This window comes from Streptomyces bluensis, assembly GCF_014650715.1.
Lineage (GTDB): Bacteria > Actinomycetota > Actinomycetes > Streptomycetales > Streptomycetaceae > Streptomyces > Streptomyces bluensis.
Window position 1 is genome coordinate 112,677 of the sequence record NZ_BMVM01000018.1, and the last position, 45,517, is coordinate 158,193.

Consider the following 45,517-nt stretch of genomic DNA (forward strand, 5'->3'; position numbering starts at 1 on the left):
CTCCACGGTGCCGGTTTCGCCCTCGCGGAAGCCGTGTTCGAGGGCGTTCTGCAGGATTTCCGTGAGAACCATGGAGAGCGGGGTCGCCACCTCCGCGTCCAGGATCCCGAACCGGCCGCTGCGCCGGCCCGTGACCTTGCCCGGGGAGATCTCCGCGACCATCGCGAGGACGCGGTCGGCGATCTCGTCGAACTCCACCCGCTCGTCCAGGTTCTGCGACAGCGTCTCGTGCACGATCGCGATGGACCCGACCCGTCGTACGGCCTCTTCCAGGGCCGCACGGCCGCGCTCGGACTCGATGCGCCGGGCCTGGAGGCGCAGCAGCGCGGCGACCGTCTGGAGGTTGTTCTTGACGCGGTGGTGGATCTCGCGGATCGTCGCGTCCTTCGTGATCAACTCGCGCTCGCGGCGGCGCAGTTCGGTGACGTCCCTGAGGAGGACCAGGGAGCCGATGCGGGTGCCCTTGGGCTTGAGCGGGATCGCGCGGAACTGGATGACCCCGTCATGGGCCTCGATCTCGAACTCGCGTGGCGCCCAGCCGCTGGCCACCTTGGCGAGCGCCTCGTCCACCGGGCCCCGGGACGGGGCGAGTTCGGCGGTCGTCAGGCCGAGGTGGTGACCCACCAGGTCGGCGGCGAGACCGAGACGGTGGTACGCGGAGAGGGCGTTCGGGGAGGCGTACTGGACGATGCCGTCGGCGTCGAGCCGGATCAGTCCGTCGCCCACGCGCGGTGATGCGTCCATTTCGAGCTGCTGGTTCGAGAACGGAAACGATCCGGCGGCGATCATCTGGGCGAGGTCGGACGCGCTCTGGAGATACGTCAGTTCGAGACGGCTCGGGGTGCGCACGGTCAGCAGGTTGGTGTTGCGCGCGATGACACCGAGGACGCGGCCCTCCCGGCGCACGGGGATGGACTCGACCCGTACGGGAACCTCCTCACGCCACTCCGGGTCGCCCTCGCGCACGATCCTGCCCTCGTCCAGGGCCGCGTCCAGGAGGGGTCTGCGGCCGCGCGGGACGAGGTGGCCGACCATGTCGTCCTGGTACGAGGTGGGGCCCGTGTTGGGGCGCATCTGGGCGACAGAGACGTAGCGGGTGCCGTCGTGGGTGGGGACCCAGAGGACGAGGTCGGCGAAGGAGAGGTCCGAGAGCAGCTGCCACTCCGACACCAGCAGGTGCAGCCACTCCAGGTCGGAGTCGCTGAGGGCGGTGTGCTGGCGTACGAGTTCGTTCATGGAGGGCACGTGTGCGAGCGTACCTGGCGGTTCGGACAGGACTGGAAGCCGTGGGCGCGCCCTCTGGCACGGCCCCGGAAACACCCGCGGGCCGCGGCGCCTGAGAGGGACCCTCAACCCTCCCGGCACCGCAGCCCGGAGCAGCATCGGCCGTGGGGTGTGCGGTCCCGGTCGGCCGAAGGATGAGGAGCCGGAGCAGTCAGGGCAGAGAGCGCCGGTTCCTCGGTCCGCCTTCCTGTGCGGGGAAGACGGAGGCTTGCGGTTCGCATGCTCGGTGGTCAGCACGCTCTATCTAGGCATTGTGGACTAGACCACCACGTGTGTCCATCCGTTGAGGGATGTTTGTTGTTGTCGTATTGCTCACCGTCCACCGATGCCCTCCACGCAGAGTAGCCCCCTTCGGTTCATATGGGGGACCTGATCAGGACACTCGCCGGAAAGGCCTTCTGCTAGATTGGTCTAAACCACATCGTGCCCTTCCGGGTCCCAGTTGAGTCCCTCTCCAGATCGGCAGGCCCAGCGTGGAAGTTGTCATCGTCCCGGACGCGAAGGCGGGCGGCGAACTCATCGCCGAGGCCATGGCCCAGCTGCTCCGACGCAAGCCCGACGCCCTGCTCGGCGTGGCCACCGGCTCCACGCCGCTGCCCGTCTACCAGGGGCTGGCGGCGCGCGTGGGCTCCGGCGCGGTGGACGTGTCGCGCGCCCGCATAGCCCAGCTCGACGAGTACGTGGGACTGCCGGCCGAGCACCCCGAGTCGTACCGTTCCGTGCTCCGGCGCGAGGTGCTCCAGCCGCTGGGCATCAGCATGGACGCGTTCATGGGGCCCGACGGCACCGCCGAGGACGTGCAGGGGGCGTGCGAGGCGTACGACACGGCGCTCGCCGAGGCCGGAGGGGTGGACCTCCAGTTGCTCGGGATCGGGACCGACGGGCACATCGGGTTCAACGAGCCGTGCTCCTCGCTCGCCTCCCGGACGCGGATCAAGACGCTCACCGAGCAGACCCGTGTCGACAACGCGCGGTTCTTCGGCGGTGACATCGGGCAGGTGCCGCACCACGTCATCACCCAGGGCATCGGGACGATCCTGGAGGCGCGGCACCTGGTGCTGCTCGCGACGGGTGAGGGCAAGGCGGACGCGGTGGCGGCGACCGTGGAGGGGCCCGTCGCCGCGGTGTGCCCGGCCTCGGCACTGCAGCTCCACCGGCACGCCACGGTCGTTGTGGACGAGGCCGCGGCGTCCAAGCTGAAGCTTGCGGACTACTTTCGGCACACCTTTGCGAACAAGCCGGAGTGGCAGGGGATCTGAACGGGTGGGCTCCGCCCGGGGCGCCTATAACACTCCGGGCAGAGCTCGGGAGCAGCCGAGTGTGGCGGTCTGCGGGTTGTGTGTGGCTGATCGCGCAGTTCCCCGCGCCCCTAACGGGGCGCGATGGCCTCCGCCGCCGCGCGCCCGCATACCCGTGCCGCGCCGTGGGTGGCGATGTGGAGGGCGCCGCGGGGTGGGGACTGGGGGACGCCCATCTCGACCACGATCGTGTCGGGGCGGGCGGCCAGGAGCGTGTCGAGGGCCGCGTCCATCCACGGGTGGCGGTGCGCGTCGCGGACCACGGCCACGATCCGCCGGGCGCCCGCGGAGGCCAGGGCCGCCTGTGCCGCCCCCTCCCCCGCGAAGCTCGCCGTCTCCGTGCCGGGCAGCAGGCGCGCCAGTTCCGCCGCGACTCCCCACGGGGTCTCGTCCCCGACGGCGATGTTGGCGACCGGGGTGAACGCCGCGACGAAGGGGGGCTCGCTCACGGGCTCGTACGTCGTGGAGCGTGTCGCCGTCAGTGCCCGGCGGGCGGCCATGAGGCCGATGTCGGTCCGCGTGCCGCCGCCCTCGGCGGTACGCGTGCCCGCCCAGGCCCCCAGGTCCCGTACCCGGGCGGCGGCGTCGGCGAGGCGCTCCTCGGGCAGTTCGCCGGAGCGAACCGCCGAGACGAGGGCGTCCCGCAGGCGGCGTACCGTCTCGTCGTCCGCGAGGCCTCCGCCGACGCAGATCGCGTCCGCGCCCGCGGCGATGGCGAGGACGCTGCCGCGCTCGATGCCGTAGGTGGCGGCGATGGCCTTCATCTCCATGCCGTCGGTGACGATCAGGCCCTCGTAGCCGAGGTCCTCGCGGAGGAGGTCCGTCAGGACGCGCCGGGAGAGGGTCGCCGGGTGTTCCCCGTCCAGGGCCGGGACCAGGATGTGCGCGCTCATGATCGCCTTGGTGCCGGCGCCGATCGCGGCCCGGAAGGGGGCCAGGTCGCGGGCCTGGAGCAGGGACCGGTCCACGTCGATGCGGGGCAGCGCCTGGTGGGAGTCCACCGCCGTGTCGCCGTGCCCGGGGAAGTGCTTCGTGCAGGCCGCGACGCCGGCGGCCTGGAGCCCGGAGACGTAGGCGGCCGTGTGCCGGGCGACGAGGCCGGGGTCGGCGCCGAAGGAGCGCACCCCGATCACGGGGTTGGACGGGTTGGCGTTGACGTCCGCGGACGGGGCCCAGTTCAGGTTGACCCCGCACTCCGCGAGGCGGCGGCCCAGCTCGTGGGCCACCTCGCGGGTGAGCTCCACGTCGTCCACGGCGCCCAGCGCGTGGTTGCCCGGGAAGGAGGAGCCGGTCCGCACCTCCAGGCGCGTCACATCACCGCCCTCCTCGTCGATCGCGACCAGGACGTCCTCGCGTTCGGCACGCAACCGGTCTGTCAGGGCCGCGAGTTGCTCGGGCGAGGCGACGTTGCGGCCGAACAGGCCCACCGAGGCGAGGCCCTCGCCCAGGCGGCGCAGCAGCCAGTCGGGGGCGGTGGTGCCCGGGAAGCCGGGCTGGAGGACGGTCAGGGCGTCCCGTGTCACGGTGTCCTGTCCGGAACCGGGCACGGTGGTGCCACCGGCGATCGTCGTCATGAGTGGGTCATCCCTTCACGGCGCCCGCGGTGAGTCCCGCGGCCATCTTGCGCTGGACGAGGAGGAAGAGGACGACGATCGGCACCGCCATCATCGTGGAGCCGGCCATCATCGGGGCGTATTCGGTGCCGTGCTTGGTGGTGAAGTTGGCGAGCCAGACCGTCGCCGTCTGGTTCTGCTGGCTCATCAGCATCAGGGCGTACAGGTACTCGTTCCACGCCTGGATGAAGCCGTACACCGAGGTGGCCACCAGACCGGGGGCGAGCAGCGGGAAGACCACCCGGACGAACGCACCCGTGCGTGAGCAGCCGTCGACCATGGCGGCCTCCTCCAGTTCGCGCGGGATGTTGACGATGAAGCCGCGCAGCGTCCACACCGTGAACGGGAGGATGAAGGTCAGGTAGGTGATGATCAGGCCGGACAGCCGGTCGTACTGGTTCAGGTCGTTCAGCAGCAGGAAGACCGGGATGATCATCGCGACCAGCGGGACCATCTGCACCGCCAGGACGCCGACGATCACCACCTTGCGGCCGCGGAAGGCGAAGCGGGAGATGGCCAGGGCCGCCAGCATGCCGACCACGACGCCGATCACGACCACCGCGAGGGACACGACGAGGCTGCGGCCGACCGGGCCCCAGAAGTCGGCGACGTCCAGCGCCCGCTGGAAGTTGGCGAGGGTGAGCCCGGTCGGCAGCAGGCTGGGATCCGGGTCGATGGCGTCCTTCGCCGGTTTGAACGCCGTGTTCAGCATCCAGTAGACGGGGAAGCCCGCGGTGACGAAGACCAGCAGGCCGAGCAGGTTCCAGCCGAGCCTGGACCTCCGTGGCCCCGCGGGGGTGGGGGCGCTGATACCGGTCACGCCGGTTGTGCCGGTCATGCCGCTCATTCGACGTCTCCGATCTTCAGCATCTGCCGCATGTAGACGGCGACGACGCCGAGCAGCAACAGCACGGTGAGCAGGGCGATCGCCGAGCCCTGGGCGTAGTCGTTCACGACGAACGCCTTGTCGTAGGAGTAGGTGGTGAGCAGTTGGAACTCGTCCTCCGGGTGGCCGTTGCGCATCACGAACACCTGGGGGAAGACGCCCATGTCCCAGATGACGGAGAGGGTCGTCAGCATCACGATGATCGGCTTGAGGATCGGCAGGGTGACGTAGCGGAACACGCCCCACGCGCCCGCGCCGTCCAGCCGGGCCGCCTCCTGGAGTTCCTTGGGCACCTGGGTGAGTCCCGCGCTGAGCGTGATCACCACGAACGGCACGGCGCCCCACACCACAAGCAGCATGATCACGGCCAGGCCCTGCGGTCCGCTCGCGAACCAGTTGTGGCCGACCATGTCGAGGCCCGGCAGCTTGCTGAGCAGCGCGTTGAAGACGCCGTAGTCGGAGTCGAAGAGCCACTTGAAGACCGTGGTGGCCACGATGATGGGCATGCCCCAGCTCGCCACCAGCGCGATGTTGATCAGTGTCTTCACCCAGCCGGAGACCTGCTGGAGGAGCAGCGCGATCAGCATGCCGGCGACCATGGTGAAGACGACGGCTCCGGTCGTGAAGACGACGGTCCGTACGACGACGGCCCAGAACTCGCCGTCGCCCAGCACCTCCGTGAAGTTCGCGAGGCCGACGGACTCGGCCGGCTGGAAACCCCACAGCTGGGACTGGCCGAACTTCTGGAACGACAGCGTGACCAGCCGGACCAGCGGATAGCCGAGGACGAGCGCGAGGATCAGCAGGCAGGGCGCGAGCAGCGCCCAGGGCACGGCGGCCCCGCCCGGGGTCCGCCGCTCGCGTGGTGTCTCCGCGACGGCCGGAGACGGTGTCGGCGGTGCCTGCCGCGGGGGCGGCACCTTGGCAGGGGTGGTCGTGTCTGCGGCACTCATCGCGCGCTCCTCAGCGGTCCCTCAGGTCGTACGGCCTGGTCCTGTCGTCAAACTCCCGCCCTCCGGGCGGACGACGGGAGTTTGACGACAGGACCTGGAGGGACTCCGCCGGTGACGGAGTCCCGCTCGCAGGTCATGGGGTGTTGATGACCTTGTCGATCGCGGCGTCCGCCTCCTTGGCCGCCGCCTCGACCGACTTCTTGCCGGTGCCGATGTTCTGCAGCATGGTCTGCAGGATCTGGGCCTTCTCGACCTGTCCCCAGCCCGGCGCCATCGGGACGAACCAGTTGGACTCGGCGGCGGTGGCCGGGACGGCCGTCGCCGGGTCGCTCTTCAGGGTGGCGAGGTCGGTCTTGTTGTTGGGCAGGTTGCCCTTGGCCATCAGGCCCTTCTGGCCGGAGGGGCCGGTGAATGCGTTGATCCACTCGGCGGCGACGGCCCGGGCGTCGGACTTCACCGGGACGGCGAGGTCGGAGCCGCCGAGGAAGACGGGCATGTTCTTGCCGGACGGGCCCGGCATGACGAAGTTCTCCAGGTTGTCCTTGAGCTTGCCGGTCTTGTCGTTCTTCGGGTCCGCGGCGGTCGCGCCCTCCCAGGCGGCGGCGAAGATCATGGCCGACTTGCCCTGGCCGTAGACGATGTAGCGGTCCGACTCGTCCTTGGTCTTGTCACCCTGCATATACGTGTCGATGACGTTCTTGAACTCCTCCAGGCCCTTGACGGACTCGGGCGAGGACAGGGTGGCCTTCCACTGGCCACCCTCCTCCTTGGCGATGGCGCCGCCGGCGTCGTACACGAAGGACATGGCCGCGTACCAGTCACGGGTGGGCTGGTACCAGGCGTTGAACTTGCCGCCCTCCTTCTTCTGGATCTTGTCGAGGGCGGCGGTGAGCTCGTCGTACGTCTTCGGCGGGGACGTGATGCCGGACTGCTTCGCGATGTCCCCCCGCCAGGTGGCGACACGGCCGCCCGCGTAGTAGGGGACGCCGTATGTCTTGCCGTCGTACGTCACGGAGGTCTTGAGACCGTCGAGCCAGGCGTCCGCGTTGTCGAACTCCGACGGTTCAAGGGGGGCGAAGGCGCCCTTGACCATGTAGCCGAGCATCTCGGTGTTGCCCATCTCGACCACGTCGGGCGCCTTGTCGGTGGCGAGGACGGCGTCGAGTTTGGCGTTCTTGTCGGGCCAGCCGTAGTACTCGTGCTTGATCGTGATGCCCGGGTGCTTCTTCTTGACCGCCGCGTCGGCGGCCTTCACCAACTCCGGCCAGTTGTTCTGCGCGTCCACCGTGAGCCAGACCGTCAGCTCCTTGGCATCCGCCCCCTGGCCGGACCCCCCGGCCTTGCTGCCGCCCCCACACGCAGCGACGGAAACCATCATGCCCGCGATACCGATCACGGCTGTCAGCTTGCGCTTCACGCCACCCTCCTCAGACACTGGACCAATGGTGTAGACCAGTGCGCCGAGCTTGGCCCAGACCAATAGGCGTGTCAAGGGTGTTCGAGTGCGCTCTCACCAGCCGTTATGGGACCTACATATGCAGGGACCTTTAAGTAAGAAGCCGACGAAAACAGCGAGCCCCGTGCGCACGATCGGGTAGACCACTTCGCCGCGACGGGCAGGGGCGGTGGACTAGACCAGCGAGGGACGCGAGGGTATACAGAGGGATCACGGAGCGTGCGGGGAACACCCGCACCCGAAGCCGTGCCACGATGTGAGCCGTGACCGAGATCCATCGGTCGCGTCGGCACAGGGAGCCGGGAAGGCGGAGCATGAGCACCGACGTCAGCAGTGCGGAGAACGAGAACGGGACCACTGTCCGTACCGCGCGCGTGCCCAAGTACTACCGTCTGAAAAAGCACCTCCTCGACATGACGGAGACGCTGCCGCCGGGCACCCCCGTACCGCCGGAGCGCACGCTGGCCACCGAGTTCGACACCTCGCGCACGACCGTGCGGCAGGCCCTCCAGGAGCTGGTCGTCGAGGGCCGCCTGGAGCGCATCCAGGGCAAGGGCACGTTCGTCGCCAAGCCGAAGGTGTCGCAGGCCCTCCAGCTCACCTCGTACACCGAGGACATGCGCGCCCAGGGCCTCGAACCCACCTCGCAGCTCCTGGACATCGGCTACATCACCGCCGACGACACGCTCGCCGGGCTGCTCGGCATGTCCGCCGACGGCCGGGTGCTGCGCATCGAGCGGCTGCGCATGGCGAACGGCGAGCCGATGGCGATCGAGACGACCCATCTGTCCGCCAAGCGCTTCCCCGCGCTGCGCCGGTCCCTGGTCAAGTACACGTCCCTCTACACGGCGCTGGCCGAGGTGTACGACGTCCACCTCGCCGAGGCCGAGGAGACCATCGAGACGTCCCTGGCCACCCCCCGCGAGGCCGGCCTCCTCGGCACCGACGTCGGCCTGCCGATGCTGATGCTCTCCCGCCACTCCCTGGACAAGGAGGGCAAGCCGGTGGAGTGGGTGCGGTCCGTGTACCGAGGTGACCGGTACAAGTTCGTGGCGCGGCTCAAGAGGCCTCAGGAATAGGGCGTCGTCGGCGCATCCGGCTGGAAGCCCGGCCTGGTCATCACCAGCGGCATCGTCTGTGGGCTGTAGGGCTACTTCCCGTGGGTGGGCGCCCACGAACCCCTCGGCGGCATCAACCGGCTGTTCCCCATCTTCGGCATCTCGAACCAGCTCCTGGCGGCCGTCACCCTCGCCGTGTGCACCACGCTGCTGGTGAAGTCCGGGCGCGTCAACTACCCGGGACCGGAAGTTCCGGGCTTGCACAACGGGCGTCACTGGCGGTGATGCTGCGTTTGCGTCCAGCCCCCTCCGCCGGCGCGGTGGGGCAGGGGCCGTTGACTGGGCCCCGCGTCGCCACAACTCCCACGCTCTGGCACGGATGTTGCGGGAGCCGTTCCGGTCTGCGTGATCAACGAATCCGCAGGACCGGCATGCGAACCAGGCCTGGGAGACCCGGTTCGCTCGGTCGATGTGCCCGCACTCGGCGCAGGTGCGGGAGGTGTACGCCGGATCGACATACACCACCGGCACCCCTGCCCGGCGGGCCTTGTAAGCGATGAAGCTGCCGAGCTGGGCGAAGGTCCAGCTGGAGTGGGTGGCCCGTTGGGGCTTGCGAAGCCGTACCCGCTCGCGGATGCCCGTCAGGTTCTCCAGGGCGATCCCGCGACCGGTGCTCCCCCACGCTCGGCTTCGCTCGCGCGGGAGGTGCCCCCATTGCCTCGGCCACCACATATTTCGCGATCTTGTGGTTGATGTCCTTCGCCCGCCGTGCTTCCTTCCGACGCCGCTTCTTCAGCCGGCGCTTGGCGGACGGGGTGTTCTTCTTCTGCAGCTTGGTGCGCAGCTTGCGCTCCCGGACCCGGATTCGGTTGAGCTCACGCCCGGCCGTGATCTCACCGTCGGAGGTGGTGGCGATGTTCACGATGCCCAGGTCGATCCCGAGGAAGTCCGCCGGGTCCGTGTTCAGCGGTGCCTCGGGCACCTCGCAGGTGGCCGGCAGGAACCACATGCCGTCCCGGCAGACGAGATCGGACTCGCCCCGCCGGTAAAGGCTGCGCCCCGTCCGGGCGGAAGGCGACCGGTTTCTCGGTAGCCCTGCGGTACCGCCTGGAACCGGGCCTGCCCAGGTTCCCGGCCTTCGGATTGGCCTTGAGCGTGGCGTACGCGTCGCACGTCTTCTTGATCAGTGCTGAGCGGCCTGCGCCCCCAGCCCCCATCGGGCCCTCACCTCACCGTAGGTGTGCCCACGCAGCGCGAAGGGCCGCTTCACCCCCTTGTCGAAGGCCACACCACTGACCCAGGTGGCGGCCTCGTTGCAGGCGTGCAGGGTCGCCTCAAGTGCCGCCACCTGCACCAGCGTCGGCAGCAGCCTGATCTGCACAACCAGCTTCACGATCACTCAACGTACACACGCGTACGACAACCCACCGCACGTTCACCCCCAACCACCCGACCGAGTGAACCCGCCCCCGCAGCATCCCCGGCTCCGCTCACGAAAGATCAGGCTGAAGTGGGCCTGGATCACCGGCGTTCCCTCGCCTGGGACGCCACGGTGACGCTCACCGCGAGCTGGCAGAAGGTGTTCTCCAGCGACCCGCGCGTGGGCTTCTTCCAGCAGCGCGAGGTCTACCAGGACGGCATCGACGCGGGGAAGGTGCTCCCGCCCGCCAAGAGCATGGACGACATGCACACCATCGTCACCAACTCCACGGTGGACGGCGTCCTTTCGGCGGCCCTCGCGCTCCTCGTCGTCGTGGTCGTGGACGCGGCGCGTGTCTGCGTCCGGCACGTACGCCGCCCGGCGCTCTCCACGCTGAGCGAGGCCTGATACGTGAAGTCGAGGATCGTCGCCCCGGCGGGGCTGTTCCCGACCCGTGAGGAGAAGGAGGAGGCCCGCGATGCGGTCGGTACTGGGCAGGGCGGTTGAGGCGGCCCAGGGGCGTGCGCTGGTACGTACGGGAGTTGACCGGCGAGTCGGCGTACGACCGTTACGTGGCGCACCTGCGCGCGGGCCACCCGGACGCTCCGGTGCCGTCCCGGCGGGAGTTCGAGCGCATGCGGACCGACCGGCAGGAGTCCGATCCCCGGCAGGGGTTCCGCTGCTCCTGAGTTGGCCTGCCGCCGGTCCCGTGGGGGTGCGGTCCCGTGCGGGTGAGCACACAACCTCCGCATCCGATATCCGGACGGGGGGTTCCGTACGGCGAGAACGTCCCTTACATTTCCTGCGCGTTGCACAGGTGATCAGCGAGGGGACGGAGCCGGAACATGTCGGATGCGCCTGAAGTGAAACCGCCGGTGGTGACACCGGTACGAGTGGTCATCGCCCTGTGCCTGTTCGCCCCGTTCGTGGCGATGCTCTGGGTCGGCTCGTACGCCAAGACCGACCCCACGCTCATCGGCATCCCGTTCTTCTACTGGTACCAGATGGCCTGGGTGCTCATCTCCACGGCGCTCACCGCGACCGCGTACAAGCTGTGGCAGCGTGACCAGCGTGCCCGTGCCGCGTCGAAGGGTGGTGCGCAGGCGTGAAGGACGGCGTGAACGGCGTCGCGCTCGCCGTCTTCATCTTCTTCTTCCTGGCCGTCACGGTCATGGGCTTCCTGGCCGCCCGCTGGCGCAAGGCCGAGAACGAGCACAGCCTCGACGAATGGGGCCTGGGCGGACGGTCGTTCGGCACCTGGGTCACCTGGTTCCTGCTCGGCGGCGACCTGTACACGGCCTACACCTTCGTGGCGGTGCCGGCGGCGATCTACGCGGCGGGTGCGGCCGGCTTCTTCGCGGTGCCCTACACGATCCTGATCTACCCGCTGATCTTCACGTTCCTGCCCCGTCTGTGGTCGGTGTCCCACAAGCACGGCTACGTGACGACGTCGGACTTCGTGCGCGGCCGGTTCGGCTCGAAGGGCCTGTCGCTGGCGGTGGCCCTCACCGGCATCCTGGCGACGATGCCGTACATCGCGCTCCAACTGGTCGGCATCCAGGCCGTGCTGGACGTGATGGGTGTCGGCGGCGGCGAGAACACCCACTGGTTCATCAAGGACCTGCCGCTGCTGATCGCCTTCGGTGTGCTGGCCGCGTACACGTACTCCTCGGGTCTGCGTGCCCCGGCGCTGATCGCGTTCGTGAAGGACACGCTGATCTACCTCGTCATCGCGGTGGCGATCATCTACATCCCGATCAAGCTGGGCGGCTTCGACGAGATCTTCGCCAAGGCGGGGGACGCGTTCGCCCAGACCAACCCGGCGACGGACAAACCACGCGGTGCCGTCGTACCGCCGGAGGCCGGCCACTGGACGTACGCCACCCTGGCTCTCGGCTCGGCGCTCGCGCTCTTCATGTACCCGCACTCGATCACGGCGACGCTGTCCTCGAAGAGCCGTGAGGTGATCCGCCGCAACACCACGATCCTGCCGCTGTACTCCCTGATGCTGGGCCTGCTCGCGCTGCTGGGCTTCATGGCGATCGCGGCCGGCATCAACGTCAGCAACGGGCAGCTGGCCATCCCTCAGCTGTTCGAGGACATGTTCCCGGACTGGTTCGCGGGCGTGGCCTTCGCGGCGATCGGCATCGGCGCGCTCGTCCCGGCGGCCATCATGTCCATCGCGGCCGCGAACCTCTTCACCCGCAACATCTACAAGGACTTCCTCAAGCCGGACGCGACGGCCGAGCAGGAGACCAAGGTCTCGAAGCTGGTGTCGCTCCTGGTGAAGGTGGGCGCCCTGGCGTTCGTCCTCACGATGGACAAGACGGTCGCCATCAACTTCCAGCTGCTGGGCGGCATCTGGATCCTGCAGACCTTCCCGGCGCTGGTCGGCGGCCTGTTCACACGCTGGTTCCACCGCTGGGCGCTGCTCGCGGGCTGGGCGGTCGGCATGGTGTACGGCACGGTGGCCGCGTACGGTGTCGCTTCCCCGACCCAGAAGCACTTCGGCGGCTCCAACGCGGAGATTCCGGGTCTCGGCGAGATCGGCTACATCGGTCTGACGGCGTTCGTGCTCAATGTGATCGTCACGGTCGTCCTCACCTTCGTCCTGAAGGCGGCCAAGGCCCCCGAGGGAATCGACGAGACGAAGCCGGAGGACTACACGGCGGACGCGGGCGACAAGGGTGTGTCGGTGGTACTGCCGAAGGTGGGCGCCGGTCACTGAGGGCGGCGCGGGGTCTGCCCCCACTCCTCGAACGCCGGACGGCTGAGTATTCAGCCCGTCCGGCGTTTTGACGACGCGGCCGTCAAGACCGACGAGCCGTCCGGCACACTCCTCACCATGGACATCACGATCAGGCAGGCGCGACCCGACGAGTACGGGGCGATCGGGGAGATCACCGCGCAGGCGTACCTGGGCGACGGTCTGCTCGACTTCGGGGAGAGCGACGCGTACCTCGGCGAGCTGCGGGACGTGGCCAAGCGGGCCGCGGCGGCCGAGGTGTTCGTCGCCGTCGGGGACGGCCGGGTGCTCGGCGCGGTGACCTTCGTGGCGGCCGGCGGGCCCATGGCCGACATCGCGCGCCCCGGCGAGGCGGAGATACGGATGCTCGCGGTAGCCGGTGAGGGCCGGGGCCGGGGTGCCGGGGAGGCGCTCGTCCGTGCGTGCGTCGAGCGGGCGCGGGCCACGCCCGGCTGCGTCCGCATGGTCCTGTCCACCCAGCGCTCCATGCACGCGGCCCACCGGCTCTACGAGCGCCTGGGGTTCACCCGCACTCCCGACCGCGACTGGAACCCGCTCCCGGAGCTCGACATCGCTCTCCTGACCTATGAACTGACACTCTGACACCACCACGACACAACATGTGGGGCCGCTTCCGCAGCCCGGCACAAGATGTATGCTCATGCTCGCTGTCGCCGCAGGGGAATCCGGTGCGAATCCGGAACTGTCCCGCAACGGTGTACTTGCGTGTGTCCGTCATGCCCGGCACGCACGCACGGTCAGTCCGAGGACCTGCCGACAGTGCGCCCGGCCGTCCGGTCCGGGTGCCTGACGTCCGGGCCTCGTGGAATGGGCCGGTGGACGCGACGCCGTGTGCGCTCGTGAGCTGCCCCCTGTCCTCCGCAAGGTCCCGTGCCGAGCGAGGGAGTGCCCCCACGTGACCATCGCGCCAGCCGACCCTGTTTCAGCAGCCACCCCACGGGATCACGACGGCCCTGGAACCGCGCTGCTGCGGACCCTGACCGAGCTGACCGCCGACCTTCCCGACGCCGACGCCGGACGGGTCGCCGCCGCCGCGCTGCGCGGCCGGTCCGCGCACGCCGACGACACGGAGCTGCGCGAGCTGGCCACCGAGGCGGCGGCCGGTCTCATCTCGGAGGACCCGGCGTACTCGAAGCTGGCCGCCCGGCTGCTGGCGATCGGTATCGCGGCCGAGGCCGCCTCGCAGGGCGTCACGTCGTTCTCCGAGTCCGTCGCCGTGGGCCACCGTGAAGGTCTCATCGCCGACCGCACCGCCGCGTTCGTACGGGTCCACGCGGCCGGTCTCGACGCGCTGATCGACACGGGCGCCGACGACCGCTTCGGCTACTTCGGGCTGCGTACGCTGCACAGCCGGTACCTGCTCCGGCACCCGATCACCCGCAAGGTCGTCGAGACGCCCCAGTACTTCATGCTGCGCGTCGCCGCCGGTCTCGCCGAGGACGACGCTCCCCGGTCCGTGGACGAGGTCGCCGCGCTCTACGGACTGATGAGCCGCCTCGACTACCTCCCCTCCTCCCCCACGCTCTTCAACTCCGGCACCCGGCACCCCCAGATGTCGTCCTGCTACCTCCTCGACTCCCCGAAGGACGAGCTGGACTCCGTCTACGACCGCTACCACCAGGTCGCCCGGCTGTCGAAGCACGCGGGCGGCATCGGCATCGCGTACTCCCGCATCCGTTCCCGCGGTTCACTGATCCGCGGCACGAACGGGCACTCCAACGGCATCGTGCCGTTCCTGAAGACCCTCGACGCCTCGGTCGCCGCCGTGAACCAGGGCGGCCGGCGCAAGGGCGCGGCCGCGGTCTACCTGGAGACCTGGCACGCGGACATCGAGGAGTTCCTGGAGCTGCGGGACAACACCGGTGAGGACGCCCGCCGTACGCACAACCTGAACCTCGCGCACTGGATCCCGGACGAGTTCATGCGCCGGGTCGACGAGGACGGCGTCTGGTCCCTGTTCTCCCCGGCCGATGTGCCCGAGCTGGTGGACCTGTGGGGCGAGGAGTTCGACGCCGCGTACCGCAGGGCCGAGGCCGCGGGGCTCGCCACGAGGACCATCCCGGCCCGCGACCTGTACGGCCGCATGATGCGCACCCTCGCCCAGACCGGCAACGGCTGGATGACCTTCAAGGACGCCGCCAACCGCACGGCCAACCAGACGGCCGAGCCCGGCCATGTCGTCCACTCCTCGAACCTGTGCACCGAGATCCTGGAGGTCACGGACGACGGGGAGACGGCGGTCTGCAACCTGGGGTCCGTCAATCTCGGCGCGTTCGTCGACCGGACGGCCGGCGGCATCGACTGGGAGCGGCTCGACGCCACGGTCCGCACGGCCGTCACCTTCCTCGACCGCGTCGTCGACATCAACTTCTACCCGACCGAGCAGGCGGCCCGCTCGAATGCCGGGTGGCGGCCCGTCGGCCTGGGCGCGATGGGCCTCCAGGACGTCTTCTTCCAGCTGCGCCTGCCCTTCGACTCCCCCGAGGCCAAGGCCCTCTCCACCCGTATCGCCGAGCGCATCATGCTCGCCGCGTACGAGACCTCCGCCGACCTCGCCGAGCGCCACGGGCCCCTGCCGGCCTGGGAGAAGACCCGTACCGCCCGGGGCGTCCTGCACCCCGACCACTACGACGCGCAACGGACCTGGCCGGAGCGCTGGTCGGCGCTGCGCGAGCGGATCGCGCCGACGGGCCTGCGCAACTCCCTCCTCCTCGCGATCGCCCCCACCGCCACCATCGCCTCGATCGCGGGCGTGTACGAGTGCATCGAGCCGCAGGTCTCCAACCTGTTCAAGCGCGAGACCCTGTCGGGCGAGTTCCTCCAGGTCAACTCGTACCTGGTGAACGACCTGAAGGAGCTCGGCGTCTGGGACGACCGCACCCGCGAGGCGCTGCGCGAGTCGGGCGGCTCCGTGCAGGACTTCGGCTGGATCCCGGACGACGTACGCGCCCTGTACCGCACGGCCTGGGAGATCCCGCAGCGCGGCCTGATCGACATGGCCGCCGCCCGCACCCCGTTCCTGGACCAGTCCCAGTCCCTGAACCTGTTCATGGAGACCCCGACCATCGGCAAGCTCTCCTCGATGTACGCGTACGCCTGGAAGTCAGGTCTGAAGACGACGTACTACCTGCGCTCCCGCCCGGCGACCCGCATCGCCCGCGCGGCCCAGGCTCAGACCCGAGCCACCGTCCCCGCCCAGCAGGCGACCTCCGAAGAGGCGATCGCCTGCTCCCTGGAAAACCCCGAGTCCTGCGAGGCCTGCCAGTAATGACCAGCACCACCCGTAACGCCCGTCTCCTCGACCCGGGCTTCGAGCTGACCCTGCGCCCGATGCGTTACCCCGACTTCTACGAGCGCTACCGGGACGCGATCAGGAACACCTGGACCGTGGAGGAGGTCGACCTCCACTCGGATGTGTCAGATCTCGCGAAACTGTCGCACAGTGAGCAGCACCTCATCGGCCGCCTGGTCGCGTTCTTCGCGACGGGCGACTCGATCGTGGCGAACAATCTGGTGCTGACGCTCTACAAGCACATCAACTCCCCCGAGGCACGCCTGTATCTGAGCAGGCAGCTCTTCGAGGAGGCCGTCCACGTCCAGTTCTACCTGACACTGCTGGACACCTACCTCCCCGACCCGGAGGACCGCGCCGCCGCCTTCGCGGCCGTCGAGAACATCCCCTCCATCCGGGAGAAGGCCGAGTTCTGCTTCCGGTGGATGGACTCGGTGGAGAAGATCGACCGGCTGGACAGCGAGGCCGACCGCCGCCGGTTCCTGCTCAACCTGATCTGCTTCGCCGCCTGCATCGAGGGGCTGTTCTTCTACGGGGCCTTCGCGTACGTCTACTGGTTCCGCAGCCGGGGCCTGCTGCACGGACTGGCGACCGGCACCAACTGGGTGTTCCGCGACGAGACGATGCACATGAGCTTCGCCTTCGACGTCGTGGACACCGTCCGCAAGGAGGAGCCGGACCTCTTCGACGACGAGCTCCAGCAGCAGGTGACGGACATGCTGCGGGAGGCCGTCGAGGCCGAGTTGCAGTTCGCACGCGACCTGTGCGGTGACGGCCTGCCGGGGATGAACACCGACTCGATGCGGCAGTATCTGGAGTGCGTGGCCGACCAGCGTCTGACGCGCCTCGGCTTCGCCCCGGTGTACGGCTCCGAGAACCCCTTCTCGTTCATGGAGCTTCAGGGAGTCCAGGAGCTGACCAACTTCTTCGAGCGGCGGCCCTCGGCGTACCAGGTCGCGGTGGAGGGTTCGGTCGGCTTCGACGAGGACTTCTGATCCCCGGCCGACTCCACACGCCGGTTCTTCTGCTCGGCCTCCCTGAGCTGACGACCGGCACCACGCCGTACCCAGGCGTGTACCGGCGTACGTTCAGAGGGCCGGAGGCCGCCTGAACGTACGCCGAGGGGGGCTCAGTCGTTCGGGACGACCGGGTACCGCGGCTCGTTCTCGGCCATCTGGCGCAGCGCGTCCTTGCGCTCGCGCTTGGAGAGCCGGTCGATGTAGAGGTAGCCGTACAGGTGGTCCGTCTCGTGCTGGAGGCAGCGCGCGAAGTAGCCGGTGCCGCGCACCTTGATCGGGTTGCCCTTCTCGTCCTGCCCGGTGACCTCGGCGTAGTCGGGACGGGCGAGCGGGGCGTACGCGGTCGGCACGGAAAGGCAGCCCTCGTTGCTGTCGTCCAGCCGGCGCTTCTCGGCGGGCAGGTCGACGAGCTTGGGGTTGCAGACCACGCCGACGTGCCGGGTGCCCTCGTCGTCCATGCAGTCGTACACGAAGACCTTCAGGTCGACGCCGATCTGGTTGGCGGCCAGGCCCACGCCCTCGGCGGTGCGCTGGCTGGTGAACATGTCGTCGACCAGCCCCGCGAGCTCGTCGTCGAACTCGGTGACGTCCTTGCACTCCGTGTGCAGCACCGGGTTCCCGACGACGGTGATCGGACGCGAGGTGCCGCGCTCGCGGTACGCCTGCTCGCGCTCCTCGCAGTCCTCCGTGTCGATGACGAAGCCCTCGTCGTCCACGGGGAGCACGCCCGCGTGCTGCTGATCGGTGTCCTGCTGCGCCATGACCGACGTATGCCTTCCTGGGATCCTCAAGAAAAGATGCGGGTACAGCGTACGGGGGCTGCGCCCCTTCAGGGGCGCGGGGAACTGCGCGAGCAACCACGCACAACCCGCGGGTTCAAGCAACCGAACGCACAACGGCGCTCTGAGCGGAGCGCACTCGCGCTCAGCAAACCTCTTCCAGGTCCCGCCAGTCCCGGGAGTCAGGACTGTCAGCAACCCACCCGTCCAGCAACCCCCGCACCAGTGAAGCCGGCGCAGCAATCCCGCACTCGCGCTCGGGCACCCACAGCTGCCCGTCCGTGCGGTGGCCCAGCGGGCCGGGGTGACCGGGCTCACTGTGATCGTGCGGATCGAGATGGTCGCCGTCGCCCTCGTCGGACGGCATGCGTGACTCCGAGCACAGCCGGCACAGCAGCCGCACCGAGGACGACCAGTCCTCCGCGGCGAAGCCGGCGTCGGCGGCGAGCTGCTCCAGGGCGTCCCGGTCGTCCTCCGTCGCGGCCTCCAGGAGCACCACCCACGTGGGCACCGGCGACGGCGCCCACAGCTCGATCTCGTCGAACACCGGGTACGCGTGCCCGGCGGCCGTGGTCCGCTCGCCGTGCGGCACCCCGTCGTGCAGGACGACCTCGCCCCAGCGGCGGCCGGAGGACGGCAGCGGAATGGAGAGCACCTCGATCCGGGCGGGGTCCAGCCGGCGCCCCCACACGACCTCGGCCTCGCCCTCCGGCGACAGCCGCACGGCAGCGCTGCCCAGTTCCATGCCGACGGGCTCCCCGGAGGCTCCGGGGCCGCCGGGCACCCGAAGCCCGTACGCCTGCCAGGCCCGCCGGGCCAGCGGCCAGTCCTGCAGCGCGGTGGCGGCGATCCCGACGTTCCACCAGTCGGGCGCCCCGGTCTCCCGGTCGAGCAGCGCGACAGCCCTGAGGCCCGCGGCCCGCGCCTGCTCCCAGTCGTGCCGGAACTTGTGCAGCAGCGCGAGGTTGAACCAGGACTCGGACAGCCAGGGCTCCAGGTCCGCGGCCCGCGTCAGCAGCGCGCCCGCGTCCTCGTACCGCCCGTCGCCGATCAGCGTGAACGCGCGGTCGGTGGCCTGCCGCCAGGAGGCGGAGGGCCGGTGCCGTCCCTTGCCGAAGATCCTCACGATTCCCGCCTGCCAGTTCCGTCCCGTTCGGTGGAGTGGGCTGGCTCAGTGCCCCCGGACACCCTCTCCCTCGCATCCAACCACGTACGGCTGGAAGGACGCTCATTACCCATGGGTTACCCAGCCCTGGTCCGGGTCAGACCGCCCATTCCCCCAGAACAGGCCCTAAGCGCCCCAGGGCGCCGCCGTGCCGCTCCGCTGGTTCAGCAGTACCCGGGCCAGTGACTCGACCACCTCGGGCTGGTAGTCCCGGGCGGTTCCCAGCCGCAGTTCCTCCAGTGCCCGCAGCGGCCCGTCCGGACCGGCGTCGCGCGTCTTCTCCTCGTAGGCGTTCACGGCCCGTACGATCCGCGCGCTGACCGGCTGGTCCCGGTACGGGTCCGCCTGGCGCTCGACGACCACCGCGACCTCGGCGTCCACCCCGGTCTGCCGTACGACGGCACCGCCGAGCAGCGCGATCCGCCGCTGCTCCTCGGCGGGCAGGACGGCGGTGGCCCCGGCGGGGACGGGGTCGACCAGGGAGAGCTGCCCGATGTCGTGCATCAGGGCCGCGTACTCCAGCACGGTCAGCTCCGGTCCGGACATGCCCAGCTCCCGCCCCACGGCCCGGCTGAGCGCGGCCACGCGCCGGGCGTGGCCCGCGGGGGTGTATCCGGCGATCTCGGTGGCCCGCGCGAGGGAGGCGATGGTCTGCCGGTACGTGGCGCGCACGGCCGCGTACCGCCGGAAGGAGAGCTGGGTGAGGAGCAGCGGCAGCGAGAACACGGGCAGCGCCCACAGGCCGACGACGGCCACCGCGAGGGACATCACCACACCGGTGGCGCACACGGCGGACCCGATGCCGAGCAACGCCCGCAGCTCGTCGCGCAGCAGCGGGCTGAGCGGCCAGCCCGTCCGCGAGCGGGCCAGCACCGCGGCGAGCACGGCGTCGCACAGCACGGCGAGGACCAGCAGCGCGACGACGAGCAGCACGTACGCGGGCCCGCTCCACTCCCGCAACGCGTCCGGGCCGCGCAGCGGCTGGAAGCAGACGGCGGCGAAGGTGACCGTGAGGACGCGCCGGGCGAGGTGGTCGGCGGTGGGTCCCTGTCCCCGGGCGACATGCGGCACGCATCCGGCGAGCGCGGCCGCGACGACCACGGCGACGACCTGCGCCGTGCCGTGCCGTGCGGCCTCCCCGCCGTTCACCCCGAACAGCGCGTACGCGAGCGCCCCGGCGGCTCCGAGCGGCGCCGGCTCCCGCCCTTCGGCACCGCGCCACCGGGAGAGTTCACCCACGCCGACGAGCAGCCCGAAGGCGAGGGCCGCTCCGGGTTCTTCGAGCCCCTGCCAGAGGGTGTGGGCGAGGCCGGTGACGGCGACGAGGGCGGCGGATCCATGGACGAGGACGACGATCGGGTGCCTCACGAGCCGGCCTCCGCACGCAGGGGCGCGCTCTGTGGCGGGACGTTTCCGCGCTGATCGTCGCCGTCCGCGGTGACCGCCGGATGCCAGCCGTGCCGCCCGAGGGCCCGCGCGAGCGCCTCGACCATCTCGGGATCGAACTGCGTCCCCGCGCACCGCTCCAGTTCCTCCAGCGCGTCCGCGACCGGGCGGGCCCGCCGGTAGCACCGGGTCGAGGTCATCGCGTCGAACGCGTCGGCGACCGCCACCACCCGTGCGCACTCAGGGATCTGATCGCCCGTCAGTCCGTAGGGGTACCCGCCGCCGTCCAGCCGTTCGTGGTGGTGCAGGATCGCCAGCCGGGCCTCGCCGAGGAACCCGATCCCCCGCACCATCTCGTGCCCGTACTCGGGATGCAGTTCGATGACCCTCCGTTCCTCGGGGGTCAGCGGCCCGTTCTTGCGCAACAGCCGGGTGGGGACGCCGAGTTTGCCCACGTCGTGCAGGATGCCGGCGAAGCGGAGCACTTCGATCCGCGCGTCGTCCATGCCGAGTTCACAGGCGATCATCCGGGAGGCCCGGCCGACCCGCTCACTGTGCCCGCGGGTGTACCCGTCCTTGATGTCGACGGCCTGCACCAGGGCGCGGATGGTGGCCTGGTGGGCCGCCCGCTCCCGGTGGTACTGCTCGAACACCCAGCAGGACACGTACATCGGCAGCAGCACGAGCAGCGCGGCGACCGGCCCGTAGTGGCTGCGCCACAGCACCGCCATCATCAGCCCCGCGAGGCCGTGCACGGCGGCGGGAGCGAGGGACCGCGGGAAGAGCCCGCGCCAGGCGTTCCGCACGGGCACCCGCTCGGCCAGGGCCAGGATCCCGCCGTCGAGGGCGGTCAGGACCGCGCAGAACACCAGGACGGCGGCACCCACGGGCACCAGCGCGTCCGGGAAGTGGGGCTGGGCGACCGCGTCCCGGCCGGCCAGCGCCCCGTGCACCCGGGACGCCGCCCAGACGGCGAGGCCGAGCCGGGCCGCCCGCCACACGCGCCGCAGCCCGCGCGGCCGCTGTTCGACCCGCGCGAGGAGCGCACCCGGAACCGCCACGAGCGCGGCGGCCGCAGGCGGCAACAGGAAGGCCCCGGCCAGCAGGACGGGGGTGTGCCATCGGGGAGGACACCCCCCGGACCCCCCGGACGTGAGGTGCTCGCACCCGGCGTACAGCGCCGCGAGCAGGCCCACCGCCCACCATGGAACGTGAACGCCCGGCACGGGAGCGAGGCAGACCAGAGCACCTGCGACGACACAGGCGACGTACAGACGTGCCCATGCCGGAACCGACCCCATCGCGCTCCTCCCCTTTTCCGGCTCCGGAGCCTAGGGCGGGGCGGGGCACAGGGGGGCGGCTATGGCCGGAATCGTCGGGCACACGCGAGGCGCATTACCCCGTCCGGGTGATCGAACCCTCTGATACTCGTACGTTCATCCGGGTCTCGCACGGGCATTCAGTGCGCCACGCGCAGGGCGGGGACCCGGGCCGGACGTTCACGACTCCTGTGGAGTCACCGTCACGTCGTGCTCGGGGACGGCCTGCCCGGAACGGATCATCTCGATCCGCCCCATGACCTTGGCGCGCAGATCGGTCGGCACGTCGTCCTGCCCGCAGCACCGCTTGACCAGCTTCTTCACGGCCTGCTCCAGCCCGTACTTCTCCAGGCACGGCGAGCATTCCTCGAAGTGGTGCTCGAACTTGGTGCAGTCGGCGTCGGGCATCTCACGGTCGAGAAACTCGTAGAGATGATCGAGGATCTCGCTGCAATCCGTCTCGTGCGGCTCTCCGCAGCTCATGAGCCCGAGCCTTTCGCTTCGTTCGACTCCCCGGCGCCGGCCGGGACCAGCCCACGGTCACGGGCGTAGTCCTCCAGCATGCCGCGCAGTTGACGGCGGCCGCGGTGGAGGCGGGACATCACCGTACCGATGGGTGTCCCCATGATGTCCGCGATCTCCTTGTACGCAAAGCCCTCCACGTCCGCGAGGTAGACGGCGATGCGGAATTCCTCGGGGATCGCCTGCAGCGCTTCCTTGACGTCCGAGTCGGGCAGGTGGTCGAGCGCCTGCGACTCGGCGGAGCGCAAGCCCGTCGACATGTGCGACTCGGCGCGCGCCAGCTGCCAGTCCTCGATCTCCTCGGCCGCGCTGCGCTGCGGTTCGCGCTGCTTCTTGCGGTACGAGTTGATGAAGGTGTTCGTGAGGATCCGGTACAGCCACGCCTTCAGGTTGGTGCCCTCACGGAACTGGTGGAAGGACGCGTACGCCTTCGCGTACGTCTCCTGCACCAGGTCCTCGGCGTCGGCCGGGTTGCGTGTCATGCGCAGCGCGGCCGAATACATCTGGTCCAGGAATTCGAGCGCGTCCCGCTCGAAGCGCGCACTGCGCTCGGCGGTCGTCTCCGTGCCGCCACCCCGGCCCTCGGGCTGCTCCGCCTGGCCGTTTTCGGTCCCTGCGTCGGTCCCAGTGACCGGACCCACCTCCTCCAGAGTCTGGGCAGGACCGAAACCGATCCCACTCGAATCGGAGAATAGACGACCTTCGGCCGGGGCTGCTTGCACTTCAGTTCCACCTGCCGCCCGAACAGAGGTGGTCTTGGCCGCGTGCAGCACCGACCAGTCCAGGTCGCTGGCGCTGCGACGGCTCGGGCAGATGGTCGAACCCATGCGGCGGACTCCCTCTCGTACGAACGGGTCAGCGCGTTCCCGCACTGTCTGATCCCAGCGCGTTCCCACGCTGTCTGATCCGCACAACAGTCACCCGGGGCCCGGCATTCCCGCCCTCACCGCAGTGACGTACTCCACTGTGTGACGGCGTCGGTGACGATCTCCAGCGCCCGGTCCTGATCGAGGGGCGCCCGCTTCGGCACGGCGAAGCCGTGATCGCCGTACGGCACCTCCACGAACTCGTACGCGCCCTGCGGGAACTCCTCCGGCCGGCCGAACGGGTCGTTCCCACCCTGCACCACGAGGGTGGGCACCCCGGCGCCGAGCAGCTCGTCGGCACGGGACTTCTCGGGCCTGCCCGGCGGGTGCAGCGGGAAGCTCAGCGCGAGGACGGCCGCGGCGCCGAGTTCCGTCGCCGTACGGCAGGCCACGCGGGCGCCCGCGCTCCGGCCGCCCGCGATCACGGGGAGCCCGGGGCGCGCCAGCGCGGGCCACAGACCCCGCCAGCCCGCGTCCAGGGTCTTGGGGGCGGGCGCGACCTTCTTGCCCGCCACCCGCCAGGGCTGTTCGACGAGCGCGACGGTCACCCCCTGGCCGGGGAGGGTGCGGGCCAGCGCCTGGAGATCGCGCGCCTCGATGCCGCCGCCGGCGCCGTGGCTGACGGCGAGGACGAGCCGTGCCTTCTCCGCCGTGCGCCAGGTGACCCGGGCCGTCCCGGCGTCCGTCTCGACCGTCTCGACCGTCTCGACCGTCTCGACCGTTTCAACCATCTCAACAGTCTCGATGATCTCGGCCACATCAGGACGCACATCAGAAGTCGCGTGGGAAGTCACATGGGAAGTCGCGTCAGAGCTCACGTCAGAAGAGTGTGCCCTCCTCGGGCCCCTCCAGCTCCTTCAGCAGCTCCGGGCCGTTGTTGCGGACATTGCTGACGGCGGTGGTCACGGGGTAGGCGCGCATCAGTCCGGCGGGCGGCGGGGCCAGCAGCTCACGCAGGTCGTCGAGGCCGGTGCGGGCCGGGTCCAGCCAGGCGTCCCAGCGGTCCGGGGTGAGCATCAGCGGCATCCGGGGGTGGATGTCGGCCAGGGAGTACGGGCCGTCGGCGGGCGCGACGGCGAGCGGGGTGGTCTCCGCCTCGGTCGTGATCACGGAACAGGTGACCCACCACGCCTGCGGGTGCTCGTCCGGCAGCGTCCTGTCCCGCCAGAACTCGTACAGCCCGGCCATCGCGAACACCGAGCTGTCGGCGGGGAGCACGAAGTACGGCTGCTTGCGGGGCCGCTTCTTCTTCCCCTCGACCTCCAGGTCCCGCTCCTGCTTGCCGGTGACCCACTCGTAGTAGCCGTCGGCGGGCAGGATGCAGCGCCGGGAGGCGAAGGCACGGCGGTACGAGGGCTTCTCGTGGACGGTCTCGGCGCGGGCGTTGATCATGCGGGCCCCGCCCTCGGGCGTCTTGGACCAGGAGGGGACGAGGCCCCATCTCAGCCTGCGGAGCTGGCGAACCGGCCGTTTGTCCTCGACGTTCTTCAGCGGGCGGTCGAGGACCGCGTAGACCTCTTTGGTGGGAGCCACGTTGTAGTCGGGCTCCAAGGTCTCCTCGGGCTCCCACTTCTCGACCTCGAAGATTCCTGCGAGATCCTCTGGCCTGCGACTGGCCGAATACCGTCCGCACATGTCGAACCACCCCTCCGATCTGTGAAGACGGTAGAACATCACGCGCCTGAGCTGCCGGTGCCCGGAGCACATCCCCCACAGCTTCCGCGATCCGCGTCCAGTCCGTTACGAGAGCGTAACCAGCACCCCACTTGCCAGCCTTTCACCATGTGCCACAAGGTTCTGTATGCGCTTACAGACAGCGCATACATCGGCCAATGCCTCGGCCATGCTCAAGGAGGAGCACCCATGCACCACGCCGCCAGAACCGCCTCGTTCGCCCTTGTGGCGGCGTCCGCTCTCGTCCTCACCGCGTGCGGTGGCTCGGGGAACGCGGACGTGGGTGCCGACGCGAAGCAGACGCTGACCGTCTGGGCCATGGGCACGGAGGGCGAGAAGCTCGCCGACGTGGCCAAGGCGTACGAGAAGGCCCACCCCAACATCACCGTCAAGGTGACCCCGGTCGGCTGGGACGTGGCGCACCAGAAGCTCGTCGCCGCGGCCGCCGCGAGCAAGCTCCCCGACGTGATGCAGATGGGTTCGACGTATCTGGGCGAGTTCGCCGAGATGGGCGCTCTGGAGCCGGTCGACACCAAGGTCTTCGAGAAGGGTGACTTCTTCCCGGCCGCCTGGGATCAGGGGATCTACGACGGCGAGGCCTATGGGGTTCCCTGGTACGTCGACACCCGCGTCCTGTACTACCGCACCGATCTGGCGAAGAAGGCGGGCCTCAAGGGCGCCCCGGGCACCATGGCGGACCTGCAGAAGGCGGCCGCGGCCTATCGCGACAAGGCCGGCACCAAGTGGGGACTGTCCATCCAGCCGAGCGGACTGGACGCCGTGCAGAGCTTCTACCCCTTCCTGTACTCGGCGGGCGGCGCCGTCCTCGACGACAGCGCCAAGCCCGTCGTCAACAGCCCCGCCGCCGTCAAGGCGCTGGAGAACTACGGCAGTTACTACAGCAAGGGACTGAGCGACAAGACGTTCCGGCCCGGCTACGACGTCACGAAGGACTTCAACACCGGGGCCGTGCCGATGTTCTTCAGCGGACCGTGGATCGTGGGCCTGCTCAACGACAACTACCCCGACCTCAAGGGCAAGTGGGCCGTCGCCCCCGTACCGGCGGACAAGGCCTCGGTCTCGTTCGCCGGCGGGTCCAGCCTCACCATCTCCGCGGACAGTCCGCGCAAGGCCGCCGCCGAGGAGTTCATCACCTACCTCACCGACGCCAAGGGTCAGACCGACTGGTACGAGCGCACCAAGGACCTGCCCGCCAACACCCAGGCATGGGACGCCGGTGAGCTCGCCACCGACGCGAACCTGACGGTGTTCCGGAAGCAGATGGAAACCGCCGAGGCCATCCCCGCCCAGCCCAAGCTCACGGAGATCACCTCCAAGGTCGACGAGGCCATAGGGGCGGTCACCCAGGGCAAGTCCTCCGCGAAGGCGGCCCTGGACAAGGCGCAGTCCGCGATCGAGAGCCTGGTGGGATAGTCCGGATGCCCCTCGTGACCGGATCGGCCGCGGACGACGCGACCGTGACCAAGACCCGGCGGTCCGGCGGTGCACAGCCGCCGGCCGCGGGATCGCGGCGGCACGGCCGACGTCGTTCGCTGGGCCGGCACACGCTGCACGGGTGGCTGTTCTCCACCCCCTTCCTGGTGCTGTTCGGCGTCTTCATGCTCTTCCCGATCGTGGCGACGCTCTGGATGAGCTTCACCGACTTCGGGGTACGCGACGTCAGGCAGCCCCTGGAGGCGCAGTTCGTCGGCCTGGACAACTACACCAGGCTGTTCGGCGACGACACCTTCCGCACGGCCCTGTTCAACACCGCCTACTTCGTCGTGGTCGGCGTACCGCTGACCATCGTGCTCGGCCTGCTGGTGGCGCTGATGCTGAACAACGGCATCGACCGGGCCCGCACCTTCTTCCGGGTCGGCTTCTACGCTCCCGTCGTCACCTCCATCGTGGCGGTCGCCGTCGTCTGGCGCTTCGTGCTCGACCCGTCGGACGGCCTGATCGCCGGCCTCGCCACCGAACTCGGCACGAAGGCGCCGGACTTCCTCGGCTCCGGGACCTGGGCCATGCCGTCGCTGATCCTGCTCGCGGTCTGGCGCAACCTGGGCACCGTCATGGTGCTGTTCATCGCCGGCCTGCAGGCGATCCCCACCGAGGTGCGGGAGGCCGCGCGACTGGACGGCGCAGGCGGCTGGCAGGAGCTGCGGCGCATCACCGTGCCACTGCTGCGGCCCACCATGCTCTACGCCACCGTCATCACCACCATCGGCTACCTCAACGTCTTCGAGGAGCCCTTCGTGATGACCCAGGGCGGCCCCGGCGACGCCACCCTGACGGTGTCCCTGAACATGTACCGGGAGGGCTTCAACTTCTTCCACATGGGTTATGCGAGCGCCATGGCGTACGTCCTGTTCGTGGTGATCATGGGCATCACGGTGCTCCAGCTCCGACTGCTGAAGGACAACACGCGATGAGCGCCCCGACCGCCTCCGCCCCGGCCGCCTCCGCACCGACCGACCCCGCCCCGGCCGGCCGACGCCGCGAGGGCCGCGTACGCCGGCCCGTGCTGTACGTTCTCGCGTCGCTGGGCCTGCTGGTGATGGCGACGCCGTTCCTGTGGATGGCGCTGTCCGCCTTCAAGACCAGGCAGGACCTGACGGCCAGCCCACCGGTATGGATCCCGTCGCGCTGGACGCTGGACAGCTTCAGCGCGCTGCTGGACCAGCTGGACATGCCGCGCTACTTCGTGAACTCGCTGGTCGTGGCCGTCATGGTGACCGTCTGCAACCTGCTGTTCTGCTCGATGCTCGGCTACGCGCTCGCGAAACTCGACTTCGCGGGCCGCTCCAAGGTCTTCGCCACCGTGCTGGCCGCGCTGATGGTGCCGGGCAACCTGTTGATCCTGCCCCTGTACGTGCTGATGAGCGGGCTGAACCTCATCGACACCTACGCCGGGCTCGTCCTGCCCTTCGCCGCGAGTGCCTTCGGCGTCTTCCTGATGCGGCAGTTCATGCAGACGGTGCCGGACGAACTGCTGGAGGCGGCCAGGATCGACGGCGCCGGTGAGTGGTACATCTTCTGGCGCATCGTGTTGCCCCTGGTCAAACCCGCGCTCGCCACGCTGGCGATCTTCACGTTCCTCGGCTCGTGGAACAACTTCGTCTGGCCGCTGGTCGCCACCAACGACCCGGGCAAGTACACGCTCCCGGTGGCACTCGCGACCTTCGCCAACGACCCCAACCGCACGGTCGCCGGCGGCAACGGAATGCTCATGGCCGGCTCCCTGCTGGTGGTACTGCCCGTCCTGGCCGTCTTCGCCCTGCTGCAACGCCACTTCACCCAGGGCATCGCGACCGCCGGCCTGAAGTAGCCGAGCAGCCCCACGGCAGGCACTGCCCTTGAACAGCCCTGAGCAGCTCTGAGCAGTCCTCGGGCGACCGCGCCGACCGTGCCACGCCCGCGCGCCCGGCCCGCCCCTCCACGATCACACAGACAGAAACGGACGATGACCCACACCTCCCTCCCCTTCCCCGACGGCTTCCTGTGGGGCGCCTCCACCGCCGCCCACCAGATCGAGGGCAACAACGTCAACAGCGACTGGTGGCGCAAGGAACACGACCCGGCGGCCGGAATCCACGAACCGAGCCTGGACGCCTGCGACAGCTACCACCGCTGGGAGCAGGACATGGACCTGCTCGCCCACCTCGGCTTCACCGACTACCGCTTCAGCGTCGAGTGGGCACGCGTGGAACCGGCCCCCGGCGCCTTCTCCCGCGCCGAGATCGCGCACTACCGCCGCATGGTGGACGGCGCCCTGGCCCGCGGGCTGCGCCCCATGGTGACCCTGCACCACTTCACCGTGCCGCAGTGGTTCGAGGACCGCGGCGGCTGGACGGCCGACGGCGCCGTGGAGTTGTTCGCCCGGTACGTCGAGCACTGCGCGCCGATCATCACCGACGGTGTCCGCCACGTGTGCACCATCAACGAGCCCAACATGATCGCCGTGATGGCGGGCCTCGCCAAGCGGGGCGAGCAGGGCTTCCCGCCCGCCGGACTGCCGTTCCCGGACGAGGAGACCACCCACGCGGTGATCGCCGCGCACCACGCCGCGGTCAAGGCGGTCCGGGCCGCGAACCCGGACATCCAGGTCGGCTGGACCATCGCCAACCAGGTCTACCAGGCCCTGCCCGGAGCCGAGGAGGTCACCGCCGCCTACCGCCACCCCCGCGAGGACGTCTTCATCGAGGCCGCCCGCGGCGACGACTTCCTCGGCGTCCAGTCCTACACCCGCACCAAGATCGGACCCGACGGGCCCGTCCCCGCCCCCCAGGACGCCGAGCGCACGCTGACGCAGTGGGAGTACTACCCCGCCGCCGTGGGCCACGCCCTGCGCCACACCGCCGACGTCATCGGCCGCGACATGCCGCTGATCGTCACCGAGAACGGCATCGCCACCGGCGACGACAGCCGCCGCGTCGACTACTACACCGGAGCACTCGCGGCGGTCGCCGCCGCCATCGAGGACGGCATCGACGTCCGGGGCTACCTGGCCTGGAGCGCCCTGGACAACTACGAGTGGGGCTCCTTCGCCGCCACCTTCGGCCTCATCGCGGTGGACCGGGTCACCTTCGAGCGCACCCCCAGGCCGTCCGCCGCATGGCTCGGCGGCCTCGGCCGCACCCGCGAACTGCCACGCAACGCCTCCTGACGCCCCCGCCACCTCTCGTCCCCCTGTGCCCGGGAGCCGGTGGGCCCTGACACCCACCGGCTCCCGCTCCGCCTCCCCCTTCCCTCCCTACTTCCCTCCCTACTTCCCTCCCTGCAACAGGCCCCTCCCCTCCCGTCAGACCCCTCCCTCCCTTCAGAGGAGTTGATCCCGCATGAACCGCCGTCGTTTCCTCACGGCCGCCACCGCGGCGGCAGCGGCCGCCTACGCCACCGCTCCCTCCGCTTTCGCCGGCACCGCCTCCCCTGCCGCCTCGGACACCGAGACGCTGCTCACCTGGTTCGAAGCCACCTACCGCTCGATGACGGCCATGACCACGGACTTCGGTCTGACCGCGGACAAGATCGACGTCAGCGGCACCGGCACACCCGTCCCCTCGACGCAGACCTCGCCGACCAACATCGGCTGCGGACTGTGGTCCACGGTGGCCGCGGCCGGCCTCGGCGTCATCTCCGCCTCGGCCATGCACGAGCGCCTCGCCCGCACGGTCGCGGCCGTGGAGCGGCTCGACCGCGCACACGGCTTCTGGTTCAACTGGTACGACGCGCACGACGGCTCGGTCCTCACGACCTGGCCGGAGAGCGGTTCCACCGTCCGCCCGTTCCTGTCCACCGTCGACAACGCCTGGCTGGTCACCGGCCTGCAGATCGCCGCCGACGCCGATCCGGCGCTGCGTCCGCGCATAGCCCGGCTCCTCGACGGAGCGGACTGGTCGTACTTCTACACCCCCTACGACCCGGCCGACCCCTTCGCCGCCCCCGGCCAGCTGCGCGGCGGCTACTGGCCCGACAAGCCCGGCAAGGGCGAACCCACCGGCCACCACTACGGAGCCCTCAACACCGAGCCGCGCATGGCCAGTTACCTCGGCATCGCCGACGGCTCCCTGCCCACCGACCACTACTGGCACATGTACCGCACGATGCTGCCGGAGTGGGGACAGGAACAGCAGCCCGGGGGCTCCTACGTCACCATCGACGGCGTACGCGTCTGGCAGGGCCACTACACCTACCGAGGCCGCAAGCTCGTCCCCACCTGGGGCGGATCGATGTTCGAGGCCCTGATGGTGCCCCTGTTCGTGCCCGAGGCGGAGTGGTCACCGCACTCCTGGGGCACCACCCACCAGCGCTATGTGCGCAGCCAGATCGAACACGGCCTGATCGAGCAGGAGTACGGCTACTGGGGCTTCTCACCCGCCAACATCCCCGAGGGCGGATACCGCGAATACGGCGTCGACGCGATCGGCATGCAGGAGGACGGCTATCACAGCCTCGGGGTCGTCACTCCCCACGCCTCCTTCCTGGCCCTGCCCCAGGCACCCGAAGAGGCCATCGCCAACCTCCGCGCCCTCGCCCGGAACCTCCACGCGTACGACGACGACTACGGCTTCCGCGACTCCGTCAACGTCGCGACGGGCCGCGTCAGCGACTTCGTCCTGGCCCTGGACCAGGGAATGATCGCTGCCGCCCTGGCCCAGCACCTGCGCCCCGGCCTGCTGCAACGCCCCTTCCGCACCGGCGGCTTCCGCTCCCGGGTGCGGCCCATGCTGGCCAAGGAAAGCTTCAGTATCTGATCCCCCGGTCGCACTGCGCCTCGCCCCCGGCGGGGCGCAGTGCGCCACAGGGGCGCCCCGGCCCCGGGGCGAGCGAGGCATCGCTTGCCCACCGCATGGACGAGATCTAGGATGAATGCGCTTACAAGCGTATGCGCGCGCATACCCCTCGCCCCGGGAGTCCCTTTTCGTGAGCACTGCCCCTACGGTGTACGACGTCGCCGCACGGTCCGGGGTCTCCATCGCCACCGTGTCCCGGGTGTACCGCAATCCGGACTCCGTCCGCGCCGAGACGCGTGAACGCGTACTGACGGCGGGCCGTGCACTCGGTTACGTACCGAGCGGCAACGCCCGTGGGCTCGCCAGCCGCTCCACCGGCATCCTCGGTCTCTGCTTCCCGGACTACTCCGACCCGGACACGGAGGCGACCGAGGCGGAGGACGAGGACGCGGCCATGCTCTACTCCGACCAGATCATCCGGGGCATGGAACGGGCGGCACGCCGCCACGGTTACGCGCTGCTGATCGCCGCGTCCCTCAAAGGAGGGCCGGAGAGCCTGGTGGCCAAGGTCGCGGGTCGCGTCGACGGGTTCGCGGCACTCGCCCGTACCGTGCCCACGGAGGAGCTGGAGGTCATCTCCCGCCGCCAACCCGTGGTGATGCTGGCCGGCCCCCGTGAAGGCACCGATCACCTGGACCATCTGGACCACATCGAGGTCGCCAACTTCGACGGCCAGAAGGAGCTGACCCGGCACCTCATCGAGGACCACGGCCTGCGCCGCCTCGCGTACATCGGCTCCGCGGAGGAGTCGCCGGACGTGGAGGCCCGTTTCCGCGGGTATCTCGCCGCGTGCCGGGACGGCGGGCTGGACGTGGGGCCCGAGCCCGATCTGCGGGTGGGGATGATGAGACAGGCCGAGGGCGCACGCGCCGTGGACGTCCTGTGCGCCTCGGACCGCGAGCGCCCCGAGGCCCTGGTGTTCGCGAACGACCAGATGGCCGTCGGCGCCCTGCACGCGCTGGAGAAGCGGGGTCTGCGGGTTCCGGAGGACATGGTGGTCACGGGCTTCGACGGCATTCCGCTCAGCCGCCTGGTACGCCCGGCCCTGACCACCGTGCATCAGCCGACGCTGCGCATCGGCGAGGAGGCGGTGGAACTGCTGGTGAAGCGGCTGAACGGCGCACGCGATGCCGAGCCGGTCTCCCTGATGCTCCCCGTGACGGTCGTACGGCGAGGCAGCTGCGGGTGCGGCAAGGGATAGTCCCGCAGGTCCCGCACGTCCCGCACGTCCCGCAGTCCCAGTCCCCTGCCCGCCCGAGCGGCGTCTCCAGCCCCGGACCACTCCGGCATCCCACGCTGTGACCCGCGCGTTTGCCGTCAGGAACGATCGCTGCCGGCCCAGCGTCTCAGATACCGTCCGCGCGTCCGTGCCACACTGCCAGGCCAACCCGTCACCGGCACTGCGCGCCGCCCCGTATCGATGCGACCAAGGGAGCCAAGCCCCCCATGGACACCACCTCGCTGGCCGACCTCTGGGACGAGGTGTTCGGCAGCCAGCCCGACCCCGACCTCTGGGTCGTGATCGCCACCGCGGCCGTCGCGCTCGCCGCGATCATCCCGCAGGGCGTCTGGCGGCTCTCGCGCAACGCCATCACCATCGCCCACGAGGGCGGCCACGGACTGGTCGCACTCCTCACCGGACGCACCCTCACGGGCATACGCCTGCACTCGGACACCAGCGGTCTCACGGTCAGCCGGGGCAAGCCGACCGGGCTCGGCATGATCCTCACGGCGGCCGCGGGCTACACCGCTCCCCCGCTGCTCGGTCTCGGCGGTGCCGCGCTGCTCGCCGCCGGGCACATCACCGCGCTGCTGTGGCTGGCCACCGTGCTGCTCGTGGCGATGCTGGTGATGATCCGCAACGCGTACGGGGCGCTCACGGTGCTGGTGACCGGCGGCACGTTCGTGCTGGTGTCCTGGCTGACCGGGACGCAGGTGCAGGCGGCGTTCGCGTACGTCGTGGTGTGGTTCCTGCTGCTGGGCGGCGTACGACCCGCCTTCGAGCTCCAGGCCAAGCGGCGCCGGGGTGGCGCGGGGGACTCGGACGCCGACCAGCTGGCACGGCTGACGCACGCACCGGCGGGCATGTGGCTGTTCTTCTTCCACGCGGTGTCGCTGTGCTCGCTGCTGGGCGGGGGACGGTGGCTGTTGGAGGTATGACCGCCCCGAAGGGGCGCGGTCACAGGGGCGCAGGGTTCGTGTCGGTGTGTGGCTCCGTCGCGTGGGCGCGACCAGCCACGACGGCGGCGCACCCGAAACACCGCCTCCCACTAAAGTGGGCCCCATGGCCCCGAACAACGCACACACCGCCCTCTGGCCCGCCCCGCACGCGAGCGGAGCCGTCGACGCGACGGTCCACGTGCCCGGGTCCAAGTCGGTCACCAACCGCGCCCTGGTGCTGGCCGCCCTCGCCTCCGAGCCCGGCTGGCTGCGCCGCCCGCTGCGGTCCCGTGACACCCTGCTGATGGCGGCCGCGCTGCGCGCGATGGGTGTGGAGATCGAGGAGGGGATGGGCCCCGAGGGTACCGGCGAGGCTTGGCGTGTGCTCCCCACGGGTCTGCGGGGTCCCGCCACGGTCGACGTCGGCAACGCCGGCACGGTGATGCGTTTCCTGCCCCCGGTGGCCGCCCTCGCCGACGGTCCCATCCGCTTCGACGGCGACCCCCGTTCCTACGAGCGCCCTCTGAACGGCGTGATCGACGCCCTGCGCGCCCTCGGTGCCCGTATCGACGACGACGGCCGGGGAGCGCTCCCGCTGACGGTCCACGGCGGCGGCGCGCTGGACGGCGGCCCGGTCGAGATCGACGCGTCGTCGTCCTCCCAGTTCGTGTCGGCCCTGCTGCTGTCCGGCCCGCGTTTCAACCAGGGCGTCGAGGTGCGCCACACCGGCTCGACGCTGCCGTCCCTCCCCCACATCCGTATGACGGTCGACATGCTGCGCGCGGTCGGCGCCCAGGTGGACACCCCTGAGTCGGGCGGCGAGCCGAACGTCTGGCGGGTGACGCCGGGCGCGCTGCTGGGCCGCGACCTGACCATCGAGCCGGACCTGTCGAACGCCCAGCCGTTCCTGGCCGCGGCCCTGGTGACCGGCGGCAAGGTCCTCATCCCGGACTGGCCGGCCCGCACCACCCAGCCGGGCGACCAGCTGCGGGAGATCTTCACCGAGATGGGCGGTTCCTGCGAACTCACCGAGTACGGGCTGGAGTTCACCGGCTCGGGCGCGGTCCACGGCATCGACGTGGACCTGGGCGAGGTCGGCGAGCTGACTCCCGGCATCGCCGCGGTCGCGGCCCTCGCCGACTCCCCGTCGACGCTGCGCGGAGTGTCCCACCTGCGCCTGCACGAGACGGACCGGCTGGCCGCGCTCACCAAGGAGATCAACGAGCTCGGCGGCGATGTCACGGAGACCGCCGACGGCCTCCACATCCGTCCGCGCCCGCTGCACGGCGGGGTGTTCCACACGTACGACGACCACCGCATGGCCACCGCGGGCGCGATCATCGGCCTCGCGGTGAAGGACGTGCAGATCGAGAACGTGGCGACGACGGCCAAGACCCTGCCGGACTTCCCCGACCTGTGGACCGGGATGCTCGGGAACTGACGGGCGGACCAGGATCATGCGCCGCTACGGCAAGCACACCGACGAGGACGACGTCCGGGTCCGCCCCAGCCGCAAGGGCAACCGTCCCCGTACGAGCCTCCGCCCCAAGCACGAGGACGCGGCCGACGGGATGGTCCTCACCGTCGACCGCGGTCGGCTGACCTGCCTCGTCGAGGACCGCGTGGTCATGGCGATGAAGGCCCGCGAACTGGGCCGCAAGGCCGCGGTGGTCGGCGACCGCGTGGCCCTCGTCGGCGATCTCTCCGGCCAGAAGGACACGCTCGCCCGCATCGTCCGCATCGCCGAGCGCACCTCCGTACTGCGGCGCACGGCCGACGACGACGATCCGTTCGAGCGCGTCGTCGTCGCCAACGCCGACCAGCTCGCCATCGTCACCGCCCTCGCCGACCCCGAGCCCCGCCCTCGCCTCATCGACCGCTGCCTGGTCGCGGCGTACGACGGCGGCCTCGACCCGCTGCTGGTGCTGACGAAGTCGGACCTGGCCCCACCCGACAAACTCCTGGAGCTGTACGGGGACCTGGACATCCCCTACGTCGTCACCAGTCGCGAGGAGCTGGAGAACGGCGACGCGGCGGACCGGGTACGGGAACAGCTCGACGGCAAGATCACGGCGTTCGTCGGCCACTCGGGCGTGGGCAAGACGACGCTGGTCAACGCCCTCGTACCCGAGGAGCGGCGCCGCAGCACCGGACACGTCAACGCGGTGACCGGCCGCGGCCGCCACACGACGACGTCGGCGCTGGCGCTGCCGCTGACGGAGTCGGACGGCTGGGTGGTCGACACTCCGGGCGTACGGTCCTTCGGTCTGGCGCACATCGATCCGTCCCGCGTGATCCACGCCTTTCCCGACCTGGAACCGGGAACCGAGGGCTGTCCCCGTGCGTGCAGTCATGACGAACCGGACTGCGCGCTGGACGAGTGGGTGGCGGCGGGGCACGCGGACCCTGCCCGGCTGTACTCCCTGCGCCGGCTGCTGTCGACGCGGGAGCGCCACGAAGGCGACTGACGGAAGGCGGCTGACCTCCGCGTTGTTTGCTCTCGTACGTGGCCGGTAAGTGCATAATCGCACCGAGCCGATCCTAGTCGGACGAAGCGGTCACGGAACGTGGGGACGTGGGAGGACGAGACATGGCGTGGCTGCTGGTCATCGTTGCGGGGATACTGGAGACCGGCTTCGCCGTCTGCCTGAAGCTCTCGCACGGCTTCACCCGGCTCTGGCCGACCATCGCGTTCTGCGCCTTCGCCCTCGGCAGCTTCGGCCTGCTGACCCTCTCGCTGAAGAAGCTCGACGTGGGCCCCGCGTACGCCGTGTGGACGGGCATCGGGGCGGCCGGCACCGCGATCTACGGCATGGTCTTCCTCGGCGACATCGTGTCCACGCTGAAGCTCGTCTCGATCACGCTGGTGATCGTGGGCGTCATCGGGCTCCAACTGTCTGGATCAGCACACTAGTTGAGTACCCCCGAGCGCGTCGGATGCCGGTGCAGGACGGTGCGCACGAGTGCGGTGACGCCACCCTCGCCCGGGGGCGCGGACACGCAGGACAGGGCGACGCGGACGACGAGTTCGCAGGAGCGGACCAGCTCCGCCGACTCGGCCTTCGGGATGCCGGGACCGGAGAGGACGGCGACCGCGCGGTCGCGGGCCAGGGCCACCAGGTCGGCGGGTGAGGGCAGGGGGCCGTCGGCGCGGCGCTGTGCGGGAACCGCGGACGACGAGGGCACCGCGGTGAGTGTGGGCGCGGGCAGACGTTCGCTCCAGCAGCCGGTGAGCATGGCCTTGATGAGAGCGTTGCCGCGTGCGGCCGAGACGGTCCACTCGGCAGCGGCGGCCAGGCGCTCGCGAGGGTCGGCGGGCGTGGCCAGCGCCCGGTCGACACCGGCGAGATAGGCGTCGGCCTCCCGGCGCACCAGGGCGCGCGCAAGCCCCTCCTTGCTGCCGAACTCGTTGTAGAGGGTCTGCCGGGACACTCCGGCCGCGGCGGCGACGTCGACCATGCGCACCGCGGGCCACGGACGGCGTGCGAGCGCCGTGTAGGCGGCGTCCAACAGGGATTCCCGCGCTGCAGGCATCATCGCCTCCCTCTGCCGAGCGGCGGCTTTGGACCTCAGATTTGACGCGCACTGACGCACTGTCAAGAGTTTTCGGCGACGCCGAGGGCCTGTGTTCGGCCAACGTGTGCGGTGGCTGCCGGGGGGCGCGTGGCGGCACTCCGCGAAGGCCCCGGGGAGGAGCGCCCCTCAGGCGGAGGTCCCGTGGTGATCCCCGAGGGCGTGTGGCCGGATCCATGACCTGCCGGATACGGTTCCCCCATGCCCGACTATCTCGATGACCTGCGGCTCGCCCATGTCCTGGCGGACGCCGCCGACGCCGCGACCATGGACCGGTTCAAGGCGCTCGACCTCAAGGTCGAGACGAAGCCGGACATGACACCGGTGAGCGAGGCCGACAGAGCCGCCGAGGAACTGATCCGCGGCCAGCTCCAGCGTGCCCGGCCGCGTGACGCGATCCTCGGCGAGGAGTACGGCATCGAGGGCACGGGCCCGCGCCGCTGGGTCGTCGACCCGATCGACGGCACCAAGAACTACGTCCGCGGAGTCCCGGTGTGGGCCACGCTGATCGCGTTGATGGAGGCGGGCGCGGGCGGCTACCAGCCGGTCGTCGGCGTCGTCTCGGCCCCCGCACTCGGCCGCCGCTGGTGGGCGGCGAAGGGGCACGGCGCGTTCTCCGGCCGCAGTCTGTCCTCCGCGTCCCGCCTCCATGTCTCGCGCGTCACCAAGCTGTCCGACGCGTCCTTCGCGTACTCCTCCCTGAGCGGCTGGGAGGAGCAGGGCCGGCTCGACGGCTTCCTGGACCTCACCCGCGAGGTGTGGCGCACGCGCGCGTACGGCGACTTCTGGCCGTACATGATGGTCGCCGAGGGGTCCGTGGACCTCTGCGCCGAACCCGAGTTGTCTCTCTGGGACATGGCGGCCACCGCGATCGTCGTCACCGAGGCGGGCGGCACCTTCACGGGCCTCGACGGCCGCCCCGGCCCGCACAGCGGCAACGCGGCGGCGTCGAACGGGCTGCTCCACGACGAGTTGCTGGGGTATCTGAACCAGCAGTACTGAGTCGCACGGGGCCAGAGTGATCCGCGAGTGATCCACGAGTGATCCACAAGCGCCCCCGACTGGCTACGTGCGCCCTCTTGTTGGCCTCCTCTTTCGCCTGGGACTCTGAGAGCCCCCACTTGTGAATTTGTGAATCCCTGAGTCGACCTCATGGGGATTCTCTAGGAGGTGGCTCAACCCCATGCTCGTCCGCGACGCCATGAGCACGGTGGTCCTCACCATCGGCCCCGACCACACGCTCCGCCAGGCCGCCACCCTGATGTCCGCCCGCAGGGTCGGCGCGGCCGTGGTGTTCGACCCGGACGCCGGCGGAGTCGGCATCCTGACCGAACGCGACATCCTCAACTCCGTCGGCCTGGGTCAGAGCCCGGACACCGAGCGGGCGCACGCCCACACCACCACCGACGTCGTGTTCGCCACACCGTCCTGGACCCTGGAGGACGCCGCCCGCGCCATGACCCACGGCGGCTTCCGCCATCTCGTCGTCCTCGACGGCGACGAACCCGTCGGCATCGTCTCGGTCCGCGACATCATCCGCTGCTGGGCTCCGGCACGGCAGCCCGCACCCGCCTGACCGGTGAAGACCAGCATGCGCCAACGGGCCGGAACTCCCCTGGAGTCCCGGCCCGTCTCCTCCGGCAAGCGGTCCAACCCCGGACAGCCGCTCAGGGCCTGGACAGCGGCTTCCAGGCGCTTGCCGAAGTCTCCGTCAGCCTGACGGAAGCGTTCCCGACCCTACAATAGACACTGTCTAAGTCAAGGGTGATTCCAAAGTCACACACGTTCGGAATCTGGTCCTCTTGCCTGTTACGCTGGTCTTATGAGTGACCTTCTGGAACGGCTACGCGGACGCGGATGGCGCATGACCGCGCAGCGGCGCGTCGTGGCCGAGGTCCTCGACGGCGATCACGTCCACCTGACGGCCGACGAGGTGCACGCGCGGGCCGTGGTCAAGCTGCCCGAGATCTCCCGGGCAACCGTCTACAACACCCTGGGCGAGCTGGTCTCCCTCGGTGAGGTGCTTGAGGTGACCACGGACAGGCGTGCCAAGCGTTACGACCCGAACGCGCACCGTCCGCACCACCACCTGGTCTGCGCCCAGTGCGGCGCGATCCGTGACGTCCACCCGACGGGCAACCCCCTCGCCGACCTCCCCGACTCGGAGCGCTTCGGCTTCACGGTGTCGGACGTCGAGGTGACGTACCGAGGCGTGTGCCCCAACTGCGCGGCCGCGTAGGAGCCTTACTCACTCCCCGGCTCTCAGCCGTGAGCCCCTGCTGCCGCCGCTGCCACCAACTACAAATCGACATATCAACTCACGGTCACGTGTAAAACACAGTCACGCGTAAAACACTGAGGGGTCGGAACTCTTACGAGTTCCGACCCCTCAGGATCAGTAGCGGGGACAGGATTTGAACCTGCGACCTCTGGGTTATGAGCCCAGCGAGCTACCGAGCTGCTCCACCCCGCGTCGATGAACGCAACATTACGTCAGCAACGCGGACCCGTGCAAATCCGTTCCGGAGGCCCGGCACGAAGCCGGGTGCCCTACGCCGACAGCTCCTCCCGCAGAGCGTCCCGCAGCCGCGCCGCCCGCTCCGCGACCTCCGCCGGCCCGAGCGACACCGCACGATCAGCCCACCGCTGCCCTTCCGCCAGCTCACCCCGACGTGCGTAGACGAGGGCCAGCCTCAGCGCCGCCCGCCCGTGCCCGGCATCGGCCGCCCGGGTCCACCACAGCGCGGCCTCCGGCTCGCTCCCCTCCCGGGCCAGCAGCAGCCCGAGGTTGAAGGCCCCGTTCCGCGACCCGGCCTCCGCGGCCTCCCGGTACCAGCGCGCCGCCTCGACGACGTCCCCACGGGCCGCAGCCAGCATCCCGACCCGCACCTGGGCCCGCCGGTGCCCCTGGGACGCGGCCCGCTCGTACCACTCCTCGCACTCCCCCTTCTCACGCGCGGGCTCGCCCAGCTCGTGCGCGGGCGCGGGCGGGCGACGGGCGTCCAGTACGGCGGCGAGCCGGTACGCGGCCTCGGCGCTGCCACCGCCCGCCGCCTGCCGCAGATGCCGCTCGGCCGCACGCTCGTCGCCCTCGCGAAGCCGCGCGATGGCGACCTGGAGCGCGGCCTCGGTGTGCCCGGCGGCGGCCGCACGCTCGTACCAGACCAGCGCGTCCGCGGCATCCTTTTCGGCGCCCCGTCCGGCGTACAGGATGCCCAGGTTGAAGGCGGCGTCCACGCTGCCCGCCTCCGCCGCCTTGGAGAACCACGGCTCGGCCCCGGCGGCGTCCCCGACCTGCAGCAACAGGATCGCGAGCGCGTTCGCGGCCTCGCGGTGCCCGGCGTACGCGGCCCTCCGGTACCACTGCTCGGCCTGCGCGGTGCGCCCCTGCTCGGCGCAGAGCAGCCCGAGGTTGTAGGCGCCGTTCACATCACCGGCGTCCATCGCGGCCCTGTACCAGCGCTCGGCCGTCTGCGTCTCCCCGCGCTCGGCGTGCAGCGCGCCCAGTGCGTTCGCCGCGTTGCCGTCGCCGTCCTGGGCGGCCCGCAGCCACCACACGGCAGCGCTCTCGGTGTCCCCCGCGTCCCGCAGCAGGAATCCGAGCGCGCAGGCGGCCCGCGGCTCACCGTCCTTCGCCGAGGTCAGGTACCAGCGCCCGGCCTCCTTGAGCTCCCCGCGCCGCTCCAGGATCGCGCCGAGGTGCAGCGCGGCTCTCCGGTGCCCGCGCGCCGCGGCCTGCCGGTACCACTGCTCCGCCTCCTCGGCGGCGGACACCGCGACACCGTTGTCAGGGCCCGTCCGCCCCTCACGGACGCCCGTGTCGCCTTCGCGCGCGGCTGAACGGTCGTCTCGCGCCGCCCGGCGGCCCTCTCGTGCGGCCAGGCGCTCCTCGGCCATCGCCTGCCGGTCGAGCGTCCGGGCCAGCCGGTACGCGGCCTCCCGGTGCCCGCGCTCGGCCGCGGCCCGCATCCACTGCTCGGCCCCGGGGTCGCCCCGGTGCTCCAGCAGGTCGGCGAGCGCGTACGCGCCCAGGGTGTGCGCCTGCTCGGCGGACTGCCGCAGCCAGTACTCGGCGGCCGGCTCGTCGCCGCGCTCGCGGTGATACCGCCCGAGCGCGTGTGCGGCGGCCGCGGAACCGGCGACGGCGGCGATCCGCCACCAGCCGGCGGCCTCGTCGGCGTACCCGCGCTGGTGCAGAAGGACACCCAGGTTGTTGGCGGCGGCGCGGTCGCCCGCGGCGGTGGCAGCGCGCAGCTGGGGCTCTGCTCCGTCGAGATCGCCGCGGCGCAGCAGCATGGCCCCGAGGACGCTCATCGCCTCGATGTCACCGGCCTCGGCCGCGAGCCGCTGACGCGCCTCCTCCACGGCCTCACCGGCTTCGTCCCGGTCCGTCGACTGCGGAAATTCCACAGGATGCGCAAACCGCCCGTTCTCCAACAGAGTTGCCTTGTCCCCCATAACGTCCATCGTCGCACCACCTGCAACCTGGGTACACCCGGTATACGCAGTCAGTGAGGTCACTTCAGCGTTTTGTCGACATGCCCACAGAGAGATAAGTCAAACACAGTTTTCTCAACTCCCTCCGCAGGACACGGCACTTCCCGCGAGTCGTCGCCTGACCATTCAGGACGCAGGGGAACCACTGCCTGGCTCCCGCTCTGCTGACCGGATGTTCAGGGTGCTCGTCGTCTGGATTCGTCAGGGGGCCGGCGCACACGTCGAAGGCCCGGATCCCTGGAGGATCCGGGCCTTCGACTTCAGTAGCGGGGACAGGATTTGAACCTGCGACCTCTGGGTTATGAGCCCAGCGAGCTACCGAGCTGCTCCACCCCGCGCCGTTGCTCGGCAACCGTATCACGGCGCGGGACGGAGTCTGGATCAGCTGCTTCCGGAACTCCCGTCGCCGGTCTTGCCGCTGTCCTGCTCGCTGTTCTGCGCGCTGTTCTGTCCGCCGCCGCTCGTCCCGTCGGCCTTGGAATGTGCCTCGTCGGCCTTCCTCAGCGCGTCCTCAAGGTCCTTCTGGGCCTTCCCGTACGCGTCCCAGTCGCTCTTCTTGAGGGCTTCCTGGCCCGCGTCGAAGGCCTTCTGGGCGTCGTTCAGGGCTTCTTGGACCGTCGGGTTGTCCGACGTGGGCGGCTTGGTGGTGTCGCCGCTCTCGTCCGGCGGCTGGGTGGTCGTGCCCTCAGCCCCGAACACCTTGTTCAGCGCCTCGTCGAGGGTGTCCTCGAAGGCGGTGGCACCTCCGTAGGTCACCAACACCTTCTTCAGCAGCGGGTACTTGAGGTCGCCACCGCGCACGTAGACGGGCTCCACGTACAGCAGTCCGCCGTCCAGCGGCACGGTCAGCAGGTTGCCGTACTCGACCTCCGAGTCACCGCCTCTCAGCAGCCGGATCGACTCGGCGATGGACGGTTCGGAGTTGAACTGGCTCTGCACCCGTTTGGGACCGTCGACCGTCTTGCCGGTCGGCAGTTTCAGAATGGTGATCTTGCCGTAGTCGCTGGCATCGGCCTCGGCGTTGACGGACATGAACGCGCTCAGGTTGTCCCGGCCGTTCGGTGTGAACGTCGTCGTCAGCGAGAACGCCTGGGCGTCCTGCTCGGGCAGCTTCATGCTCAGGTAGTACGGCGGCACGGCGTCCCCGGACCGGTTGGTCGGGTCGTCCGGCACCTGCCACACCTCACTGCCGCTCAGGAACGTGTCCGCGTCCTTCACGTGGTAGCGGGAGAGCAGCTCACGCTGGACCTTGAAGAGGTCCTGCGGGTACCGCAGATGGTCCATGAGCGACGGCGAGATGTCGGACTTGGGCTTCACCGTGTTCGGGAACGCCTTCATCCAGGTCTTCAGGACCGGGTCCTGCGTGTCCCACTGGTAGAGCTTGACCTGGCCGGTGTACGCGTCGACGGTCGCCTTCACCGAGTTGCGGATGTAGTTGACCTGGTTCTGCTGGGCCACCACCGCGCGCTGGTTGTCGGCGGCGGTCAGCGAGTCGGCCGTCGTGTCACCGAGGGTCGTACGGGAGGCGTAGGGGTAGCCGTTCGTCGTCGTGTAGGCGTCGACGATCCACTGGATCTTGCCGTTGACGACGGCCGGGTAGGCGTCGCCGTCGATGGTCAGCCAGGGGGCGACGGCCTCGACGCGCTCCTTGGGCGTGCGGTTGTAGAGGATCCGCGAACCCTCGCCTATGGCACCGGAGTAGAGGATCTGCGGCTCGCTGAACGCCACCGCGTACGCGGCCCGGTTGACCGGGTTGGAGAGGTTGACCCCGCTGTTGCCCTTGTAGCTGGTGGTCTTCTCACCGCTGTCGTCGGAGTAGTCGATCTCCTTCTGGGGGCCGCCGACGATCGAGTACTGGGTGGTCTTCTCGCCGTAGTAGATCCGCTGCTCGTACGCGCCGAGGTCGCCCCCGTTGGCGTTCTTCGAGGGCAGGTCGGAGGCGGTGAAGACCGGGCGTCCGTCCTCGTCGGCGTCGGTTCCCTTGGCGGCGACCACACCGAACCCGTGGGTGTACCGGAAGTGGTCGTTGATCCAGTTGTTCTTCGGGATACCGCCCAGGTTCAGCTCACGCAGGCCGATGACCGTGTCCTGGACGTTGCCGTCCTTGTCCTTGTAGCGGTCGACGTCCAGATTGGTGGGAAATGCGTAGTAGTTCCTGATCTGTTGGAGCTGCTGGTACGTGGGCGAGACGATGTTCGGGTCGAGCAGGCGGATGCTCGCCGTCTTGTCCACGTCGTCGCGCAGCTTCGTCACGTCGTCGGTGTTGCGCTCGCCCGAGTACTCCTCCACCTTGGCGCCGTCGATGCCGTACGCCTTGCGCGTGGCTTCCAGGTTCTTCTCGACGTACGGCGCTTCCTTGGCCTGCTCGTTCGGCTGGACCTGGAACTTCTGGACGATCGCCGGGTACAGCCCGCCGATGAGGATCGCCGAGAGCACCATCAGGCCGAAGCCGATGACGGGCAGCTGCCAGGTGCGCCGCCACAGGGTGGCGAAGAACAGCAGGGCGCAGATGACGGCGATGCAGAAGAGGATCGTCTTCGCGGGCAGGTAGGCGTTCGCGTCGACGTACCTCAGACCCGTCCAGTTGCCCGTCGCCTTGAAGTCACTGGACTTCACCGCGAGTCCGTACCGGTCGAGCCAGTACGCGACCGCCTTCAGGGCGACGAAGATGCCGAGCAGCACCGAAAGGTGCCCGGTGGCCGCGGCCGTGGCCCGCGCGCCCGGGGAGGTGATCCTCAGACCGCCGTACAGGTAGTGCGTGAGCGCGGCGGCGATCAGCGAGAGGATCGTGGCGGCGAAGCCGAAGCCGACCAGGAAGCGGTACCAGGGCAGGTCGAAGGCGTAGAAGGCGACGTCCAGGTGGAACTGGGGGTCCTTCTGCCCGAAGGGGACGCCGTTCACCCACATCAGCCATGTGCGCCACTGGCCCGAGGCGGAGGCGCCCGCGATCAGGCCCACCAGGGACGTGAGCGCGAGGAGGAGCCATTTCTTGTAGGGCGCGATGCCCATGCGGTACCGGTCGAGGCTCTGCTGCTCCATCGACATGGCGCTCAGCGGCGGGCGCAGCCGGTGGGCCAGCCAGACGTTGAACCCGACCGCGGCCGCCATCAGCAGACCGAAGACGAAGAAGAGCCCGATCTTGGTCCACAGGGCGGTCGTGAAGACCGACGAGTACTTCACGGACCGGTACCAGAGCCAGTCCGTCCAGAACCCCGCGAACATGACGAACGCCATGAGCAGGACGGCCAGAACGCCCAGTGTCATGAGCAGGGTCCGGACGCGCCGGGACGGTCGGCCCACTCTGATCCGTGGCCCGGTCGGGCCTCCGCCGCGGTCCGGCATCTGGAAAGCCAAGGTGCGCACCTCGAAGTCGCTGTTGATCCGTCAGGCCCCCGGGAAACGCGGACCATCTTTCAGGCCCCGTGATCGTCGAGATCGTAGGGGCCTCACCTATGCAACTTACTCACGCTTTACTCGGTTCCCGGTTCGGGTAACGAACGAGGCAGGATTGTGACCATGTCCAACACGCCTCCCATGACAGCGAGCCCTCTCACACGGGCCGTCCTTGAGATCGACGAGTACGCCTCCGGCCTCGGCTGGGACCAGCCCGCCCGCCTCTTCGCCCTGGTCGACACCGCACGGCTGCGGACCGAACAACCCTCGCTCGCGGACCGGCTGGGCCTGCGGGACGAGTCCGGCGACTCGGGTCTCACACCGATCGAGCAGGACGAGATCCCCGCGGGCAAACCGCTGGACGAGTTCTTGGGCACGATCGCCTGGCCCGACGCCGTGGTCGGCTGCGCCCTCACCGTGGAGCGGCTGATGCTGCCGCCGTCCGCGGAGGCGTCCGTCCCGGAGGGTCTCGACGAGGCCCGTCTCGCCACGTGGGTCGCCGAGCACCCTGACCGCCGGGAGGTCCGCATGACGGTCGCGGTCCTGCGGGACGGGGCACGGGAGTCGGCGCTGCGGCTGCGCGAGAAGGACACGGCGACGGAGGTGCTGACCGGGTCGGACCTGGTGCCGGGCCTGGCGGAGGCGCTGGCGGCGACGTTCGCGGACTGACGTTCCGGTGTACACGGCTGGGGCGCCCGTGTGTAGCTCGGGCGCCCGGCACGAGATCCGTCAGAGATCCGTCAGAGATCCATCAGAATGGGCGGGACATTCGAAACACGACCTAGCTGTTCTGTCCACGGAGGTTGGGGACGGGTGACGGCGATCACTGACGTGTGATCTTGAA

39 protein-coding genes, 2 tRNA genes, 4 pseudogenes and 1 riboswitch (1 of these 46 running past the window's edge) are annotated in these 45,517 nt (G+C 70.0%); of the genes and pseudogenes, 24 read left to right on the forward strand and 21 right to left on the reverse strand.

All coding sequences use genetic code 11. The features are described from left to right. Positions 1-1,245, reverse strand: partial view of a sensor histidine kinase gene (locus tag IE262_RS32415; protein ID WP_134029593.1) — the 5' portion only. It extends 231 nt beyond the left edge of the window; 1,245 of the gene's 1,476 nt are visible here — the first part of the coding sequence; its start codon is at positions 1,243-1,245; its stop codon lies beyond the left edge, outside the window. A gap of 512 nt (positions 1,246-1,757) precedes the next feature. On the opposite strand from IE262_RS32415, the gene nagB reads away from it, so the two are divergent. After that, the gene (gene nagB, locus IE262_RS32420; RefSeq protein WP_134029591.1) at positions 1,758-2,543 is read left to right on the forward strand and encodes a glucosamine-6-phosphate deaminase; all 786 of its coding nucleotides are present in this window, start codon (positions 1,758-1,760) and stop codon (positions 2,541-2,543) included. A 110-nt stretch (positions 2,544-2,653) separates the two neighbouring features. On the opposite strand, the gene IE262_RS32425 is transcribed toward nagB, so the two are convergent. The 4 genes from IE262_RS32425 to IE262_RS32440 form a co-directional block, all read right to left on the reverse strand. Next, complete coding sequence (locus tag IE262_RS32425) at positions 2,654-4,156, reverse strand: glycoside hydrolase family 3 protein (protein ID WP_189878718.1); 1,503 nt, start codon at positions 4,154-4,156, stop codon at positions 2,654-2,656. A 7-nt stretch (positions 4,157-4,163) separates the two neighbouring features. Next, positions 4,164-5,033 carry a carbohydrate ABC transporter permease gene (locus IE262_RS32430; RefSeq protein WP_189878720.1) on the reverse strand — a complete coding sequence of 290 codons (870 nt, stop codon included), beginning with the start codon at positions 5,031-5,033 and terminating at the stop codon, positions 4,164-4,166. A 5-nt stretch (positions 5,034-5,038) separates the two neighbouring features. Further along, complete coding sequence (locus IE262_RS32435; protein WP_134029585.1) at positions 5,039-6,034, reverse strand: carbohydrate ABC transporter permease; 996 nt, start codon at positions 6,032-6,034, stop codon at positions 5,039-5,041. A gap of 133 nt (positions 6,035-6,167) precedes the next feature. Next, entirely contained in the window at positions 6,168-7,451 is a 1,284-nt protein-coding gene (locus IE262_RS32440; RefSeq protein ID WP_134029583.1) for an extracellular solute-binding protein, read from the reverse strand. A 353-nt stretch (positions 7,452-7,804) separates the two neighbouring features. Between IE262_RS32440 and IE262_RS32445 the strand changes: the two genes are divergently transcribed. Next, the gene (locus IE262_RS32445) at positions 7,805-8,569 is read left to right on the forward strand and encodes a GntR family transcriptional regulator (protein ID WP_189878722.1); all 765 of its coding nucleotides are present in this window, start codon (positions 7,805-7,807) and stop codon (positions 8,567-8,569) included. Positions 8,570-8,590: 21 nt separating this feature from the next. Then, positions 8,591-8,785, forward strand: a pseudogene (locus IE262_RS32450) (carbon starvation CstA family protein); the annotation flags it as partial. A gap of 201 nt (positions 8,786-8,986) precedes the next feature. Here IE262_RS32450 and IE262_RS40725 read toward each other — a convergent pair. The 3 genes and pseudogenes from IE262_RS40725 to IE262_RS40735 all read right to left on the reverse strand — a co-directional run. Continuing rightward, positions 8,987-9,280: pseudogene (locus IE262_RS40725) on the reverse strand (zinc ribbon domain-containing protein); the annotation flags it as partial. Positions 9,281-9,326: 46 nt separating this feature from the next. Then, positions 9,327-9,557 (reverse strand): annotated as a pseudogene (locus IE262_RS40730) (transposase); the annotation flags it as partial. 174 nt (positions 9,558-9,731) lie between these two features. Next, entirely contained in the window at positions 9,732-9,941 is a 210-nt protein-coding gene (locus tag IE262_RS40735) for a hypothetical protein (RefSeq protein ID WP_444545235.1), read from the reverse strand. A 109-nt stretch (positions 9,942-10,050) separates the two neighbouring features. Between IE262_RS40735 and IE262_RS32460 the strand changes: the two are divergent. The 7 genes and pseudogenes from IE262_RS32460 to IE262_RS32490 form a co-directional block, all read left to right on the forward strand. After that, positions 10,051-10,475, forward strand: a pseudogene (locus tag IE262_RS32460) (carbon starvation CstA family protein); the annotation flags it as partial. Next, entirely contained in the window at positions 10,472-10,657 is a 186-nt protein-coding gene (locus IE262_RS32465) for a YbdD/YjiX family protein (protein WP_308432823.1), read from the forward strand. The pseudogene IE262_RS32460 and the gene IE262_RS32465, both read left to right, overlap by 4 nt. A gap of 156 nt (positions 10,658-10,813) precedes the next feature. After that, positions 10,814-11,077 carry a DUF3311 domain-containing protein gene (locus IE262_RS32470; RefSeq protein ID WP_189878726.1) on the forward strand — a complete coding sequence of 88 codons (264 nt, stop codon included), beginning with the start codon at positions 10,814-10,816 and terminating at the stop codon, positions 11,075-11,077. After that, entirely contained in the window at positions 11,074-12,696 is a 1,623-nt protein-coding gene (mctP, locus tag IE262_RS32475; RefSeq protein WP_189878728.1) for a monocarboxylate uptake permease MctP, read from the forward strand. Before IE262_RS32470 ends, mctP begins: the two co-directional genes overlap by 4 nt. A 117-nt stretch (positions 12,697-12,813) precedes the next feature. Beyond that, positions 12,814-13,317: a GNAT family N-acetyltransferase gene (locus tag IE262_RS32480; protein WP_189878729.1), complete on the forward strand. Its 504-nt coding sequence runs from the start codon at positions 12,814-12,816 to the stop codon at positions 13,315-13,317. Positions 13,318-13,369: 52 nt separating this feature from the next. Further along, positions 13,370-13,507, forward strand: a riboswitch (cobalamin riboswitch). A 123-nt stretch (positions 13,508-13,630) separates the two neighbouring features. Then, complete coding sequence (locus IE262_RS32485) at positions 13,631-16,003, forward strand: ribonucleoside-diphosphate reductase subunit alpha (protein ID WP_189878731.1); 2,373 nt, start codon at positions 13,631-13,633, stop codon at positions 16,001-16,003. After that, the gene (locus tag IE262_RS32490) at positions 16,003-17,022 is read left to right on the forward strand and encodes a ribonucleotide-diphosphate reductase subunit beta (RefSeq protein WP_134029573.1); all 1,020 of its coding nucleotides are present in this window, start codon (positions 16,003-16,005) and stop codon (positions 17,020-17,022) included. The genes IE262_RS32485 and IE262_RS32490 overlap by 1 nt, the downstream gene beginning before the upstream one ends. A gap of 134 nt (positions 17,023-17,156) precedes the next feature. On the opposite strand, the gene def is transcribed toward IE262_RS32490, so the two are convergent. The 8 genes from def to IE262_RS32530 all read right to left on the reverse strand — a co-directional run bounded on the left by def (position 17,157) and on the right by IE262_RS32530 (position 24,718). Continuing rightward, positions 17,157-17,807 carry a peptide deformylase gene (def, locus tag IE262_RS32495; protein WP_189878733.1) on the reverse strand — a complete coding sequence of 217 codons (651 nt, stop codon included), beginning with the start codon at positions 17,805-17,807 and terminating at the stop codon, positions 17,157-17,159. A gap of 163 nt (positions 17,808-17,970) precedes the next feature. Beyond that, positions 17,971-18,951: a tetratricopeptide repeat protein gene (locus tag IE262_RS32500; protein ID WP_189878735.1), complete on the reverse strand. Its 981-nt coding sequence runs from the start codon at positions 18,949-18,951 to the stop codon at positions 17,971-17,973. Positions 18,952-19,116: 165 nt separating this feature from the next. Then, a complete protein-coding gene (locus IE262_RS32505) occupies positions 19,117-20,358 on the reverse strand; it encodes an HD-GYP domain-containing protein (protein ID WP_229877697.1) in 1,242 nt (413 codons plus the stop codon). Then, positions 20,355-21,677 (reverse strand): HD-GYP domain-containing protein, encoded by a 1,323-nt coding sequence (locus IE262_RS32510; RefSeq protein ID WP_134029567.1) that lies wholly within the window; start codon positions 21,675-21,677, stop codon positions 20,355-20,357. Before IE262_RS32510 ends, IE262_RS32505 begins: the two co-directional genes overlap by 4 nt. 198 nt (positions 21,678-21,875) lie before the next feature. After that, on the reverse strand, positions 21,876-22,178 hold the full coding sequence (gene rsrA / locus IE262_RS32515; RefSeq protein WP_134029565.1) for a mycothiol system anti-sigma-R factor: 303 nt from the start codon (positions 22,176-22,178) through the stop codon (positions 21,876-21,878). Further along, positions 22,175-22,858 (reverse strand): RNA polymerase sigma factor SigR, encoded by a 684-nt coding sequence (gene sigR / locus IE262_RS32520; RefSeq protein WP_189878737.1) that lies wholly within the window; start codon positions 22,856-22,858, stop codon positions 22,175-22,177. The genes rsrA and sigR overlap by 4 nt, the downstream gene beginning before the upstream one ends. A 302-nt stretch (positions 22,859-23,160) precedes the next feature. After that, positions 23,161-23,814 (reverse strand): alpha/beta hydrolase family protein, encoded by a 654-nt coding sequence (locus tag IE262_RS32525; protein WP_189878739.1) that lies wholly within the window; start codon positions 23,812-23,814, stop codon positions 23,161-23,163. A gap of 88 nt (positions 23,815-23,902) precedes the next feature. Continuing rightward, entirely contained in the window at positions 23,903-24,718 is an 816-nt protein-coding gene (locus IE262_RS32530) for an SOS response-associated peptidase (RefSeq protein WP_189878741.1), read from the reverse strand. 228 nt (positions 24,719-24,946) lie between these two features. Here IE262_RS32530 and IE262_RS32535 point away from each other — a divergent pair, with 228 nt between their 5' ends. From IE262_RS32535 to IE262_RS32580, 10 genes are all read left to right on the forward strand, one after another. Further along, entirely contained in the window at positions 24,947-26,191 is a 1,245-nt protein-coding gene (locus IE262_RS32535; protein WP_189878743.1) for a sugar ABC transporter substrate-binding protein, read from the forward strand. A 5-nt stretch (positions 26,192-26,196) separates the two neighbouring features. After that, complete coding sequence (locus IE262_RS32540) at positions 26,197-27,189, forward strand: carbohydrate ABC transporter permease (RefSeq protein ID WP_189878745.1); 993 nt, start codon at positions 26,197-26,199, stop codon at positions 27,187-27,189. Next, positions 27,186-28,085: a carbohydrate ABC transporter permease gene (locus IE262_RS32545; RefSeq protein ID WP_189878746.1), complete on the forward strand. Its 900-nt coding sequence runs from the start codon at positions 27,186-27,188 to the stop codon at positions 28,083-28,085. Before IE262_RS32540 ends, IE262_RS32545 begins: the two co-directional genes overlap by 4 nt. Before the next feature lie 135 nt (positions 28,086-28,220). After that, positions 28,221-29,423, forward strand: coding sequence for a glycoside hydrolase family 1 protein (locus tag IE262_RS32550; RefSeq protein ID WP_189878748.1), 1,203 nt, complete (start codon positions 28,221-28,223; stop codon positions 29,421-29,423). Between the two features lie 172 nt (positions 29,424-29,595). After that, complete coding sequence (locus tag IE262_RS32555) at positions 29,596-31,011, forward strand: glucoamylase family protein (RefSeq protein ID WP_189878750.1); 1,416 nt, start codon at positions 29,596-29,598, stop codon at positions 31,009-31,011. Positions 31,012-31,126: 115 nt separating this feature from the next. Next, complete coding sequence (locus IE262_RS32560; RefSeq protein WP_189878752.1) at positions 31,127-32,251, forward strand: LacI family DNA-binding transcriptional regulator; 1,125 nt, start codon at positions 31,127-31,129, stop codon at positions 32,249-32,251. A gap of 245 nt (positions 32,252-32,496) precedes the next feature. Next, positions 32,497-33,210 (forward strand): M50 family metallopeptidase, encoded by a 714-nt coding sequence (locus IE262_RS32565; RefSeq protein WP_134029546.1) that lies wholly within the window; start codon positions 32,497-32,499, stop codon positions 33,208-33,210. A gap of 124 nt (positions 33,211-33,334) precedes the next feature. Then, entirely contained in the window at positions 33,335-34,651 is a 1,317-nt protein-coding gene (aroA, locus tag IE262_RS32570) for a 3-phosphoshikimate 1-carboxyvinyltransferase (RefSeq protein WP_189878754.1), read from the forward strand. A 16-nt stretch (positions 34,652-34,667) separates the two neighbouring features. After that, complete coding sequence (rsgA, locus tag IE262_RS32575; protein WP_189878756.1) at positions 34,668-35,678, forward strand: ribosome small subunit-dependent GTPase A; 1,011 nt, start codon at positions 34,668-34,670, stop codon at positions 35,676-35,678. 122 nt (positions 35,679-35,800) lie between these two features. Next, complete coding sequence (locus tag IE262_RS32580; RefSeq protein ID WP_134029540.1) at positions 35,801-36,124, forward strand: DMT family transporter; 324 nt, start codon at positions 35,801-35,803, stop codon at positions 36,122-36,124. Here IE262_RS32580 and IE262_RS32585 read toward each other — a convergent pair. Continuing rightward, a complete protein-coding gene (locus IE262_RS32585; protein ID WP_134030165.1) occupies positions 36,121-36,744 on the reverse strand; it encodes a TetR/AcrR family transcriptional regulator in 624 nt (207 codons plus the stop codon). The genes IE262_RS32580 and IE262_RS32585 overlap by 4 nt on opposite strands. Before the next feature lie 240 nt (positions 36,745-36,984). Between IE262_RS32585 and hisN the strand changes: the two genes are divergently transcribed. From hisN to IE262_RS32600, 3 genes are all read left to right on the forward strand, one after another. After that, positions 36,985-37,785: a histidinol-phosphatase gene (hisN, locus tag IE262_RS32590; protein WP_134029538.1), complete on the forward strand. Its 801-nt coding sequence runs from the start codon at positions 36,985-36,987 to the stop codon at positions 37,783-37,785. 181 nt (positions 37,786-37,966) lie between these two features. Beyond that, positions 37,967-38,359 carry a CBS domain-containing protein gene (locus IE262_RS32595; protein WP_189878758.1) on the forward strand — a complete coding sequence of 131 codons (393 nt, stop codon included), beginning with the start codon at positions 37,967-37,969 and terminating at the stop codon, positions 38,357-38,359. 246 nt (positions 38,360-38,605) lie between these two features. Then, positions 38,606-39,022 (forward strand): Fur family transcriptional regulator, encoded by a 417-nt coding sequence (locus tag IE262_RS32600; RefSeq protein ID WP_134029534.1) that lies wholly within the window; start codon positions 38,606-38,608, stop codon positions 39,020-39,022. 160 nt (positions 39,023-39,182) lie between these two features. On the opposite strand, the gene IE262_RS32605 is transcribed toward IE262_RS32600, so the two are convergent. The 4 genes from IE262_RS32605 to IE262_RS32620 form a co-directional block, all read right to left on the reverse strand. Then, positions 39,183-39,256 (reverse strand) — tRNA-Met (locus IE262_RS32605). Positions 39,257-39,333: 77 nt separating this feature from the next. Then, entirely contained in the window at positions 39,334-41,250 is a 1,917-nt protein-coding gene (locus IE262_RS32610; RefSeq protein WP_189878760.1) for a tetratricopeptide repeat protein, read from the reverse strand. Between the two features lie 294 nt (positions 41,251-41,544). Continuing rightward, positions 41,545-41,618: transfer RNA gene (locus IE262_RS32615), tRNA-Met, on the reverse strand. A 43-nt stretch (positions 41,619-41,661) separates the two neighbouring features. Then, positions 41,662-44,643 carry a UPF0182 family membrane protein gene (locus IE262_RS32620; protein ID WP_189878762.1) on the reverse strand — a complete coding sequence of 994 codons (2,982 nt, stop codon included), beginning with the start codon at positions 44,641-44,643 and terminating at the stop codon, positions 41,662-41,664. Positions 44,644-44,796: 153 nt separating this feature from the next. Here IE262_RS32620 and IE262_RS32625 point away from each other — a divergent pair, with 153 nt between their 5' ends. Next, positions 44,797-45,342: a PPA1309 family protein gene (locus IE262_RS32625; RefSeq protein WP_189878764.1), complete on the forward strand. Its 546-nt coding sequence runs from the start codon at positions 44,797-44,799 to the stop codon at positions 45,340-45,342. Positions 45,343-45,517 lie beyond the last annotated feature (175 nt).

What these genes read in the sequence shown, in the direction of transcription:
- hisN (WP_134029538.1), top strand. Translation starts at nt 36,985, where the DNA reads ATGCCCGACTATCTCGATGACCTGCGGCTCGCCCATGTCCTGGCGGAC.
- IE262_RS32490 (WP_134029573.1), top strand. Translation starts at nt 16,003, where the DNA reads ATGACCAGCACCACCCGTAACGCCCGTCTCCTCGACCCGGGCTTCGAG.
- IE262_RS32510 (WP_134029567.1), bottom strand. Translation starts at nt 21,677, where the DNA reads ATGGGGTCGGTTCCGGCATGGGCACGTCTGTACGTCGCCTGTGTCGTC.
- IE262_RS32625 (WP_189878764.1), top strand. Translation starts at nt 44,797, where the DNA reads ATGTCCAACACGCCTCCCATGACAGCGAGCCCTCTCACACGGGCCGTC.
- IE262_RS32425 (WP_189878718.1), bottom strand. Translation starts at nt 4,156, where the DNA reads ATGACGACGATCGCCGGTGGCACCACCGTGCCCGGTTCCGGACAGGAC.
- IE262_RS32430 (WP_189878720.1), bottom strand. Translation starts at nt 5,033, where the DNA reads ATGACCGGCACAACCGGCGTGACCGGTATCAGCGCCCCCACCCCCGCG.
- IE262_RS32530 (WP_189878741.1), bottom strand. Translation starts at nt 24,718, where the DNA reads ATGTGCGGACGGTATTCGGCCAGTCGCAGGCCAGAGGATCTCGCAGGA.
- IE262_RS32565 (WP_134029546.1), top strand. Translation starts at nt 32,497, where the DNA reads ATGGACACCACCTCGCTGGCCGACCTCTGGGACGAGGTGTTCGGCAGC.
- IE262_RS32610 (WP_189878760.1), bottom strand. Translation starts at nt 41,250, where the DNA reads ATGGACGTTATGGGGGACAAGGCAACTCTGTTGGAGAACGGGCGGTTT.
- aroA (WP_189878754.1), top strand. Translation starts at nt 33,335, where the DNA reads ATGGCCCCGAACAACGCACACACCGCCCTCTGGCCCGCCCCGCACGCG.
- IE262_RS32555 (WP_189878750.1), top strand. Translation starts at nt 29,596, where the DNA reads ATGAACCGCCGTCGTTTCCTCACGGCCGCCACCGCGGCGGCAGCGGCC.
- IE262_RS32470 (WP_189878726.1), top strand. Translation starts at nt 10,814, where the DNA reads ATGTCGGATGCGCCTGAAGTGAAACCGCCGGTGGTGACACCGGTACGA.
- IE262_RS32525 (WP_189878739.1), bottom strand. Translation starts at nt 23,814, where the DNA reads ATGGTTGAAACGGTCGAGACGGTCGAGACGGTCGAGACGGTCGAGACG.
- IE262_RS32580 (WP_134029540.1), top strand. Translation starts at nt 35,801, where the DNA reads ATGGCGTGGCTGCTGGTCATCGTTGCGGGGATACTGGAGACCGGCTTC.
- IE262_RS32560 (WP_189878752.1), top strand. Translation starts at nt 31,127, where the DNA reads ATGCGCTTACAAGCGTATGCGCGCGCATACCCCTCGCCCCGGGAGTCC.
- IE262_RS32545 (WP_189878746.1), top strand. Translation starts at nt 27,186, where the DNA reads ATGAGCGCCCCGACCGCCTCCGCCCCGGCCGCCTCCGCACCGACCGAC.
- IE262_RS32480 (WP_189878729.1), top strand. Translation starts at nt 12,814, where the DNA reads ATGGACATCACGATCAGGCAGGCGCGACCCGACGAGTACGGGGCGATC.
- IE262_RS32585 (WP_134030165.1), bottom strand. Translation starts at nt 36,744, where the DNA reads ATGCCTGCAGCGCGGGAATCCCTGTTGGACGCCGCCTACACGGCGCTC.
- IE262_RS32540 (WP_189878745.1), top strand. Translation starts at nt 26,197, where the DNA reads ATGCCCCTCGTGACCGGATCGGCCGCGGACGACGCGACCGTGACCAAG.
- IE262_RS32595 (WP_189878758.1), top strand. Translation starts at nt 37,967, where the DNA reads ATGCTCGTCCGCGACGCCATGAGCACGGTGGTCCTCACCATCGGCCCC.
- IE262_RS32535 (WP_189878743.1), top strand. Translation starts at nt 24,947, where the DNA reads ATGCACCACGCCGCCAGAACCGCCTCGTTCGCCCTTGTGGCGGCGTCC.
- IE262_RS32600 (WP_134029534.1), top strand. Translation starts at nt 38,606, where the DNA reads ATGAGTGACCTTCTGGAACGGCTACGCGGACGCGGATGGCGCATGACC.
- IE262_RS32435 (WP_134029585.1), bottom strand. Translation starts at nt 6,034, where the DNA reads ATGAGTGCCGCAGACACGACCACCCCTGCCAAGGTGCCGCCCCCGCGG.
- def (WP_189878733.1), bottom strand. Translation starts at nt 17,807, where the DNA reads ATGGCGCAGCAGGACACCGATCAGCAGCACGCGGGCGTGCTCCCCGTG.
- rsrA (WP_134029565.1), bottom strand. Translation starts at nt 22,178, where the DNA reads ATGAGCTGCGGAGAGCCGCACGAGACGGATTGCAGCGAGATCCTCGAT.
- IE262_RS32445 (WP_189878722.1), top strand. Translation starts at nt 7,805, where the DNA reads ATGAGCACCGACGTCAGCAGTGCGGAGAACGAGAACGGGACCACTGTC.
- IE262_RS32550 (WP_189878748.1), top strand. Translation starts at nt 28,221, where the DNA reads ATGACCCACACCTCCCTCCCCTTCCCCGACGGCTTCCTGTGGGGCGCC.
- rsgA (WP_189878756.1), top strand. Translation starts at nt 34,668, where the DNA reads ATGCGCCGCTACGGCAAGCACACCGACGAGGACGACGTCCGGGTCCGC.